53 protein-coding genes and 2 pseudogenes (2 of these 55 running past the window's edge) are annotated in these 56,760 nt (G+C 64.4%); 19 read left to right on the top strand and 36 right to left on the bottom strand.

Annotated elements, in window-relative coordinates; translation table 11 throughout:
* The 5 genes from C5E10_RS13785 to C5E10_RS13765 form a co-directional block, all read right to left on the bottom strand.
* On the bottom strand, positions 1–107 hold the start of the coding sequence (locus C5E10_RS13785) for a hypothetical protein (RefSeq protein WP_146080289.1). 1,936 nt of this gene lie to the left of the window's left edge; 107 of the gene's 2,043 nt are visible here — the first part of the coding sequence; the start codon lies at positions 105–107; the stop codon falls past the left edge of the window.
* Between the two features lie 5 nt (positions 108–112).
* Positions 113–949, bottom strand: a complete 837-nt coding sequence (locus C5E10_RS13780) for a carbohydrate ABC transporter permease (protein WP_104332123.1) — start codon at positions 947–949, stop codon at positions 113–115.
* Positions 946–1,893: a carbohydrate ABC transporter permease gene (locus C5E10_RS13775; RefSeq protein ID WP_104332122.1), complete on the bottom strand. Its 948-nt coding sequence runs from the start codon at positions 1,891–1,893 to the stop codon at positions 946–948. Before C5E10_RS13775 ends, C5E10_RS13780 begins: the two co-directional genes overlap by 4 nt.
* A gap of 40 nt (positions 1,894–1,933) precedes the next feature.
* On the bottom strand, positions 1,934–3,163 hold the full coding sequence (locus C5E10_RS13770; RefSeq protein WP_104332121.1) for an extracellular solute-binding protein: 1,230 nt from the start codon (positions 3,161–3,163) through the stop codon (positions 1,934–1,936).
* Positions 3,164–3,261: 98 nt separating this feature from the next.
* On the bottom strand, positions 3,262–4,302 hold the full coding sequence (locus C5E10_RS13765; protein ID WP_104332120.1) for a LacI family DNA-binding transcriptional regulator: 1,041 nt from the start codon (positions 4,300–4,302) through the stop codon (positions 3,262–3,264).
* 570 nt (positions 4,303–4,872) lie between these two features.
* Here C5E10_RS13765 and C5E10_RS13760 point away from each other — a divergent pair.
* Positions 4,873–5,142 (top strand): annotated as a pseudogene (locus tag C5E10_RS13760) (recombinase family protein); the annotation flags it as partial.
* A gap of 507 nt (positions 5,143–5,649) precedes the next feature.
* On the opposite strand, the gene C5E10_RS18920 reads toward C5E10_RS13760, so the two are convergent.
* From C5E10_RS18920 to C5E10_RS13745, 4 genes and pseudogenes are all read right to left on the bottom strand, one after another.
* Positions 5,650–5,970 (bottom strand): hypothetical protein, encoded by a 321-nt coding sequence (locus C5E10_RS18920; protein WP_146080288.1) that lies wholly within the window; start codon positions 5,968–5,970, stop codon positions 5,650–5,652.
* Positions 5,970–6,602, bottom strand: coding sequence for a division plane positioning ATPase MipZ (locus C5E10_RS13755; protein WP_104332119.1), 633 nt, complete (start codon positions 6,600–6,602; stop codon positions 5,970–5,972). The genes C5E10_RS18920 and C5E10_RS13755 overlap by 1 nt, the downstream gene beginning before the upstream one ends.
* A 583-nt stretch (positions 6,603–7,185) precedes the next feature.
* A pseudogene (locus C5E10_RS13750) lies at positions 7,186–7,793 on the bottom strand (recombinase family protein).
* 836 nt (positions 7,794–8,629) lie between these two features.
* On the bottom strand, positions 8,630–9,193 hold the full coding sequence (locus tag C5E10_RS13745; protein ID WP_219820371.1) for a PadR family transcriptional regulator: 564 nt from the start codon (positions 9,191–9,193) through the stop codon (positions 8,630–8,632).
* Between the two features lie 101 nt (positions 9,194–9,294).
* On the opposite strand from C5E10_RS13745, the gene C5E10_RS13740 reads away from it, so the two are divergent.
* From C5E10_RS13740 to C5E10_RS13710, 7 genes are all read left to right on the top strand, one after another.
* Positions 9,295–11,088 carry a sulfatase gene (locus C5E10_RS13740; protein ID WP_258071134.1) on the top strand — a complete coding sequence of 598 codons (1,794 nt, stop codon included), beginning with the start codon at positions 9,295–9,297 and terminating at the stop codon, positions 11,086–11,088.
* Between the two features lie 42 nt (positions 11,089–11,130).
* Positions 11,131–12,450 carry an MFS transporter gene (locus C5E10_RS13735; RefSeq protein WP_104332117.1) on the top strand — a complete coding sequence of 440 codons (1,320 nt, stop codon included), beginning with the start codon at positions 11,131–11,133 and terminating at the stop codon, positions 12,448–12,450.
* A gap of 43 nt (positions 12,451–12,493) precedes the next feature.
* The gene (locus C5E10_RS13730) at positions 12,494–14,956 is read left to right on the top strand and encodes a glycoside hydrolase family 3 protein (RefSeq protein ID WP_104332140.1); all 2,463 of its coding nucleotides are present in this window, start codon (positions 12,494–12,496) and stop codon (positions 14,954–14,956) included.
* An 80-nt stretch (positions 14,957–15,036) separates the two neighbouring features.
* Entirely contained in the window at positions 15,037–15,816 is a 780-nt protein-coding gene (ppgK, locus tag C5E10_RS13725) for a polyphosphate--glucose phosphotransferase (RefSeq protein WP_104332116.1), read from the top strand.
* Positions 15,813–16,172 carry a YidH family protein gene (locus tag C5E10_RS13720; protein ID WP_104332115.1) on the top strand — a complete coding sequence of 120 codons (360 nt, stop codon included), beginning with the start codon at positions 15,813–15,815 and terminating at the stop codon, positions 16,170–16,172. Before ppgK ends, C5E10_RS13720 begins: the two co-directional genes overlap by 4 nt.
* Positions 16,169–16,507, top strand: coding sequence for a DUF202 domain-containing protein (locus tag C5E10_RS19570; RefSeq protein WP_181062777.1), 339 nt, complete (start codon positions 16,169–16,171; stop codon positions 16,505–16,507). Before C5E10_RS13720 ends, C5E10_RS19570 begins: the two co-directional genes overlap by 4 nt.
* An 11-nt stretch (positions 16,508–16,518) precedes the next feature.
* Complete coding sequence (locus tag C5E10_RS13710; protein ID WP_104332138.1) at positions 16,519–17,409, top strand: formylglycine-generating enzyme family protein; 891 nt, start codon at positions 16,519–16,521, stop codon at positions 17,407–17,409.
* A gap of 30 nt (positions 17,410–17,439) precedes the next feature.
* Here the strand turns inward: C5E10_RS13710 and C5E10_RS13705 are convergent, their stop codons facing one another.
* Positions 17,440–18,354, bottom strand: coding sequence for an AEC family transporter (locus C5E10_RS13705; RefSeq protein WP_104300724.1), 915 nt, complete (start codon positions 18,352–18,354; stop codon positions 17,440–17,442).
* A 58-nt stretch (positions 18,355–18,412) separates the two neighbouring features.
* Here C5E10_RS13705 and C5E10_RS13700 point away from each other — a divergent pair, with 58 nt between their 5' ends.
* The gene (locus C5E10_RS13700) at positions 18,413–18,913 is read left to right on the top strand and encodes a CGNR zinc finger domain-containing protein (protein WP_258071132.1); all 501 of its coding nucleotides are present in this window, start codon (positions 18,413–18,415) and stop codon (positions 18,911–18,913) included.
* Between the two features lie 13 nt (positions 18,914–18,926).
* Here the strand turns inward: C5E10_RS13700 and C5E10_RS13695 are convergent, their stop codons facing one another.
* Positions 18,927–19,763 (bottom strand): HAD family hydrolase, encoded by an 837-nt coding sequence (locus tag C5E10_RS13695; RefSeq protein WP_258071141.1) that lies wholly within the window; start codon positions 19,761–19,763, stop codon positions 18,927–18,929.
* Positions 19,764–19,776: 13 nt separating this feature from the next.
* Positions 19,777–20,415: an isochorismatase family protein gene (locus C5E10_RS13690; RefSeq protein WP_104332112.1), complete on the bottom strand. Its 639-nt coding sequence runs from the start codon at positions 20,413–20,415 to the stop codon at positions 19,777–19,779.
* Between the two features lie 84 nt (positions 20,416–20,499).
* Here C5E10_RS13690 and C5E10_RS13685 point away from each other — a divergent pair, with 84 nt between their 5' ends.
* Together C5E10_RS13685 and C5E10_RS13680 are read left to right on the top strand one after the other, a co-directional pair.
* Positions 20,500–21,444, top strand: a complete 945-nt coding sequence (locus C5E10_RS13685; RefSeq protein ID WP_104332111.1) for a GlxA family transcriptional regulator — start codon at positions 20,500–20,502, stop codon at positions 21,442–21,444.
* A gap of 360 nt (positions 21,445–21,804) precedes the next feature.
* Entirely contained in the window at positions 21,805–24,333 is a 2,529-nt protein-coding gene (locus C5E10_RS13680; protein WP_104332110.1) for an excinuclease ABC subunit A, read from the top strand.
* A gap of 111 nt (positions 24,334–24,444) precedes the next feature.
* On the opposite strand, the gene C5E10_RS13675 is transcribed toward C5E10_RS13680, so the two are convergent.
* From C5E10_RS13675 to C5E10_RS13655, 4 genes are all read right to left on the bottom strand, one after another.
* Positions 24,445–25,464 (bottom strand): helix-turn-helix domain-containing protein, encoded by a 1,020-nt coding sequence (locus C5E10_RS13675; protein WP_146080287.1) that lies wholly within the window; start codon positions 25,462–25,464, stop codon positions 24,445–24,447.
* A 79-nt stretch (positions 25,465–25,543) separates the two neighbouring features.
* A complete protein-coding gene (locus tag C5E10_RS13670) occupies positions 25,544–26,095 on the bottom strand; it encodes a hypothetical protein (RefSeq protein WP_146080286.1) in 552 nt (183 codons plus the stop codon).
* Between the two features lie 332 nt (positions 26,096–26,427).
* Positions 26,428–27,270, bottom strand: coding sequence for a hypothetical protein (locus C5E10_RS13660; protein ID WP_104332106.1), 843 nt, complete (start codon positions 27,268–27,270; stop codon positions 26,428–26,430).
* Between the two features lie 178 nt (positions 27,271–27,448).
* Positions 27,449–27,823: a hypothetical protein gene (locus C5E10_RS13655; RefSeq protein WP_146080285.1), complete on the bottom strand. Its 375-nt coding sequence runs from the start codon at positions 27,821–27,823 to the stop codon at positions 27,449–27,451.
* Here C5E10_RS13655 and C5E10_RS19445 point away from each other — a divergent pair.
* Both C5E10_RS19445 and C5E10_RS13645 read left to right on the top strand, forming a co-directional pair.
* The gene (locus C5E10_RS19445) at positions 27,810–27,938 is read left to right on the top strand and encodes a hypothetical protein (RefSeq protein WP_258071131.1); all 129 of its coding nucleotides are present in this window, start codon (positions 27,810–27,812) and stop codon (positions 27,936–27,938) included. The genes C5E10_RS13655 and C5E10_RS19445 overlap by 14 nt on opposite strands.
* A 570-nt stretch (positions 27,939–28,508) precedes the next feature.
* Positions 28,509–28,811 (top strand): hypothetical protein, encoded by a 303-nt coding sequence (locus C5E10_RS13645; protein WP_146080284.1) that lies wholly within the window; start codon positions 28,509–28,511, stop codon positions 28,809–28,811.
* Positions 28,812–28,824: 13 nt separating this feature from the next.
* Here the strand turns inward: C5E10_RS13645 and C5E10_RS13640 are convergent, their stop codons facing one another.
* Entirely contained in the window at positions 28,825–29,226 is a 402-nt protein-coding gene (locus tag C5E10_RS13640; RefSeq protein WP_104332103.1) for a nuclear transport factor 2 family protein, read from the bottom strand.
* A gap of 92 nt (positions 29,227–29,318) precedes the next feature.
* Between C5E10_RS13640 and C5E10_RS13635 the strand changes: the two genes are divergently transcribed.
* Entirely contained in the window at positions 29,319–29,696 is a 378-nt protein-coding gene (locus C5E10_RS13635) for a helix-turn-helix domain-containing protein (RefSeq protein WP_104332102.1), read from the top strand.
* Between the two features lie 2 nt (positions 29,697–29,698).
* Here C5E10_RS13635 and C5E10_RS13630 read toward each other — a convergent pair whose 3' ends face one another.
* Entirely contained in the window at positions 29,699–30,094 is a 396-nt protein-coding gene (locus C5E10_RS13630) for a helix-turn-helix domain-containing protein (protein ID WP_104332101.1), read from the bottom strand.
* Positions 30,095–30,158: 64 nt separating this feature from the next.
* On the opposite strand from C5E10_RS13630, the gene C5E10_RS13625 reads away from it, so the two are divergent.
* Together C5E10_RS13625 and C5E10_RS13620 are read left to right on the top strand one after the other, a co-directional pair.
* Positions 30,159–30,995 carry an SDR family oxidoreductase gene (locus tag C5E10_RS13625; protein ID WP_104332100.1) on the top strand — a complete coding sequence of 279 codons (837 nt, stop codon included), beginning with the start codon at positions 30,159–30,161 and terminating at the stop codon, positions 30,993–30,995.
* A 347-nt stretch (positions 30,996–31,342) separates the two neighbouring features.
* On the top strand, positions 31,343–31,564 hold the full coding sequence (locus C5E10_RS13620) for a heavy-metal-associated domain-containing protein (protein ID WP_104332099.1): 222 nt from the start codon (positions 31,343–31,345) through the stop codon (positions 31,562–31,564).
* A gap of 147 nt (positions 31,565–31,711) precedes the next feature.
* Here the strand turns inward: C5E10_RS13620 and C5E10_RS13615 are convergent, their stop codons facing one another.
* From C5E10_RS13615 to C5E10_RS13590, 6 genes are all read right to left on the bottom strand, one after another.
* Complete coding sequence (locus tag C5E10_RS13615) at positions 31,712–33,295, bottom strand: ABC transporter ATP-binding protein (protein ID WP_258071140.1); 1,584 nt, start codon at positions 33,293–33,295, stop codon at positions 31,712–31,714.
* A 104-nt stretch (positions 33,296–33,399) separates the two neighbouring features.
* Complete coding sequence (locus C5E10_RS13610) at positions 33,400–35,118, bottom strand: ABC transporter permease subunit (RefSeq protein WP_181062774.1); 1,719 nt, start codon at positions 35,116–35,118, stop codon at positions 33,400–33,402.
* Positions 35,119–35,189: 71 nt separating this feature from the next.
* Complete coding sequence (locus C5E10_RS13605; RefSeq protein WP_258071130.1) at positions 35,190–36,719, bottom strand: ABC transporter substrate-binding protein; 1,530 nt, start codon at positions 36,717–36,719, stop codon at positions 35,190–35,192.
* Positions 36,720–36,841: 122 nt separating this feature from the next.
* The gene (locus C5E10_RS13600) at positions 36,842–39,091 is read right to left on the bottom strand and encodes a cation-translocating P-type ATPase (protein WP_104332096.1); all 2,250 of its coding nucleotides are present in this window, start codon (positions 39,089–39,091) and stop codon (positions 36,842–36,844) included.
* A complete protein-coding gene (locus tag C5E10_RS13595; RefSeq protein ID WP_104332095.1) occupies positions 39,088–41,154 on the bottom strand; it encodes a cytochrome c oxidase assembly protein in 2,067 nt (688 codons plus the stop codon). Before C5E10_RS13595 ends, C5E10_RS13600 begins: the two co-directional genes overlap by 4 nt.
* Positions 41,151–41,387, bottom strand: coding sequence for a heavy-metal-associated domain-containing protein (locus C5E10_RS13590; RefSeq protein ID WP_104332094.1), 237 nt, complete (start codon positions 41,385–41,387; stop codon positions 41,151–41,153). The genes C5E10_RS13595 and C5E10_RS13590 overlap by 4 nt, the downstream gene beginning before the upstream one ends.
* A 149-nt stretch (positions 41,388–41,536) precedes the next feature.
* Here C5E10_RS13590 and C5E10_RS13585 point away from each other — a divergent pair, with 149 nt between their 5' ends.
* Complete coding sequence (locus tag C5E10_RS13585) at positions 41,537–42,145, top strand: DUF5134 domain-containing protein (protein ID WP_104332093.1); 609 nt, start codon at positions 41,537–41,539, stop codon at positions 42,143–42,145.
* Positions 42,142–43,083, top strand: coding sequence for a copper resistance D family protein (locus C5E10_RS13580; protein ID WP_104332092.1), 942 nt, complete (start codon positions 42,142–42,144; stop codon positions 43,081–43,083). The genes C5E10_RS13585 and C5E10_RS13580 overlap by 4 nt, the downstream gene beginning before the upstream one ends.
* Positions 43,084–43,120: 37 nt before the next feature.
* On the opposite strand, the gene C5E10_RS13575 is transcribed toward C5E10_RS13580, so the two are convergent.
* The 4 genes from C5E10_RS13575 to C5E10_RS13560 form a co-directional block, all read right to left on the bottom strand.
* The gene (locus tag C5E10_RS13575; protein ID WP_104332091.1) at positions 43,121–43,933 is read right to left on the bottom strand and encodes a M56 family metallopeptidase; all 813 of its coding nucleotides are present in this window, start codon (positions 43,931–43,933) and stop codon (positions 43,121–43,123) included.
* On the bottom strand, positions 43,930–44,307 hold the full coding sequence (locus C5E10_RS13570) for a BlaI/MecI/CopY family transcriptional regulator (protein WP_258071129.1): 378 nt from the start codon (positions 44,305–44,307) through the stop codon (positions 43,930–43,932). The genes C5E10_RS13575 and C5E10_RS13570 overlap by 4 nt, the downstream gene beginning before the upstream one ends.
* Before the next feature lie 146 nt (positions 44,308–44,453).
* Positions 44,454–46,274: a glycoside hydrolase family 3 protein gene (locus tag C5E10_RS13565; protein ID WP_104332089.1), complete on the bottom strand. Its 1,821-nt coding sequence runs from the start codon at positions 46,272–46,274 to the stop codon at positions 44,454–44,456.
* Complete coding sequence (locus C5E10_RS13560; RefSeq protein ID WP_104332088.1) at positions 46,271–47,569, bottom strand: MFS transporter; 1,299 nt, start codon at positions 47,567–47,569, stop codon at positions 46,271–46,273. Before C5E10_RS13560 ends, C5E10_RS13565 begins: the two co-directional genes overlap by 4 nt.
* 114 nt (positions 47,570–47,683) lie before the next feature.
* Between C5E10_RS13560 and C5E10_RS13555 the strand changes: the two genes are divergently transcribed.
* Positions 47,684–48,865, top strand: coding sequence for a TetR/AcrR family transcriptional regulator (locus C5E10_RS13555; protein WP_104332087.1), 1,182 nt, complete (start codon positions 47,684–47,686; stop codon positions 48,863–48,865).
* 30 nt (positions 48,866–48,895) lie between these two features.
* Here C5E10_RS13555 and C5E10_RS13550 read toward each other — a convergent pair whose 3' ends face one another.
* The 8 genes from C5E10_RS13550 to C5E10_RS13515 form a co-directional block, all read right to left on the bottom strand.
* Positions 48,896–50,236 carry an aspartate aminotransferase family protein gene (locus C5E10_RS13550; protein ID WP_104332086.1) on the bottom strand — a complete coding sequence of 447 codons (1,341 nt, stop codon included), beginning with the start codon at positions 50,234–50,236 and terminating at the stop codon, positions 48,896–48,898.
* A gap of 130 nt (positions 50,237–50,366) precedes the next feature.
* Complete coding sequence (locus C5E10_RS13545; protein ID WP_104332085.1) at positions 50,367–51,278, bottom strand: LysR family transcriptional regulator; 912 nt, start codon at positions 51,276–51,278, stop codon at positions 50,367–50,369.
* A 110-nt stretch (positions 51,279–51,388) separates the two neighbouring features.
* A complete protein-coding gene (locus C5E10_RS13540) occupies positions 51,389–52,225 on the bottom strand; it encodes a DJ-1/PfpI family protein (protein ID WP_104332084.1) in 837 nt (278 codons plus the stop codon).
* A gap of 68 nt (positions 52,226–52,293) precedes the next feature.
* Complete coding sequence (locus tag C5E10_RS13535) at positions 52,294–53,079, bottom strand: ABC transporter ATP-binding protein (RefSeq protein ID WP_104332083.1); 786 nt, start codon at positions 53,077–53,079, stop codon at positions 52,294–52,296.
* Positions 53,076–54,143 (bottom strand): iron ABC transporter permease, encoded by a 1,068-nt coding sequence (locus C5E10_RS13530; protein WP_104332082.1) that lies wholly within the window; start codon positions 54,141–54,143, stop codon positions 53,076–53,078. Before C5E10_RS13530 ends, C5E10_RS13535 begins: the two co-directional genes overlap by 4 nt.
* Positions 54,140–55,030, bottom strand: a complete 891-nt coding sequence (locus C5E10_RS13525) for an ABC transporter substrate-binding protein (RefSeq protein WP_181062773.1) — start codon at positions 55,028–55,030, stop codon at positions 54,140–54,142. Before C5E10_RS13525 ends, C5E10_RS13530 begins: the two co-directional genes overlap by 4 nt.
* 256 nt (positions 55,031–55,286) lie before the next feature.
* Positions 55,287–56,054, bottom strand: a complete 768-nt coding sequence (locus C5E10_RS13520) for an ABC transporter ATP-binding protein (protein ID WP_181062772.1) — start codon at positions 56,052–56,054, stop codon at positions 55,287–55,289.
* Positions 56,051–56,760: the 3' portion of an iron ABC transporter permease gene (locus C5E10_RS13515; RefSeq protein WP_258071136.1), read on the bottom strand. Its footprint extends 283 nt past the window's final position; 710 of the gene's 993 nt are visible here — the last part of the coding sequence; the start codon falls outside the window, past its right edge; the stop codon is at positions 56,051–56,053. Before C5E10_RS13515 ends, C5E10_RS13520 begins: the two co-directional genes overlap by 4 nt.

Here is a 56,760-nt window from a genome sequence, read left to right as displayed (position 1 = left end):
GGCGACTCTGCATCGATGAACTGGACGGGAGCTCCTGTGCGCTCGTCGAGCGTGAAACTGCCGGCTCCGAGGGTGAACTGGCGAGTTGCGACTGTACGGTCGGCCATGAGCGTCATTTGACGGCACCTCCTGTGGCGCCGGCAGCGATGAATTTCTGGGCGGCGACGAGCATTGCGATAGCGGGGATGGAAGCGAGCACGGCGGTCGCCATGACAGCGCTCCAATCGTTGACGTACGACCCGAGGTATGAGTACAGGCCGAGCGTGACGGGACGAACCTCCGCGGTCGTGGTGAGTGTGAGGGCGAAGAGGAAATCGCCCCAGGTGAAGAGGAAGGTGAACATCGCTGCGGTGATGAGCGCGTTGCGGCTCACCGGCAGCACGATGGACCAGAACGTGCGGATGATTCCCGCGCCGTCGACGCGTGCTGCTTCGACGATGGATTGCGGGATGTTCATCATGAACGCGCGCATCACGAGGATTCCGAAGGGGATGCCGGCGCTGGAGTCGGCGATGATGAGCCCGACGATGGAGTTCAGCAGTCCGAGTTGGTTGTACATCGAGTAGAGCGCATTGGCGACGACGATGCCCGGCACCATCTGGCTGACGAGGATCGCGAACAGCAGGCCTGTCAGCCAGCGTGAGCGGAACTTGGCGAGTGCGTAGGCCGCGGGCGCGGCGACGGCGAGAGAGAAGACGACGCTGCCCAACGACACGATGATGCTGGTGATCAGGTTCGCGCCTTGTTCTTCGAGTGCCTGAACGTAGCCGCCGATGTCTGGGTTGAGCGGAAACCACGGGGTGCCGACTGCGCGGCCTCCGGGCTGTAGCGAGACGTTCACCATCCAGTAGACGGGGAAGAGTAGCACCGCGAGGATGAGTATGCCGACGACTGCGTCGACGGGGCGGCGCCAACCGCGGCTGGCACCGATGAGTCCGGCGGAGCTCATTCGTCCACCGCCTTCCTGTTTGCTCGCAAATACAGGACCGCGAAGATGAGAGAGATGACGATGAGGATGTTGCCGACAGCGGCACCCGCCCCGAAGTCGAACTGGCCGAACGACAAACGGTAGGCCTCGGTGGCGAGCGTCTCTGTCGACCCGGCGGGGCCGCCGCCTGTGAGACCGAGGATGATGTCGAGGGCCTTCAACGTGTAGACGACGCCGAGGAGCACGACTACTCCCGTGACGGGGCGCAGCATGGGCCAGGTGATGGCCCAAAAGGCTCGCCATCCGGTCGCGCCATCGAGCGCCGCTGCCTCATACAGATCCTCGGGGATGTCCTGCAGACCCGAGTAGAGGATCGTCATGTTGAACGGGATGCCCAGCCAGACGTTCACGAGGATGACCGCGGGCAGGGCGATGTTCACGTCCGTCAGCCATCCAATGGACACATCTGATCCCGTGAGACCGGACAGCACCTGGTTGATGACCCCTGAGTCCTTATCGAGCATCCATCGCCAGATAGCGCTCGACACGATGAGAGGTATGAGCCAGGGAAGCAGGAGGAGCGAGCGCACGACACCGCTGAGCGGAAAGCGTCGTCGGAAGAAGACGGCGAGTGCGAGGCCGATGACAAACTGAGCGACGATGGAGACGACAGTGAAGATCGCGGTGTTCAGCATGACTCGGCCGAAGCCGGGGGAAGAGATCACCTCGACGTAGTTGTGCCATCCCACCCACGGCGCTTCACCGGTGAAGAACGTGCGAGTTGTGAACTCCTGAAAGCTCATCACGCCGTTCTGCACGATGGGGTAACCGAAGAAAAAAACGAGATATAGGGCTGCCGGGACGACGAAGGCCAACTGAAGCCATCGTTCGGCGCGTAGTGTCATTCGTCTGCGGCGCGGGCGCGTCGAGGATGCGGTTGTTGAGGTCACGGGGTCTCCCTGCATACTGCGGGCAGGGGCCGTATGACCCCTGCCCGCAGATACGTCACTTGTTCGGTGCAGACTGCTGCAGCGCGGTCAAAGGATCTGCGCCACCCGTCAGGGCCGTCTGGATGGCGGTGTAGATGCCTTCGCTGGCGGCGGTGTAGTCCGCGCCAAGCTGGGCGGTGCGCGCGCGAAGGCCGGGGACCTGCTCGGCGAAACCAGCCATCTTCGGGTTCTCCGCGATGAACTGATCCACGAGCTCAGTGTTAGTGGGGACGAGGTCGCGACCAGAGGCGAGCGCCATCTGGCTCTCGTCGCTGCCGAGGCACTCGACAACCGAGGCTGCTGCGGCCATCTTGGCCTCGTTGCCGGTCTGCGGAATCGTCCAGACTTCTCCACCCAGAGGAGAGATGATCTCGTCGCCATCTTGCGGGGCGGGGAGCGAGACGACCTCGTAGGGGACGCCGGCTTCGTCGAGCGACGGGAACTGCCAGGGGCCGTTGACCATCATCGCGGTGTCGCCGGCGACGAACTGATCGTTGACGTCAGCCTGCGTCCAGGTGAGCACCGACTCAGAGGCCGAACCGCTGTCGACGAGGTCTACCCACAGCTGCAGCGCTTCCGCTCCGGCCTCGGTGGCGATGTCCGTCTCGTCGCCGCCGTTGGACCAGAAGAACGGCAGGAACTGGAACGTCCCCTCCTCGGTGGCAGTGGCGGAGAACGCCATGCCGTACCTGCCATCCCCGCTAAGCGCCGCGGCCGCGGTCTTCAGCTCGTCCCACGTGGTCGGGACGTCGATACCTGCTGCAGCGAGCATGTCCGTGTTCACGAACAGGGCGATGGTGTTCGCGACCGGCTGCACGGCATAGAGATCGCCATCGTAACTGGATGCCTCGATGACGCCGTCGGCGTATCCGTCGACGGCGATGTCGAAGTCTGACAGCGGGGCGAGAGCGCCGGATGAGGCGATCTGCGGGAGGTCTCCGTTGTCCAGCATCAGAACATCGGGCATCGTCTTGGAGGACACCTGCTGGAGCACCTTCGCAAGGTATCCGTCGTAGGGGACGTCTTGCGTTTCGATGGTGACGCCGGTGGTCTCCTCGCAGGCGGCGAGAACGTCGTCGTAGACCTTCTTGTCATTGGTGGAGCCGGCGGGACGCTCCAGCAAGATGCTGTCGGCGTCGTCGCCTGGTGAGGCGGCGTTACTACCGCTGCAACCGGACAGAGCGAGTGCTCCAATGGTGAAGAGGGCAAGTGGGACAGCGGTCCATGCTGCTCGCCGTTGAGTCATTTCGGATCCTCCAGAGTCAACTTCGACTGTCGATGCGCATCGAATCGATGCGCATCGACAGTAACACATCGCTTCGTCGCCTAGCGAGCGTTCGTTGCCTATTCGTGACCGCGCGTGGTGGCGCGTCTGGTCAGCCGCGGAGGAAGGAGAGTGGCCCGAGGGGTGTGCGCAGGTTCAATGCCCGCCAATCGCTGCACCAATCGCTCGACTGCTGCTCGCGACACGGCTCGCGGCTCCGGCGAGACATTGGTCACTTCCTCGGTGAACGCAGTCGCTGCCTCGTCCGTGCATAGACCGACCAACCCGACGTCGGGTCCGGGCGTCACTCCCAGGGAACTCAGGTGATGAAGCGTCCAGCTCACCACCTGCGGAGCCCGCGCGATGATCCCTGCTCTGCCCGGCTCGGAAAGCAGTTGATCGGCGACCGCGTGAAAGCCGGCGACTCCCGGAACGGGAGGCCGGACGATCTGCAGGGGCAGGCCGGCAGAGTCAGCCGCGCGCTGCGCGGACTCTTCGAATCCGCGAATGAATCCGTAGCCTTCAGACGAGACAGCTGGAGGTTCTCCGACAAGAGTGATGTGGTCGGCCCCATCTCGTACTAGCTCCTCGACGGCCATCTCTGCGGCGGCCGTCACGTCGAAGTCGAAGGCATCGAACAGAGTAGTCCCACCGGGGACGCCGATGAGGACCACCGGTACGCCGAGGTCCGACGCGGCATCGAGGCGTGGATCCACATCGCGAATGTCCATGAGTATCATCGCGTCAACCACCGAGCGGCCGGCGAGACGTTCCATCTCTGCCGCCCCATCCTCGCCGGTGACCAGCACCACGTCGTAGTCAAATTCTCGGGCCACGCGCGTGATGGTGTCGATGAACGGCAGGGTGCCTTCCATGTCGGTGGTCGTGTCCAGCCGAATCAATAGGCCGATTACGTTGCTGCGGCGTCCGGCAAGCGCGCGCGCGCCGGCGTTGGGCTGAAAACCCAATTCCTTCATGGCTGCGAACACGCGCTCTCGAGTGTCGTCCGAAATGGTACGCCTCCCCGTCATCACGTATGAGACGGTGCTCTGTGACACGCCCGCGAGCGCCGCAACGTCTGCGCTGGTGACACGCGATCTTCCGGTGCTGCTGTTGTTCATGTCTCGACGCTATACGCAGTTGAAGCGCATCGACAGTTCTGATGAAACAGGGCATCCACTCATTGCGCCGTCGCTCTCGCGCTGCGACAGCGACCAGTTCCTGAGCTGCCGCGGGTCTCAAGAGCTGCCGACAACGCCGGCACGGGCGCCGGACGCCAGTAATTTGGGGCGTGGAGGCTGAGACACCTGCCGTTGTGACGTATCAGACGTGGTCGACGGCGGCTCGTCCTTGCTGGGTGCGGACACGATACTTCGTAGCCAGCACCGCGTCCGCCAAAGACTCGACTGCTGAAGGACGTATGCCCGGCGCAGCAACCAGGGCTTGAGAACGCGGCGACCAAGAAATGGCATGACCACAGCGAACTCCTGTTAATGCCATTTAGGCGCATGTCGCAAGCTGTAACAGCTTTCTGAGACACCGGCCGAATCCCGGCTGTGTGATCGCTGCTCCGGGTGATCCCGGGTCAGTGTCTGTCTCAACAACACGTCTCATTGGGAGTGTCTCAGCGTGATGACGTGGAGGGGTTTGTGAGCCACAATGGCCGAGTGTGACTTCTTGGATACACCCGGGTGAGCACATCGAGTCAGGATGCTCAGCTGCAGCTCGACGCTCTCGTCGCAGCGGGTGTTCAGAAGCGCGACGTGTTTGCCGATGTCACCTCTGGCAGCAAGACCGCGATCGAGCGCCGTGGGATGAAGAAGCTCCTCGAGCACGCAGAGCCCGGTGACACCGTCGTCGTCTGGCGAGTCGATCGCCTCGGCCGCTCCCTCATCGACGTGCTGAACACCGTGAACCTGCTCCGCGAACGGGGTATCCATGTGCGCTCCGTCTCGGATGGGAGGAACGGGATTCGGAACGCGTCGACGCGAACTGGCCGCGATCGGTCCCGCCCGGAACGCTCGGATTGCCGCACGCGGCCGACGAGGCGCACGCGATCATGCACCTCGGAGACGCGCAGACCAGCGCTCGAACACAACCAGGGCGCTACGGGTACTTCGTAAAGCGAAGCCGCCTTGAACACCCGAGAGACACAGAGCGGCGCCTGCGCTCAACCTTCCCGGCCGAGTAGCTGAGCGTCTTGGAATCCATAGGTTTTTGAGACGGCGCGCACAGTGAGCAGGCTCCGCGGGGTACAAGTTGAAAACCCCGTAGACATCTGGGGGTGGCCACTCGACCATGGCGGGGCCTCTCATCCGCGTACAGGAACGCGGCATCACGGACGATGTCTGGCAGGTTGGCGGGCACCGATTGGGAACTCCGCAGCCTGTACGAGCACTCATGAAGAGGCCTACCTCGATCTGCACAGGTATCCCGGAGTGACTCCTTTTGCTATCACTACGATAGTGTCAACGCCTCGACTTGGCCTCATCCAACAGGATTTCAAGCCCCCGGCGCAACGCCCTAACGGCGGTGGCGTTGTTGCTTCGTTCTTCAAGTGCAGCGACCTCAGCGAGAAGCGCCGGGAGTTCAGGATCGGGGTATCGGACTAGTAGGGAGCGGGCGACATTGTCCGGCCAGCCGGAGGATGGCACCCTCCCCCGCCGAGCGGGTTGCGACTGGACCGGTGAGTAGTCCTTGCCCGAGTTGTCGCTTTCAGCGGCCGACGCGAAGGCTTCGATAGCCGCCTCGTCAACCTTGCGGCCGCTTGGCCTCTTACGAATGGCCATCAGTGCATCAGCTCCTCTGCCAGTACTTGGATCTCCGCCCTAGCCTTCGCGTTCGACCACTCAACAACCCCAAGACCTTCGCCGATGACGTCGCGGTAGGCCTTGCGCTCATGAATAACAGTGTGAAGCGGCTTGATGACGGGATAGTCACTGAGGTACTCCCCCGCGTCTGCTCGCTCACTGGCGTTGGAGTTCGTAGGCGCTTGCGTGATCAGGCCGCGCACGTCGAGACTGGGATTCAGGTCCAGTGCCTGTTCGATGACCTCGCTCATGTGAGGCAAGGTGTCGAGATCGAACTGGCTTGGACGCACGACTACCACCAGCTTGTCAGCAGCAGTCATTCCGGTGCGCATCTCCTTGCTGTCGTGACCGGCGACGTCCACGAGGACCACGTCATACCTTCCATCAAGGTCGAGCAAGGTTTGGTGGATGCTACCGAGCTTTTCCACGCAAGCGAGCGTTGGTGTTCGTTCCAGCTCTTCTCGATCCTCGTGCCACCTGGCGCTAGAACGCTGACGATCGGCGTCCACGAGGACCACGTCCTTACCTTGGCGCGCGAACTCAACGGCCAGATTCGTGGCGATCGTCGACTTCCCTGGGCCACCCTTTTGACTTCCCAACAAGATGATCATGAGTCGAATCTACGGCTGCGTGCCAGCGTACTGCGAGCAACACGCCGTCACTACGGTGTTGATATCACTATGCTTGTACTATGGCGTAGCGAAACCGATAGTCCACGGTTGCGCACTCAGCGGGCTGGCAGCGAGCACGCTGGGTCCGAGAGCGAGCTGGGCTTGCGCGGAGTTGCGGCTTGGATCGCCATGTTCCTACTATCCTTGTGATATCACTACGCTTATACGAGCTTCCCCTCTTCTACTACCGCCCCGCGAGATAAAGGGATCGAATCTAATGGACCCGAGACTCGGGGTGCCTGCAACAACAGGGCCCGTCAGTCAATCGACTAAATCGTTGTGATATCACAACGATAGTGTGGCGGCGACGTTACTGACCGCGGCCAGCGCTCACTTTAGACGATTCAAATAGGCTGTCACTATGATAGTGGTATCGCTCAAGCCGGCCCATGTGACCAGGGAACCATTGCGCGTGGCATCGCGTTTACTGCCCTCATCTATGGGTTCGACCTCGAAGGAGCGTCGCCCGCACCAGGTACGCGAGCAGGCGGGGTGGGGGAGTGTCTGGCAGAAAGAGACGGCGCTACGGTGCCGCTTCAATCCTGATGGCGGTCTGCATTCTCTTTTGCTGCCGGTACAGCGTCGCGCGGCTCCACCCAACTAGTCGAGCTGCTTCCACAGCCGTTCGCCCTCGTTTGCGCGCTTCGGCTACGACTTGGAGTTTCTCTGCGATCTGGACAGGATCGGAGAGGGGCCGGCCGAACCTCGTGACGTTCTGACGTGCCGCGGCGATGCCAGCATTCACACGCTCGACGATAAGCTCACGCTCGTATTCGGCAGGGTGGCGAGAATGTTCAATATCAGGCGGCCCGTTGAAGTCGCCGGATCGATTCCGTCGGAGACTGAGCGTATGTTGATGCCTCGCTCCCGCAGGAGGTTGACGGTGTTGAGGACGTCGATGAGGGATCGCCCCAATCGATCAACGCGCCACACGGCGACGGTGTCGCCGGCCTCTGCATGATCGAGCAACCGCTTCATGCCCGGACGCTCGATCGCAGTCCGGCTCCCGGACGTCACATCGGCGAAGACGTCGCGCTTCTGGACGCCGACGTCGACGTCGACGAGTGCGTCTAGCTGGAGCTGCGCATCCTGAGTTGCGGTGCTGACGCGGGTATAGCCGAGGAGTCTCACTCGGACAGTTTGCCTCAGAAACCCCGTGGCTCGTGCAGGTTGAGACGACTCATGATGAGGCGAGTTTTCGAGACAAGCTGGGTCCGGGTTTTGCGGGGGAGTGGATGCACCACGGGCGGGCTGCCGCTGTGTCTTGAAAACCTAATGATTGCCGAGGCGTGGTCATGTCGGAATTCTAGGAAAAAGCATGCCATTCGTGCGTAGCGTGCCTCTCAAAATTGGCGTCGATCTCGTTGTCGTCGACGTTTGGGAAGCGGCCTGCCGCGAAAAATGCGGGAATCTGCGCGTGCACGCGCCCAGGTGCGCCCGGCCTAACGCGCGATGAGTGCCGGGTCGTGCCGCCGGCAGCAGGTCTCGTCCGGGCAGTGGGACACCTGCCGGTTCTCGGTGTCGCGCCCGCGGGAGCACTTCGCGTCGTCGAACGGCACCCTCGGCCGACTTGGCCGTCTGAATCGTGCTCCAGGAGGCGCCAACCGGGGGTATCCGTGTACTGCCAAAACTCCGTCATGCGGTGTCGGTACTCGTCAGTGCGCTTGCCCTGGTCGCCATGGCGCTGATCGTTGGGGGAGGGCCCGTGGCGTATCGATCATCGCTTGTGTACCTGGCTCGAGGAGCTCCGCCGGCCTGCGGAGCTCCCTTGCCTCGAAGTTCACGGTCGTGACGTATGCGTCTTCTGCCTCGGCGGTGCTCTCGATCGGGCTTCTCAGCAGCACGTTGCCGACCGAAATGGTAATCGCAGTGTTCGCGACCTTGCTGAGTCTTGCGGCGGTTTTCATGCATTGGAGTGCCCCAAGGTTCAGGGGTCTGAACGCGCGCTAAGGCCCTTGATCGTGAGGTCATTCGGTGGGGCGCAGGGTCCGCCGGAGATTCTCGAGGGCATGGATATGAGCATCCATCGCCGAGCTTCCGTGCTCGTGCGCCCAATCATTCACAAGCATGCCGAGCGAGGCGTTGAAGGACACTGTCGGGTGCTGTTCCCTCTGTCGATCTCGGTTTCGGAAACGCTTTCTCTGTGTTCGTCGCGCGTTCAGCTCGGTGTCGATGAGATGCACAACGTCGGCTACGTCCATGAACCCAGCGAACGAGAGTCTCACGGTCAGCTCAGGCTCTTCGAACCGATTCGGCGGGACGTACTTGGAGGTGAGCCAGGAGAGGAAGGCCTTGGCTCCGTCGTCAGTGACGCGGTACACCTTCGAGTCGGTTGCTCCCGCTTTGGGTTCTACGGAGTGGCTGACCAGACCTCGTTCCTCCATGTGCGCGAGTGAACGGTAGACCTGGCTCATCTGCGTCTTGGGCCGCAGGAAGCGGCCATCGGTGTCGAAGAACCGTTTGAGGCCGTACCCGTTGCTTGGTTGCTCGAGCAGCACCCCAAGGATCAGATGCTCCAGCTTCACGGTCACGCCCTCAAGGTTAGCGGCTGATTCCCTCTTGCATGCCTACTCCACTTGTGTCATCCTTGGCCCACGAAATGCATGACACAAGTGTCATGCATTGTTCCGAGTTGGATTCAGACGCAAAGGAGCGCGCGATGCGGGCGATCATGCTCATGTTCGACAGCCTCAACCGGCACATGTTGCCTACCTACGGTGACACTGTCGTCGACGCACCGAACTTCGCACGCCTTGCCACCAGGACAGCGACCTTCGACGCGTTCTACGCCGGCTCCATGCCCTGCATGCCCGCCCGACGCGAACTGCACACCGGCCGGTACAACTTCCTGCACCGCTCGTGGGGTCCGCTCGAGCCCTTCGACGACTCGATGCCTGACCTGCTTCGCCAAGCTGGCGTGCATACGCACCTCGCGTCCGACCACCCGCACTACTGGGAGGATGGAGGCGCTACCTACCACACACGCTACTCGACCTGGGAATTCTTCCGAGGGCAGGAGGGTGATCCCTGGAAGGGTGTGGTCGCTGACACCAAAGGCTCTTTCGGTCCGGCAGCGATGCACTCGCAGGACCAGGTGAACCGGCGATATATGCCCACCGAGGCTGAGCACTCGCAGACGCTCACCGTGGATGCGGGCCTGCACTTCATCGACACCAACTCAGCCGCAGACAACTGGATGGTGCAGATCGAGCTCTTCGATCCCCATGAACCGTTCTTCACGCATCAGTCCTACAAGGATCTGTATCCGCACGACTATGACGGTCCGGAATTCGATTGGCCCGGCTACCAGAAGGTGAGCGAGTCGGCGGACCAGGTGGAGCACGCGCGAATGGAGTATTCAGCGCTCGTCTCCATGTGCGATCGCTCCCTCGGTCGAGTTCTCGATGCGATGGACGAGCACGGGCTCTGGGAGGACACGATGCTCATCGTCAACACCGACCATGGCTTCCTGCTCGGTGAGCACGGCTGGTGGGCGAAGAGCGTCCAGCCGTGGTTCAACGAACTCGTCCACCTGCCGATGTTCCTGTGGGACCCACGGACCGGTGCTCGCGACACCCGCCGAGGCGAGCTCGCGCAGACGATCGATCTTGCCCCGACGCTCCTCAGCTTCTTCGGGGTCGAAGTCCCCTCCGACATGCAGGGCATCAACCTGGCGCTGTCGGCTGGAGCCGCGGCCTCGACGCCCGTCGCACGCGACGGCGCACTGTTCGGTATCCACGGAGGTCACGTCAATGTGACCGACGGGCGTTACGTGTACATGCGCGCGGCTGCCTTGGAGGACAACGCTCCGCTCGAGGAGTACACGCTCATGCCGACGCACATGCGCAGCCGGTTCAGCCCCGACGAGCTGCGCGACTGGACGCAGAGCGAACCTCTGCCGTTCACCAAGGGTGTCAGTGTGATGCGAATGGATGCGGTGACCGGTTGGATGAATCCATGGCGGCACGGCACCCTGCTCTTCGATACCGAAGTGGACCCACAGCAGACCGCACCGATCGTCGACGACCAGCTCGAGCTGAGGATGGCGCAGTTGCTTGTCCGCCTGCTGCGAGAGAGCGATGCGCCACACAGTCAATTTCAGCGTCTCGGTCTGCCCGCGGTCGGCTCGGTCGGACCTGAGCATCTGCTCGCGAGAGCTCAACGAGAGCGTGCAGGTGAGCTGGCGAAACCGCTACCTGAACCTGCGTTCTTCGAGGCGCATCCGTTCCTCGAGCAGCCACTGGTCCACCTCAACCAGGACCCGCGCATGAGAGCTCTCCTGGAAGAACATCTGGGTATCGGTCGCACCGAGCTGGTCGCCGCGCCCGCGGCCATGTCACTCCTGGACCTCGCCAAGCACGCGTTCATCACCACCGACCAGCTCGTGGCTCTGGCCGCAGCTACTGCCCCCGTCAGCAACGACTGACTTCACTCAACGCACGACATTCGAGAAACTGAGAAAATTGCAATGACGCAACAGAGCTCTCTGAGCACCTCGCCGCCTGAAGCGGCGCAGAAAGTCCCACACCGGTGGCGGAACCTCGCCACGCTCACGGGCGTCACCGTTGTCGACAACACAGAAGCGGGAATGATCAACACGCTCTTCCCCTCCATCGCGGCAGCGCTGCGCCTCGACAACAGCGGCCTCGGCGTCATCGCAGCGCTCGGGAAGATCATCGCCGTGCCCGCGGGTCCCTTCTGGGTCTGGCTGGCGACGAAGATCGGCCGGCGAGCCGCACTCGTGCTGACCACCGTGCTCGGTGGTGCCTTCGGTATCGCAACCGGCTTCTCTCAGGACTTCGTCCAGCTGGCCGTTCTCGCCACCCTCATGGCCGCATGCCTCATCGGTGGATCGCCCATCGCCAACGCCGTCATCGCCGACTCGTTCTCCGACCGGGAGCGAGGTAAGGCAGCTGGGCTCTTCTACGGGGGAGTGAACGCCATCGCATCGTTCGTCGGTCCGCTCATCGCACTGTTCACCGGCATCACCGACGGCTGGCGTTTCGGCATGTGGGCTCTCGGTGGTCTCTGTCTCGTCGCCGGACTGATGGTGTGGGTCCTGTTCCGAGATCCAGGCGTCGGCGCCTCTGACGGCATCGCCGCCCCAGCAACCAGCGCCGTTGTCCTGCAGAAGACCAGCTTCAGGCGAGTGCTCTCGCTCTTCACCATCCCTACGTTCTCAGTCATGATGATCTCCCGCCTGCTCTCGGGCCACCTGCTCATCACGATCTTCGGTATCCAGTTCCTCGTGACCGAGCGAGGCTTCGACAACGCGACGGCCGCCATCGTCCTCATCCCCTTCGGGATCGGCTACATCATCGGAACTGTCGGTGGCGGGTTCACGCTCCCGACGCTTGATCGCATCATGGAGCTTCGCGGTCGAGTCTTCTTCATGCAACTCGCACAGCTGGTGTTCGCCGTGGCCGCCTACTTCGGCACGCAGATCGTGTTCGAGGGAATCCTCGCGTACGGCGTCTTCTGGGCACTCATGGGCCTTGGTCAGGGCATGAACCCACCTGTCAACCGCCCGATCGTCTCTTCCGTTGTCCCGGCAGCACTTCGAGGGCAGGCGTTCGCCATCTGGCTCACCGGATTCGAGACCGTCGCTTGGGCGATCTTCTCGCTCGGTGCGGGACAGCTGGCAGACACCCTCGGGCTCCAGCAGGTCTTCCTTTACGTGCTTGTGGGTTCGATGCTCCTCAACGCCCTACTTCTGACGGTGCTCTACCGAACCTATCCGCGCGACGTCGCGCGGGCGGCCAGGGAACAGGGGCTGCTGCGTGCGTGACCTGAACTCGACTCTGCCTCCCCACTCGACTGAAGAGGAACACATCGTGAACACCCGCACCGAAGGACCATCGGATGACCGCATCCGGGACCTCATCGAGCGCCTTGAGCTCGAAGAGAAGGTCGAACTCCTCACCGGCCGTGACTTCTGGTCAACCCTTCCAATCGAGAAGATCGGTCTGCGAAGCATGCTCCTCTCCGACGGCCCGAGCGGCGTTCGTGGTGAGACTTGGGACGAACGCTCGCCCTCCCTCAATCTGCCGTCCGCTACCGCATTGTCGTCTTCCTGGGACCCGGCCATCGCCTACCGCTACGGGGTAGCGTCGGCAGCTGAGGCACGACGCAAGGGCGTCGATGTCGTTCTCGGACCGACGATCAACCTCCACCGGTCGCCACTCGGCGGTCGCCATTTCGAGGCGTTCAGCGAGGATCCCGTGCTGACGGGCGAGCTTGCAGCGTCGTACGTTCGGGGCGTGCAAGACAACGGCGTCGGTGCATGCGTCAAGCACTACGTCGCCAACGACTTTGAGACCGACCGATTCACGGCGGACGTGCAAGTGAGCGACCGCGCCCTTCGTGAGCTCTACCTTCTCGCCTTCGAGAAGGCGGTCGTGGATGCACGAGTTTGGACCGTCATGAGCGCCTACAACTCGATCAACGGCACCACAGCTACCGAGAACGAACTACTGGAAGACCCGCTCAACAGCGAATGGGGCTTCGACGGCGTCGTCGTCAGCGATTGGACCGCCGTGCGCAGTATCGCGAGTGCGATGCACAGCCAGGACCTCGTCATGCCAGGACCTGACGGGCCCTGGGGAAGAGCGCTTGTCGAGGCTGTCCGTCGGGGGGATGTCGCCATGACTGCGATCGACCGCAAGGTGGAGCGAATCCTCAGGCTCGCCGCACACGTTGGCGCGCTCGATGGGTTCGAGCCCTCGATGCCCCGGAGCAGCACGGAGGATGGGCTGAGCTTCGCACGTGAGGCCGCTGCTGAGGGCACTGTGCTGCTCCGCAACACGGGCATCCTGCCACTCGACCCGTCAACTGTCGGCCGTATCGCGGTGATCGGTCACAACGCGGACCAGGCGAGGACCCAGGGCGGGGGAAGCGCCACGGTGGTTCCCGAACGGATTGTCTCGCCTCTCGAAGGCATCCGCGCGGCCTTCCCAAATGCGTCCGTCGAGTATTCGCTCGGCGCGGTTGTGCAGGATGGCGTAGCCGCATTCCACCCCGACTGCACGAAGAATCCGTCGACGGGGGACGCCGGCGCACACATTCGGTTCCTCGATCACCTCGGCGACAGCATCTACGAGGAGGACCGCTTCACAACCGAGCTCGTGTACTTCGGCGGGACCGCACCGATTCGAGAGTTGTCCACGTTCGAACTCACGACGTTCTACACACCTCAGCGAACAGAACGGGCTCGCCTCGGCTTCGCGGGAGTCGGGACCGGCCGCATCTACGTCGATGGTGAGCTGCTCGGCGAGCTCACGGCCGAGGCCGTGGGCACTGATCTCGGCGCTGCCCTGCTCTCGCCTCCTCCCGCGAGCATCCCAGTGCAGCTCACACAAGGAAAGCCTGCCGAGATTCGCATCGAGTTCCGTCCCGCCCAGACCGAGGGGGCCGAACTGGGGGCTCTCGGTCTGACGGTGGGTCTCGAGGCGAGCGAAGCTGACCCCAAGGAGCTCTTGGCTCAGGCAGCCCGCGCCGCGGCTGACGCCGATGTCGCGATCGTGGTTGTTGGGACGAACGCGAAGGTCGAGTCCGAGGGATACGACAGGACGTCGCTCTCGCTGCCGGGCAGGCAAGACGATCTCGTCGCGGCGGTCATTGCGGCCAATCCACGAACCATCGTCCTCGTCAACAGCGGCTCACCTGTGCTCATGCCTTGGCGCGAAGAGACCGAAGCGCTCCTGGTGACCTATTTCGGTGGCCAGGAATACGGCAACGCGGTCGGCGACGTGCTCACGGGTATCCGAGAACCGGGTGGTCGGCTCCCCACCACGTGGCCAGCACTCGAAACTGATGTGCCCGTGATCGACGTCACTCCGGTCGATGGGGTTCTGTGCTATGACGAAGGCATCCACATCGGCTACCGTGCATGGCTCAAGGCGGGTAAGGAACCGGCTTTTCCGTTCGGCTTCGGCCTCGGCTACACGAGCTGGGAAGTCGAGAACGTCACACTGCACCAGACCGATTCGAGCGGTGCGGGACGCATCACCGCTGACGTGAGGAACACCGGAGATCGACGCGGCAAGCAGGTCATCCAGGTCTACGCGTCTCGACCGGATTCTCGGGTCGATCGCCCGGTGCGATGGTTCGTCGGTTCGTCGGTCGTCCGCGCCGATGTCGGCCAAGAGGTACGCGTCGAGATCCCGTTCTCCTCACGCGCTTTCGCAGACTGGGCTGACGGATGGCACGTGGAGCCCGGCGAGTACACGCTGGAAGTTGGCTTGGCCGTCGACGATCTCCAGCACCGCGTCGACATCGCGGTTGGCGGACGGTAAGCACGCATCTCAGGGGACGCTTTCGCGTCTGTCCGGCGCGAAGGCGTTGCGGGAGGTTTTCGATGAGGGAAGGGCGAGACATGCAGGCACAAGCGATTGGCGTGGACGTCGGAGGCACGGGCATCAAGGCTGGGCTCGTGGAGGTCGACACGGGCGTGCGTCTCGGCGAGCAGCTTCATGTGCCGACGCCGACGGGCGCTGAACCAGAAGCCATCGCGGCGGAGGTCCGAGCCCTCGTTGCGCGCCTTGGCTTCAGCGACGCTTACCCGCGCCCGGTCGGGGTCTGCCTTCCATCGATCGTGGCAGGGGGACGGGCCCTGTCCGCATCGAACATCTCCGCCGACTGGCTCGGCCTCGACGCTCGGATGCTGTTTCAGCAGGCCCTCGGCACGCCAGTCCACGTGCTGAATGATGCGGACGCCGCGGGGGTTGCCGAGGCTGCCTTCGGGGCCGCGCGTACCTCCAGCGGACTCGTCATGCTCGTGACGCTCGGAACCGGACTCGGCACCGCCATGGTCCATGATGGTGTGCTTGTCCCGAACTGCGAACTCGGCCATCTCGAAATCAACGGCGTCGACTGGGAGACGCGCGCTTCTGTTGCAGTCAAGGAGTGGGAAACGCTGACGTGGGAACAGTGGGCGGACCGACTCCAGGTCTACTTCACTCATCTTGAGGCCTTGACGACTCCCGATCTCTTCGTCGTCGGCGGTGCGATCTCAGCGGCCGCCGACAGCTTCCTCCCGCTCCTTGACCTGCGAACACCCATCGTGCCGGCAGTTCTGGGTAACGACGCTGGTCTCACCGGTGCAGCACTCCTCGCGGCCCGGTCCCGCACCCACGCGGGGAGCGTCGCGCGATGACGAGGCAGCGGTGGCCACACTGGGTCTACCGGGAGGGCGACGAGCCGGATCCTCGCTTCACGCTCGCGAATGAACGCACCTTCCTCGCTTGGATCAGGACGTCGCTCGCCCTCGTAGCGGCAGGTGTCGCACTGGAAGCACTAGCGCTGCCCATCGAGCCGGTCGTACGCCTCATCGCGGCCCTCCTCTTCCTGGGACTCGGATTGCTCGCCGCCGTGAACTCATTCATCGGCTGGATGCGCGCCGAACGATCAATGCGCCGCCACGAGCCGCTGCCAGGGCCTTCGCTGAGCGGAGTCCTCTCAATCGGGGTCGTCCTGGCGGTCGCCCTCGTCACTATCGGACTCTTGGTGTGAAGGTCTCCGACGTCGGACTGCAGCCCGAGCGGACGCTGCTCGCCTGGCAACGAACATGCCTCGCGCTGGCTGTAGCTTTCGCCGTGGCGCTCCGACTTGCAACTCCGGTCCTGGGTCCGGCCGCGATCGCGGCGTGTGCCGGCGGGCTTGTCCTCGTCGCTAGCGGATGGGTCGGAGCGAGCCACCGCTACCGGCGGAACCACCGCGACTTGGTCGGATCCTCTGGCGCCCTCTCGACGAGCGCTCTGCCGATCATGCTGCTGGCGGTGTCATCCGTGCTCATCGCCACTCTGGGTATCCTGTTCGTCGCACTCCTAGGATCGAGCTCCCAATGATTCAACCGGACATGATCACCCTCGATAGCGGTGACTTCCTCATGGGCTCACAACGCCACTACCCCGAGGAATCACCCACCATGCGAACCTCGGTGGCGTCGTTTGAACTTGCTGCCACGGCAGTCACCAACGCGCAGTTCTCCGCATTCGTCCAAGACACCGGGTATGTGACTGTTGCAGAGCGACCGCTGCCCGCGGCCGACTTCCCCAGCCTCAATCCCGACGAGCTCGAAGCCGGCTCCCTGGTCTTTCAACCAACCGATGGTCCTGTTGATCTCCGTGACTGGCGAGCTTGGTGGAAGTTCCAGCGAGGCGCCTGCTGGACATTGCCTAGAGGCCTCGGATCTTCGATCGAAACGCTCGGGGCGCATCCCGTGGTGCACATCGCGTACGAGGATGCTGAGGAGTACGCCCGATGGCTCGGTGCGCGCCTTCCGACCGAGCCCGAGTGGGAATACGCGGCGCGCGGTGGGTTGGAGCAAGCAACCTACGCCTGGGGTGAAGCGCCCAACACCCCCGGAGGTCGTTTCGCGAAGACCTGGCAGGGGCGCTTCCCATTCGAGAACGAAGCAGAGGAGTGGCCGTACACGGCTCCCGTCGGCGAATATCCACCGAACGGGTTCGGCCTCTTCGACATGACCGGGAACACTTGGGAATGGACATCGAGCGTGTGGACTCCGCGACACGATGCGGGAGGTGGTAGCGAAGCAGACGCATCATGCGCGTGCAGTCCCCAGCAATTCGCGCCGGCCTCGACTCGAGGGCGTGTGACCAAGGGCGGGTCGCACCTCTGCTCGCCCGCGTACTGCCTCCGCTATCGGCCTGCTGCTCGGACGCGACAAACAGAGGACTCATCGACCAGTCATCTCGGATTCCGCATCGCTCGATCAACCAGCGCCTGATCCACGATCTGCCCGTCTGGACCCTTGTTCTCACCGAAGCTCCGAGATCAGCTCGAGCATGAGTGGCATCGACGCTGTCGACAGCAGCGTCTGCACGCCGATGATGGTCGCCATGAGTCGGGTGTCTCCGCCGAGTTTCGCGGAGAGAATGGCGGCAGACGGGGCGGTCGGGACGGCCGTCAGGATGACGATTGCGTGCAGGGTCAGCTGGTCCGCACCGAGTGTGATGGCCAGGCTGGCAGCGGCGAGCGGCAGTACAGCGAGCTTGATGAGCGTCGGGACGGTCACCTCGATCAGGTCGCGTCGTCTCCAGGTGAAGCTGATGCTGGCGCCGGCGATGAGGGTGCCGCAGAGCAGGGCGGACGATGCTGCCAGGTCGAGGGTGCTGGCGATCGCGGTCGGCAACTCGAGGTTCGTGATGCTCAGGGTCAGGCCGACGAGGCAGCTGAGGATGAGCGGATTCGTCGCGATCTCTCGCAGGAGTTTCGGTCTTGGCCTGGCCTCATCGTGTGCGCCGTAGATCGTGAGTGTTGAGACGCAGAGCAGGTTGACGACGGGTACCGAGATTGCGCAGGCGATCGCGAACGTCGCGATTCCGAGCTCACCGTGCAGTGCGTTGATAAAGACCAAGCCGATGTAGGTGTTGATGCGGATGGCGCCCTGCACTATCGATCCGAGGGCGGGTCCGGAGGATCTGAGCAAGGGTCGCGCCGCGACGAGCACGCCCGTTGCGGCGATGATGGGGACGGTCGTCGTCAGCAGGAGCGGGCCGACGTCGATGGCGCCGAGGTCGGCGTTCCCGATCGAGGTGACGAAGAGCGCTGGTCCGAGCACGTAGTAGGTGAGGCGTTCGAGGCCGCTCCAGAACTCGCCCGACTTCAGCATGCTTCGCCGCAGAACCGCTCCGCCGATCAATGTCAGCAGCACGGGGACGATCGCAGTCATGACAATTTCCACGCCTCAACCGTGGTGCAATAGGTCAATGCAGTTCAACCATGACAACATGACAGGTGTGTTCCTCGCGGCCGATGTGGTCAACGCGGCATCGAGCAGCGACCCGCTACAGCGGCTCGGCGAGGCATTCGAACGGCACGAGATCCGCGGGCGGGAAGCGCTGCAGCTATTTGTCGATGGCCTGCTCGACTGGGCTGTGTGCCTCCGCGGGGTCTTCGAGGGCGTGGATGCGCGGGCACGCTGCGACGAGGTCAACGCACTCCTCGCGACCGGAGCGAGCAAAGGCGTCTACCTGACCACGCACGACGGTCTCGACCCGCACCTGCACTTCGCTCCCGAAGGCGATGGCCTCCTCGCGCGAGTTCGGGCCGTCACCGCGGGTGGCCTGGCGATCTTCCTGACCGAGTCGCGAGGCGCCCGTCTTGGCGTCTGCTCCCGGCGTGGGTGTGGGCAGGTGTTCGTCGATGTCGGCAGGAACGCGACGCGTCGGTACTGCTCAACGCGATGCGGGAACAACGACGCCGTCGATCGCTATCGGCAGCGAGCCTAGCGATGTGATCGGCTCAGATGAGTCCGAGCTGCTCGAACGCCGCCCTCAGACCGTCTTCGTCGACTGATGCCGTGACGATGTCAGCGGCGTCCTTCGCCGCGGGTGTCCCGTTTCCCATCGCGACCCCGACGCCGCAGGCGACGAGCATCTCGAGGTCGTTGCCGCTGTCGCCGACGGCAATCGCATCCTCAAGCGTCAGCCCGAGCTCGGGAAGGAGCTCCTCGATGGCGGCGGCCTTGTGGACGCCGAGCATCGAGATCTCACCACCGCCCCCGCCAAGACCGGGCATGGTGCCGCCGACGATTGCGTAGTCATTTCCGAGGTGCTCTTCAACTCGCACGAACGTCGTCTCGTCGTCGCTGCTGAAGACGATCTTGGCGGTCTGGTCGAGCCGGAGCGGGCCCGAGTCGATCACGTGGTGCTTGAGGCCGGTGCTCTCGATGTCCGTGAACCCCAGCTGGGCGAGGACGCGGCGCATCCGCAACCGGTGCCCAACCGTCGTGTGCATCGCGTGCCGGCCCTGCAAGCTGTAGTCGACTCCCAGTTCGTCAAGCGTCCGCGTGACCGATACGGCTTCAGCCTCCGTGAGGTGCCTGTCGACGATCCAAGTCCCGTTGTAGCGGACGTAGGCGCCTGCACCCGCGACCATGCCATCGAAGCCGACAGCATCCACTCTGGCGTCGATCTCCAACGGGCTGCGCCCGGTCGCGAGAAAGACCAGGTGGCCGTTCGACTGCGCCTGCTTGATCGCGGAGTGCGCCGAGTCGGGCACGTCTCCGAGATCGGTGGTCAGCGTGCCATCGATATCGAGGAAAATCGCTCGCCGCCGGGACGGCATCGATGCGTCCATCACCCGCAGGGCCCTACTGGCGCGCCGCGAGCTCTGCGCCATACATGGCCGAGCTCGGGAGATTGCCTTTCGGCAGTGCCTCGCCTGCCTTCAGGGCCTGCGTCCATCCCTCTGTCGTCGACACCGCGGCGAAGTTCGACTGCAGGAGCGTCATGAGCGTGGTGTGCACCGTCTCGGCGGTCGCGAACCCGGCGCTATTGGCGATGTTGATCGCACCCGTCGCGTCGGAGAGGACTTCCGCCGCAATGTTGAGCTCCTCTGCCGCGGCGGACGAAGCGATGATGCAGTTGTTGGTCATGTAGCCGACGAACGTCACCGTGTCGACGCGCTGCTCCTGCAGCCAGGGGAGGAGGTCTGTTCCGGCGAAGACGGAGCTGTACTGCTTGACGACGCTCTTCCACTCTGACTGCTGGCGATCCGCGATTTTGGGGTGCAGAGCGAACTCAGGGGTGGTCGGGTTGAAGACCGGTGCCTGGTTGCCGGCAGTGTGCTGAACGGCGACGATCGGAATTCCGGATGCGGTGGCGGCGTCGATGGCGGCCGTGATGTTCGTCAGAGACTCTGCAACGGGCGGGAAATGAATCTCGAGCGGACCGGAGAAGTACTGCTGCTGCACGTCGACGAGGATGAGGGCTCTGCGCGGGGTTGTCATGGATTCATCCTCGTGTCGTTGGTGGCGCGACACCACTGGCGTAAATGCACGTTTACGATGGATTGAAGCCAGATCGGAGAGCGAATGAAGATTGCCGTCTACGCGTTCAACGGGGCGTCCCTGTTCCATCTCTCGGTGCCTCACCTCGTGTTCGACGAAGTCACGCGCAGCGGGGCAGCAGAGTGGGAGACCTGGCTGTTCTCCGAGCGGTCGGGGTCGATCCGCACGGCGGAGGGCTACACGATGGGCGGCGTGCAGGGGCTGCGAAGCGCAGAAGACGCAGACCTCATCGTCATCCCATCCTGGCTGCAAGATGGGATAGCTCCTGGTCGCACCCTCCTGAAGGTGCTCCGTCATCGGCATGCTTCGGGTGTCCCTATCGTCGGTTTGTGTCTCGGGGCGAACGCCCTCGCCGATGCCGGCTTCCTCGCGGGACGCACTGCGGTGACGCACTGGAAGAGCACGGAGGAGCTTGCGGCCCGGCACCCGGAGATCTCGGTCCAGCCTTCCGCGCTCTACCTCGACCACGGTGATGTCATGACCTCGGCGGGCACCGCGTCCGGCATCGACGCGTGCCTCCATATCGTGCGAACGAGGCTGGGTTCCGCCGTCGCGAACCAGGTTGCGCGGCATCTCGTCGTCGCGCCTCACCGGGAGGGAGGGCAGGCGCAGTACATCGCGAGGCCGGTTGCGGTGAAGTCCGCAGACGGGGCGATAGCTGCCGCCTGTTCATTCGCGCTCGAGCACCTGGCCGAGGAGCTCGACGTGCCTCGCCTCGCTGACGCGGCCCACATGAGCCAGCGTTCGTTCGTGCGCGCGTTCCGAGACTCGACTGGGGCGACGCCGGCGGCGTGGGTCAGGTCCCGGCGTCTCGATGAGGCGCGCACACTGCTCGAGACTAGCGACCTCCCCATCGACCAGATCGCCGCCGTTACCGGCTTCGGGAGCCCGGTCACGTTCCGGCAGAACTTCGTGTCGGCGTTCGGCAGCACGCCCTCCAGCTACCGGCGGCGATTCGATGCTCGGTGAGGCGCCGGAGTGCACCTGCCTGCGCGTTCAGCACTTGCGACGTTGCTGCGTGCTTGCGGTCAGCACTCAGCATCCACTTTCGTCGAGGCGATGGATGCTGTTCGCGGCGAAGGACACTCGGTCGCTCGAACCGGACGACGAAACGTCCACCCGCGAAGCGCACTTGGGCAAGTTCCGCAGCCTCGAACGCCACGGACTGATCACCCACTGCACGAGATCTGTGAGAACCAACTTTCGATGAGATCGCGCCTCGCAAGCTTGTTCGGATTCGGATTCGGATTCGGACAGCGGTCGAGCAGACGACTCGGCGTAGGTTTGGAGGATTCGATCAATTGAACGACAGCGGTGAGGGGCAATCAGATGGCCACCGGGCAGCCAGCTTCGATCAAGGTGCGCGGAGCTCGGGTCCACAACCTGAAGAACGTCGATGTGGATGTCCCGCTCGGGCAGCTCGTCGCGATCGCGGGGGTTTCCGGGTCGGGGAAGTCGTCGCTCGCCCTCGGCGTGCTCTACGCCGAGGGGTCACGCCGGTACGTCGAGGCGCTCTCGACGTACACGCGGCGGCGCATGTCGCATGCGACGCGTGCCACGGTGGATTCCGTGCAGCATGTGCCGGCCGCGTTGGCGCTGCGGCAGCGATCGAGCGTGCCCGGTGTGCGATCGACGTTCGGCACATCCACGGAGCTCCTGAACGTGCTGCGCGTGATGTTCTCCCGCCTCGGTTCGCACGTGTGCCCGAACGGGCACCGTCTCGCACCCACCATTGACGTGGCGGCGAACAAAGACCTGGTTTGCCCCGAATGCGGGGCCATCTTCTATCCACCGGGTGCAGAGTCCCTCGCATTCAACTCCGATGGAGCCTGCCCGGTATGTACCGGCACCGGCACTGTGCGCGACGTCGATGACGCGGCCCTCGTCCCCGACGCGTCGAAGACGATCGAGGGTGGCGCAGTCGCGCCGTGGGGGATGTTCGGGCTCGCCGTGATGCCCCAGGTCGTCGCCGAGCTCGGCGTGCGCATCGACGTGCCTTACCGCGAGCTGACGGAGCAGGAACGACAGATCGTGGTGGACGGCGAGGCCGTCAAGCGAGAGATCAGGGTGCCCTCGAAGACGGGGAAGCTCTTCGACCTCAACTTCACCTACCGCAGCGCGAGGCAGGCGGTGCGGGAGGCGATCAACAACGCGAGCAGCGAGGCCGGGCTCACCCGAGTGAGCCGATTCATCACGACGTACGGATGCACTGCCTGCCACGGCAGTCGCCTCTCGGACAAGGCGCTGGGCAGCGAGGTCGACGGCATCAACCTCGCCCAGGCGGCTCAGAAGAACCTCGAGGAAGTCCTCTCTTGGGTTTCGACGATCCCGAACTCGGTGGACTCGGAGCTTCGTCCCATGGCATCGCTGATAGCCGGGCAGTTCGCGGAGATGGGACAGCGGCTGGTGCAGCTGGGGCTGGGGTACCTGACGCTTGATCGGGCCAGCTCGACGCTGTCGACGGGCGAGCGTCAGCGGGTGCAACTCGCTCGCGCCGTGCGCAACGAGACGACCGGCGTGCTTTATGTCCTCGACGAACCGTCCATCGGTCTGCATCCCGCGAACATCGACGGTCTGATCGGGGTGATGCGGGATCTCCTCCGCGACGGCAACTCCGTTGTCCTCGTCGATCACGACGTGCAGGTTCTTCGTGAGGCTGACTGGATGATCGAGATCGGGCCGCGTTCGGGGGCCGCTGGGGGGACGGTGCTCGCCCAGGGTACGATCGCCACGATCGCAGCCGATCCGTCTTCACTGATCGGCGAGTTCCTGTCCGGGCGGGCTGAGATCGTCACGAGGGCGCGGAATCAGTCGGCAGAATTGTTCGCAGACGGGGCCGTGCGGCTTGCGACCTCCGCGGTGCACACAGTCCACCCCCTCGAGGTCAGCATCCCGAAGGGGCGACTCACGGCGGTGACCGGCATGTCCGGCTCTGGCAAGACCACCTTGGTTCTCGAAAGCCTCGTTCCGGCTATCACCGCCATCCACGAGGGCACGGGGCTCCCTCCGCATGTCCGCAGCCTTGACGCTGCTGGCTTGACGAGCGCCAACGTCGTCGACGCGACACCGATCGGCACCAACGTGCGATCGACCGTCGCAACCTACAGCGGGGTGCTCGACGATCTCCGTCGCCTCTTCGCGGCGACGCCCACTGCACGCGAAGAGGGCCTGAAGGCTGGCGACTTCTCGTACAACACGGGTTCGTTGAAGTGTCCCCGTTGCGAGGGCACCGGTCAGATCGTGCTCGATGTGCAGTTCCTGCCGGATGTCGACATCCCGTGCCCGGACTGCCACGGAAGCCGCTACCGGCCGGCCGCGGATGCCATCCGGATCCCAACGGGAACGGGAACGGATGCAGGGCAGCTGAGCCTGCCTGAGCTGCTTTCTGCCAGCGTCGCCGATGCTGGCGGACTGCTCGCGGACCATCCCCGGATCGCGAAGAAGCTGCAGACTCTCGTCGCGCTTGGGCTCGGGTACCTGACGCTGGGGGAGGACACTCCTGCGCTGTCTGGTGGGGAGGCGCAGCGGCTCAAGCTCGCAACGGAACTCGGTCGCAAGCACACGGGCACCCTCTTCATTCTCGACGAGCCGTCGGTGGGTTTGCATCCGCTGGATACGCGTGTGCTGTTGGGCGTCATCGATCGGCTTCTGGACACCGGTGCGACGGTCATCATCATCGAGCATGACCTCGACATGATCGCCAATGCTGACTACGTCGTCGATATGGGCCCGGGTGGCGGGACCGCGGGTGGTCGTATCGTCGCGACGGGCGCTCCGGAAGAGATCTCACGCAACCCGGAAAGTGTGACGGGGCGCTACCTCGCCTCGGTTCTGGAAGAGCCCCGCGCAGCTCAGTGAAGCGTGCGGGTCCAGTGAGAGGGGCTCGCGCTGACCTCAACGCCGACGATCACGACCGGAGGGCAACCTCACTTGGCATTGATGCGGTGTGATGGCGACGAGATTCAGAGGTCAGGGAGACTTATCAAGCGACGGGATTTCGTGGCGTTTTGTCAAGCTTTCGGCGACGATCTCCCGGGCGGACATGCCGTAGAAAAGCACCAACGCTCGTTTCAGCGCTTCGGTAGAGGCGAACCCGCTTGAAGCAGCAACATTCCCCAGCGACACTCGGCCGTTGGCCTCGAGCAGATGTTTTGCGCGAGCTGCGCGTCGTTCGCGGAGGAGACGAGAAGGTGTCAGCTGTGTGGGCGCAAGGACACGCTCGAGTGCGCGCCGAGTAATTCCGAGTTCAGCGGCGAGAGATTGGACAGTGAAGTCTGGGGCGGCGAAGCGCAACTCGACAAGCGCGCGAACGTCGTTCACCTTGACTGAACATTCCTCAGAGCGTGCAACGTCGGCTTCGACAAGAATTGCGCGAGCCAGCACTCGAAGCACCTCACGGATCGCATTCGAGCCAAGGGGGTGAGAGTCCTTTTTGGTTCCGGATAGCGAGGACAAGAAGGCGAAAGCCGGGGCGTGAACCGCCGACACTCCCGGAAAAACAAACTGAGAGCCCTGCCTTGCGACGTATGGGAGAAGTTCACGCTCGTCGAACGCGAAGACCACGCTCTCTACGCGGCCTGTGTGTTTCAGGTAGACAGGCTTCGCGTTCGGGTACAGGATAACGACGTTACCCTCCACGGGTGCGAGGTCAGCTGTCGAGGTGCCGATAGAGAGCATTCCTCGGTTCACGAAAATCACCAAGAAGCGTCGGCGAGTGCTGGCATAGGCTTTCCTCCACACGAAGGTGCCAGAGTCTGAGTCGACGCTTCCCACCACGAACGCGCTGAAGCGAAGAATCGCGAGATTCAGGCGGGTGGGCTTGTCCCCCTCAAGTACCTTGAAGCCCGCGGCCTCGATTTCATCTGCAGGAATACCGCCGTTGGCGCGCAGTCGTTGAGTTTCGTACCCGGGCAGATTCCGCCAGGCAAGATCCTTCCGGTAGTAGAACTGCTCAGATGTCGTCACTGTGACCTTTTCGATGGTTGACACCTCTCGCCGAGCACCCAGTCATGAGGCGCGGGAAGACTGTTCACCGATTTTCGTGGGGAATGGGGGATCGTGCGGTCGCCTAGAAGCAGAACTCCATGTTAGAGATCGAGATCCACTGCTCGCTGCCCCCGGCGGGAGGCGTCGTGGCCGCGTTCGAATATTCGAGCGTGAATGAGGTGACGTCGGCCGTTGCGTTGCTCAGGGTCACCTCGACAGTGCTCGAAGGCTCTGCCACCCAGTCCCCGCTGCGATTCCAGGGGGAAACGATTGTGCCAGCACCAGCGATCGCGGGGGTGGTCGTGTTCTGCCGGATCATGCTGCCCGTCGTGAATCCGGAGACGCCGAGGGCATCCGAGTATCCCGTTGTCGTATTGGCGCGCCCGAAGTCGTAGACCAGGAACTTCACTTGCCGGAGCGGTCGCGTGGAAGTGATCGTGAGGCGCTGCCGAGCCTGCACACCTGCCGTGGTGGATTGCTGCCAGAAACGCAGGGCGCCCACCGGGCCGGCTCCTGTGGTGGACACCGTGAGGGGATTGAAGTTCCCGTCGACGGCGGACGGATTCCGAGGCTCGCCCGCGAGCGTCTGCCGCGTCACGGTGATCGACGATGAGCTGTTGCTCGATGTCGCCACGGTTCCTGTCCTGACGTCGCCAACTCTGCTCGTGCCGATCCAGGACATGGTTCCGCATCTTCCCGGCGACGCGACGGCCAACGGGGACGCTACGGCTACGGCGATGATGGGTGCGCTCCACGCTGCCGTCGTGAGTACATTGCGTCGTGATGGGGTACGGGGCTCGTGCGACATGAAGACCTTACTGATGTCGCGCTCGATCGGGGAGGCGGCGCGGCTACGCACAGACGATACAAGCGTGAAAGTCCAGAGGATCAGTGCAGCGAACAGTGGACGCAATACCTCGACTATCTGACGCAAAACACCCAGTTCTGCCTCATCTGCGGTCCGTCCTAGCAGGACACCTGCGCGTCGAAGCGGAGGCCGCTGATCGAGACGAAGTGCCAACCTTGACGGCCGTCGAGCTGCGTGTATCGCATGGTGCTGCCAGACGGGAACGACGCGAAACTGAACTGGTCTCTCCAGGGGCCGCTGCCTGTGCTGAGAGTGCCGACAGACCGTCCGAAGGGATTGGCGATTGTGCCAGACCCCATGCCGGTGTCGCCCCCGGGTGCCGAGACGATCGACGTCGGAGGCACGCTGAACCCGACCGCGTCCCAGTAGTGAGGTCTCCACGCGGGCAAGTTCGCGCCGGAACTGATGTCGAAGATGTCGAACTGCACGTTGCTGGGGCTCACGGTCCTGCCTGTGCTGTCGAAGAACTCGAACGTCAGCTGCTGGCCATCGGCTCCGGTTCCGGAAGGGGAAGTCGTCCCTGTCTTTCGCTGGTTGAGGACAAGCGCACCGGCTTGTCCGAAGTCATTGAAGATGTAGTCTTCGCTGCCGTCGGCTGCCCACCCTCCGTTCCAACCAGACGCGGATTGCGACATGTTGAAGGTCGAACCATTCTGCGTAGCCGTGGTCCCGGCATCAAGTACGGATGTGATCCGAACCGTGTAGATCTCAGCTGTGTCTGGACTGGTGGCCTGCAGGATGATGGGGTTGCCCGCGCCCTGCCCGGTCGTGAACTGGGTCGTGAATGTGCCAGTCGGGCAGTTGTCCGACGCGGCTGCAGATGGGACGGCGATGGTCGCGGCAATTACGGGGGCGGTCCAGGCTGCGCCGGCAACAATGGTGCGACGCGAGACGCCGCTTCGGGCTTCTCGGGACTCGAGCTGTGTAAGACGCTGAGGCATTTGCTCTCCTTCAGATGAGTTGAGAGCTCAAGCTATGGGAATCCCCAAACCGAGCGAAAACCGATCCGCGATGTGCGTCGTGCCGTGGTCATTTTGCGACCAAACCGTTTGCCTGACTTCTGAGCGTTCTAGCTGTGTGGGCCTCTTGGGCTCTGGAAGACAAGGGTTGCGACGGTTGTCAGGATCGCGCGAGGTGATCCTGTGGAGAGAAGGGCGGCACCATGAGGCTCTCCTGGATGTTCTGATCCAGCGTTCCCGCCAGGTCGACGTCAGCGCTTTCCGTGAGCCAGGCAATCTGAAGTCCATCCTGGATGGCCATCGGGTGAGCGGCTGCTCGCTTCGGGTCGGGGTTGTCTCTGGTCAGATGGGCAGCTCGCCCCCCCCGCTCGAACGCTTCGACGGTCCCGCCTCGGACGCGGCGGTAGTTTTCACGGAAGTAGTCGTGAGCGGGATGGTCGCTATCGACAGCCTCGGCGGCACGGAGGATGGACAGGCGCATCAGGCCGGGGACGGTCGTGTTGTGCTCGGCGAGGTTCACGATGCCGCGGAGCACCCAGGCCTCCTACTTCGGCTGCGCCGCTCCGGATGAAGATCTGCCTGTCTCGCTGTGCACGGTACTCGAGAACCTCGAGGAGCAGCTCCTCCTCGGAAGTGAAGCGGTGCAGTAGGCCAGCGCGCGAGATGCCGCACGCCTCGGCGATCTCCTTGATCGACGACGCGTGGTGGCCCCGCTGACTGAAGCGTTCGATTGCTATCGAAACGAGCGCCTTCCGGCGGTCCTGCCCCTTCGGATAGCTACCACGAACGAGGGTTCAGATCTGAAACTGGATTCACCCTTCTTTCAAACACAATCTAGAACGGATACCAGTGTCGGCTTCTGTGTTGCGGTCAGTCTGCTTTAGACAGAGGAGTCCTGATGGCATACCGGAAAAGCACCGCTCTTCCCCGAGCGGTCGACACGCCCAGCCGCGAGCCCAGGCTCTTCGCGGCGACCTACACCTTCGCGACCTTCGTTGTGTTCATTGCGATTTTCACCCCTCAGTTCGGGTCCCGTCGGTCAAAGTTCAAGCATTCCTGGGCTTGGATGCCGCGCCGACGCAGCTTGCTCTCGTCACGAGCGCCGACTCCTTCGCACTGCTGTCGCAGCCGCTTGCCTGTCGACTCTCCGACCGCAGCACGTCGCGCGAGGATTGCGAGGCAACCTCCCGCTGGGCGCTGCGGCATTTTCTTCCCGGCTATTGGCGATAGACGTCAACGAGCGGGTCGTCGAGGACTGCAACGTGCTGACGGCCGCTGGCGTGACTGCGGGCATGGACCTCGCCATCCGGCTCGTCGTACGCTTCCGCGGTGATGAGTACGCCCACTTCCTCGAGCTTGGGGCCGAGTGCGGTCTGGAGCCGCCGTTCGGGGTCGCAGCTCTAGGGAAGGCGCCCCCTGAGGTGGTTGCGTTGTTGCGCGCCTTCCTGGCTCCTCTTAAGGAGGAGCTGCGTGCCCCCGCAGGATTCACGAGGGCAGCAGCCGCTTCCGCTTCACGCGATTGAGTCGCGAGTCAGATCACGCGCGACCCCAGAAGGCGTCTTCCGCTTCGCTGTTCTCCGAGAACAGGTGAGCTTCGACGATCTTGCCGTCCTTGATGGTGAGGAGGTCGATGCCAGCCATGTCCATCGAGGCGTCTGCTCGCTGGCCCGTGAAGCGAACGGGAACGGCCACAAGGTCGCCGTTGACCATTGCGGGGCCGGTGACCGCAAGCTGGAAAGTGCCCTGGCTCGCCTCCATCATGCCGCCGAGCAGGGCGCCGACGCCGTCGAGACCGTGGTGGGTGCCGGAGAACTGGTTGGCGCCAGGCTGGTTCCACACCACAGTCTCGCTGAACTGGGCCATGACGGTGGGGATGTCTCCCTGGCCGAGTGCGCTGAAGTAGGTTGCTGCAACGGATGCGGGGGTGGATGTGGTCATGGTGTCTCCTTCTTGAAGGGGCGGATTGGTGCCTGATTGCCCCTATAGTTTCAGAAGGTAACTTGTTACCTCAACGTAACTAAAGGAGATTTATGGAAACCGAGCAGCCTGCCTGGAACGTCATGCTCGAGACCTGTCCCTCGCGGACGTCCCTCGCGAAGATCGCGAACAAATGGACCGCCATGATCGTCATCGCACTCAGCGACGGTCCCGCGCGCTTCGGGGGGATTCGGCAGCGGGTCGACGGCATCACCGGCAAGGTGCTCACCTCCACACTGCGCGATCTCGAGCGGGACGGGGTTGTGGTTCGCACCGCGTACGCCGAGATGCCGCCGCGGGTTGAGTACGAACTCACCCCGCTCGGGCAGACACTGCGGGCTCCCCTCATTGCGCTTGGAACCTGGGCGGAACAGCACATCGAGCAGGTCCTGCAGGCTCGAAGCGCATTCGACCAGCGAGTGGGCCGTTGAGCTCAGGCTGAGCGTTGCGCTGCCAGTTTCGGGGCGTGAGTCTCGGATGCTGCTGGCGAGACTGCGACGTCCACGTCGGAGACTGCTGGCACCGAAAGGGCCCAGCTGTTCATCGCATCCAGAACTGACCTCAGCTGCAGGCCGACATCGGTGAGCTCGTAGACCACGCGAGGCGGGATCTCTGGGTACGCCGTGCGGGTGACCAGGCCGTTGGCCTCGAATCGACGCAGGCGGTTCGTGAGCGTGTGTGCGCTCATCCCCGGGAGGCGATCCTTGATCTCGGTGAACCGGAGAGGGCCCTGGAGGAGCTCACGCACGATGAGCGTGGCCCACGGGCCCTCGAGCAGCACAAGGAACCTAGCGACACCGCATTCGGGAGATTCATCGCATCGGGGCATGAGTTTCAGATTACGCTATTAGTGCACTTGATGTAACTGGTGCATCGTATGCACTAATGGACGCATGACCTACTTGATTCACGGCGCCACGGGCGCCCAGGGTGCCCCCGTTGTCGCAGCTCTCACCGCCGCTGGCCTCGTTGTCACCGCTGCTGTCCGCGCACCGAACTCCTACGAGGGGCCTGGAGCTGCGGTTGCCGTCGACTTCACCGACACCGCTTCCCTGACCGATGCCTACCGCGGAGTGGAAGGCGTGTTCGTTCACCTCCCCATCGGTTCTCCGGCCCAGCAACTCGCGGCAGCAACTGCCGTCGCCGACGCTGCTGAGGTATCGCGTCCGGCTCGAGTCGTGGTCTCCACGAGCGGATACACGCTCGAAGACCCGGAAAGCCCGCTGGCTGTGCTGGTGCGCCGGCTTGAAGAGGCCAACATCTCGACCGCCGTCGTCCAGCCCCGCCTCTACCTCGAGAACCTCTTGCTTCCTTTCGTAGTCGGGCCCGTGAAGGAACGCGGTGTTCTCAGCTACCCCATCCGTACGGATTACGCGGTGTCCTGGAGCTCCCACCTCGATGTCGCCGATGTCGTCGTTGGCCTTCTGCAGGACAGCTCGGTCACCGGAATCGTCGGCGTCGGTGCCCTCCCGGGTCTGCTCGGCGACGATCTCGCGCAGAGCTTCGCCGCACACCTCGGTCAGCCGGTGAGCTTCGAGAGCAGTGACCCGGACCAGTTCGGTAAGAGCCTCGTGCTGCTCATCGGACCCGGAGCAGAGCCGGTCGTCGACTCCTACAAGTGGCGCGCCACTCAGCCAGATGAGGCCATCGGCGAGGCGACGAGCGCGCAGCGCCGCCTCGGCATCAGCCCGCGGTCGGTCACCGAGTGGCTGGGGCAGATGGGCGTCTAGTCAGCGTCAACCGACGCGTGCCTGAAGCTGGGGGCGTTGCGGGCTCGGAATCGAGAGCCAGCAACGCCCGCCAGCGATGAGATGTAGGGTCCGGCGACGGTCATCGGGATAGTCGCAAGGCTGTCCGCCAAGGGTCACCTGAAGTGCGTGCGCAGCGTCGTCCGAGACGCCGGGATTCTTGAGCAATTCACTTCTGTGGCCCCGGGCATGCCGCTCACAGAAGTCAGAGGAGGGACTCCATTCAACGGGGAGTTCGCCTAGTCGTTCACGGGCGAAGCACGGCAGAGGCGTGATTGGATTCAACGGCGGGACGCACTCCAAGCTCCCGAATGATGCGAGGAGAAAACATGACGAACACTTGGGCAGCACCCGTCACTGGACTCACCTGCAATGGATGCGTCACCACCGTTACGTCGCAGGTCACTGAAATCGACGGCGTCACCTCGGTGAATGTTGAGCTCGTTCAGGGTGGCACCTCCACCCTGACGGTCTACGCTGACCGCGAGATCAGCGACGAAGAAGTTCAGGCCGCACTCACCGCCGGCGGAGCTTTCCAGCTCGCCCGCTAGCGCCACACCACCCGAGCGGGCCAGCCGGTGACCCCGGTAGTCCCGCTCGGTACTTCGGGTTCCGGACAAGCGCACGGCCGACTCATGCGCGCTGAGCCGCACCCAGTGCGTCCACAGTTAGTGGATGCTCGACCTTCCGAAGCGCGGTCAGCCCATGAGCCCGGTTGGAAGCCGTAGCGCGCCCCCAACAAGCGAGCGAAGCTCCTTCGAGTCCGGCGCCGAGAACCGCGACGCGGTCCAACCCCGCTCGACAACGCGCCCCCGCTCAAGGACGAGTAGCTCGTCGCAGAGCTCAGCCACAGCGGCGCTGTCATGGGTCACGAACACGAGCGCAACCCCAACTTCGTCTGACACGCTGCGGAGCAGCGAAAGGGTTCGCTCGCGAAGCACCAGATCCAAACTGCTCGTCGGCTCGTCGGCGAGGAGAACCGCCGGCCGGGGCGCTAGGGCTCGCGCCAGGCACACACGCTGAGCTTGCCCACCACTCAGCTCATCCGAGGTCATCGGCAGCACCTCGGGCGCCAGACCGACAAGGTCCACCAATTCCCGCGCGTACCTCCACGTCGCTTCCCGTCGCCCCAAAAGATCCCGTGCTGGCTGCAAAATGATGTCCTCCACGCACCGTCCCGGCGGCAGGCTCGCACGCGCATGCTGCGGAACATATTGAACAGTCCGCGCCAGCATGCGGCGGCCACGCCTCGACGTGTCCGCGGGCTCGCCGCGAAGAAGCAGCTTGCCCCCGGCCGGCGCAAGCGCACCCATCAATACGCGAAGCAGCGTCGACTTCCCCGCTCCCGACGACCCGAGAACCCCCATCCGTTGGCCGGCGCGCACGTCCACGTCCACGTCCACGAGGATCGGCTGCCCCGAACTCGAACGAACCGTCACGCCCGCCAGCTGCAGGATCGGAGCACCCGATGCACCCGCGGCAGCGGCAGGTATCGCACCGGCATCCAGCGCACCATCATCCGAAGCGCGTCCAGGCTTCGCCCCCGCCACCATGCGCGCCATCGCTGCCTCGCGCCGACGAGCAGCAGCAACCAAATCGGTCGTGGTGTCCGAACCGCCTACCTGCAGCTCCGCGTCACCCCGCAACGCGCGAGGCGTGAGGCTGTCCACCAGCGTTCCACCTTCGAAAACCAGGATGCGATCAGCGACCTCAGCCGCCAACGCAACGTCGTGCGTGATGAACACACCCGCACCGCCGCGCGCCGTGAGGGCAGGGAGCAGGCGAACAAGATCGCGCTGCGTCACCGCATCCAGTGCCGTCGTCGGCTCGTCGAGCACCGTGACAGCCGCATCACACGCGCAGGCGTAGGCGAAGGCCAAGCGCTGCAGCTGCCCTCCGGACAACTCGCCAGGAGCTCGCGTGCCAAGACCAGGCACCGAGGCCAGACCAAGCCGCTCCACCAAGGCGTTCCACTCACTGTCAACGGCTGCGCCCGTCAACCCGCGGGCGCGCAGCACATCGCGGACTTGGTCCCGAACCGGTCGAAGCGGGTTGAATGTCGTCGACGGATCCTGCCCCACATGGGCGACCACACGCCGGCGCCGATGGGCGACGGGAACTTGCGCGAGATCCGTTCCGTCAACGAAGACAGCACCCGAGACGCGAGCAGCAGGCGCCACCGTTCCAAGAATCGCAGATGCGTGGACACTCTTCCCGCTCCCCGACGCCCCGACGATCGCGCAGATCTGCCCCGGCGCAACTGCATACGAAACCCCAGCCACGACGTCAGAGCCCCCGAATGCCACCCCGAGCCCCACGACAGAGAGCCTGGGACGCTCGACGGAAACATCACTACCGTCACTCAGTGAGCCGGCCTCTGGCACGCTCACAGTGCGCCCGCCAGACGAGCACCCGGAGCATTCAGGCCGAAGTACGCGGCGACGAGAGCGAGCAGAAGCGTCGCGGCCACAGGCGACAGCATCACCCACGGCGCCGTCTCCGCGTATGGCAGCCCAGCTGCGATGAGGAGCCCCCAATCGGAAGACGGCTGCTGCGGTCCAAGCCCCAGAAAGGCCAGCGAGGTCAAAGCCAAGGCAACCGCAGGCAAGCGCAGAAACGCATGCTGCAGAAGACCAGGGATAGCTGCAGGCACCGTGTAACGAACAGCTAGCTGGAGCGGCCTGACACCCAGGAACGGGAGTAGCTGCCAGTAGGAGCGTGCGCGAATCTGCGCGAACGTTGAGGACGCGTGCTGCGCGAACGGCACCCACATGACTGCAGCCACCGCCACCGCCGCACCCCACGCGCTCGGCCCTAGCACCGTGGCCAGCAGCGCACCGACCACGATCGGACGCAACGCGACCGCAACATCCATCGGACCGGCCGCGAACGGCCCTAGCCAACTCGTGAGCACGCCAACGCAGAGGCAGACAAACACGACCCCTAGCGCGATCGCGATCGTCTCCACGGTGCCGTGCGCGAGCCTGGCGAGCACGTCTCGACCCAACGCGTCGGCTCCGAGGGGAAGCGCCAGCGAGGGCGGAGCGAGTCGCTCATGCGCCGAAGCCACCGGGTCCCGCGGGAAACCAACGCCGACGACCGCTATGAGCAGCCCGCCAGCTGCAGCTGGCACCGACCACGACTTCCATCCGCGGGCCGCAACTCCCCGCACGGCGACCGAAGCCGACGACGAAGTTGACGCTCGACGAAACGCCCGCCGCCCAAGACCACGGCTCACTGCGCCGACTGCAACAGCGACCAAGAACACCGCGAGCACGGCGCCCTGCAGGACGGGGACATCCTGGCCACGAACGGATGTCACCAGTAAACGGCCGAGCCCGGGCACCGCGAAGACAACCTCAACAGCCGCCGACCCGCCGACCAACGCGACCAATGTGATCCCCGCCTGCGGCAACAGTGTTGGCGAGGAGCGCTGGGCGAGCGCACCCGCGATCCGCGATCGACTGATACCACCCAACGTCCACGTCGCCACCCACGGCTCCCTGGCCGCCGTCGACAGCGTGTGCAGGCCGAGCCCCGCAAAGAAGGCCCCCGTGGGCACACCCAAAGCCAGCGCCGGAAGCACTCCAGCCAAAAAAGTGCCCCAGCCGTACGGCGGAAACCACCCCAACCAGACCGCCCCAACCAGCATGAGCAGAACTGCGTACAGAAAGCTGGGCAGCGCGGCCAGCAAACCAAGAACACCCGTTGCTCCCCGGGGGGAAGCCCCCTTGGCGTACTGCGTCAGAGCGGGCACCAGGACGCCAAGCGCGACGAGTGCGGCAACAAGAAAGGCTGCGCAGGCGAGCAGCAGCGACACCCCGAGGGCAGGGGTGATAAGCGAGAGAACGCTCTCCTCGCGCGCCCAGGAAGTCCCCCAATCACCGCGCAGCACCCCAACGAACCATCCACAGAGAGAAGCAATCGGTGACTCGTCCAAGCCGAGTTCAGCGCGGACTGCTTCCACCACTTCTGGAGTTGGTGCGCGATCCCCGTACCGCTCGCGAAGAATCGTCATCGCCGGATCGCGGACGGAAATCCAGGGCAGAAGCCCGATCAACGCAAGCGCGGCTCCGAACGACAGTCCGCGCGAGCAGAGCTCCACGAGCCCGAACCGCCGCCGTCGACCGAAGCCCAGCGTCGCCGAAACGGCGCGCCGGGCTCCAGCCGCAACGGTCACCGAACTGGCACAGTCGTGTCGACGGTCACCATGACGCGATCGCGCGGGTCCAGGATGAGGTTCTCGACGCCAGGGGCAACCCCGAAAATGCTCTGCGGGTGCGCAAACGGAATAACCGCGTCCGTGGCAAGAATCTGCGCCTCCGCCAGAAGAACGAGACGGTTGCGTTCCTCCCCCGGAGGGGTCGCGTCCGCCCTGTCGAGCGCCGCATCCACCTCGGCGTCGCACAGCTTCGCGAGGTTGTATGTGCCGTCGCAAGAGAAATCGGCGCGGAAGAACGAGACGGGGTCGCCGGAGTCGAGCACCGTGTTGCGCGACTGGATGAACAGATCGAACGCGCCAGACAGCGCATCCTCCTCAAGGTACTGATACTCGCGTGTCACCTGCTCGACCGTGAACCCGACAGCCTCGAGCTGCTGAGCAACCAGGGACAGCACGTCAGGCAACTCCTGCCGTTCCGTGAACGTCGCGATCGTGATCTTGGTTCCCCCCGGAACGACCGCCGCAGGTGCGCGATCGGCATTCAGCGTCGTGTACTCGGAGCCCTCGCGCAGAGGGGCAGCCCAAGCGAGCGCTGGCCCGAGCAAACCGTCGGCCCGATCGGCTTGTCCGCCATACGCCGTCTCGATGATCGCGTCTACGTCGATGGCCTCGCGAGCTGCGGCCCGGATCGCGGGGTCAGCGAACGGCCCGGAGGCTGTGTTGAAGTCGATCATGTTCGTGCGAGTCGTCGGGCTCACTTGGTACTGGTCTTCGGTGAGCTGCGACAGCTGTCCCGCCGCGAGGCCCTCCACAACGTCGGCGGTCCCCGAACGCACAGCGGCGAGCCTCGTGTTCGCATCCGTCACGAAGTCGATGTCGACGCCCGCGAGCTTGGCCGTTCCGCCCCAGTAGTCATCGAACCGATCGAACGTGGCGCTCGTGACGCCATCGAGCTCGGTCAGGGCGAACGGCCCAGTCCCGGTCCCGAGCGGGTCGACAGTGCCGTCCTCGAGATACGCGGCAGGCGCCAAGATCGGCAGCTGCGGGCTCGTGAGCAGCTGCGGAAGCAGGGATGTCGCCGGAGAACCCGTCACGAGCACATCCGTGCCGTCCACCTTCGCCGACAACGTCAGCCCGTCAAGTACACGAGGCTTCGGTGTCGCGGCCTCAGCAGAGTTCAACGCCGCAGCAGCGACCTCCGGTGTCATCTCCGAACCGTCTTGGAAACGCACTCCGTCGCGCGGCGTGAATCGCCACGTGCTCTCGTCGATCTGCTCCCACGCGGTGGCCAACCCCGGCTGCAGTTCTCCGTTTTCGTCCAACGTGACCAGCGTCTCAAACGCCCCCACCCGGGTCATCTTGAAAGCGTCGTCACTGAACGGCGAAAGTCCCGCGCCGGGCGCGAGCACATTCACGAGCTGCAGGCGAGCATCCGCCGATTCTTCCTCGACGGGTGCTCCGCCAGCGCATCCCGCAAGGGTCACACCGACCAGGGCTGTGGTCGCAATGGTCAGCGCGAGCCGGCCGGGCGTCTTCCTCAACACATCTATCTCCTTTGTCTCCAGCTGCAACAGTACTCGGATATCTACATGATGTAGTTATACGAGGTCTGAGCCAGGCAACTCCGGGCTGTCCCTCACTGGATGGTGATTCGAAGGATGTGCGCTTAGCGCTGCTGGCGGAAGTTCTGCAGGCGCAGGCTGTTGGAGACCACGAGCACAGAGGACAGCGCCATCGCCCCGGCGGCGATGAGGGGGTTGAGGAAGCCCGCGGCGGCGATCGGAATCGCTGCGATGTTGTACGCGAATGCCCAGCCGAGGTTCATGCGGATCGTGCGGAGCGTCTTCCGGGACAGCGCCACCGCGTCCGGGATGACGCTGAGGCTGTCGCGCACCAGGATGATGTCGGCCGAACGGAGGGCGATGTCGGTTCCGGAAACCAGGGCCATGCCGAGATCCGACGCGGCGAGCGCGACGGCGTCGTTGATGCCGTCACCGACCATGGCGACACGCTCGCCTCGGGCTTGCAAGTCACGAACCACATCTGCCTTCTGTGAGGGAAGTACCTCGCTGAACACTGTGGTGATGCCGAGCTCCTCGGCAATGCGGTTCGCCGCGATCGGTGCATCCCCGGTGACGAGCGCGGTGCGGAGGCCCTGCCGGTGCAGCGCGTCGATCGCTTCCTTCGCACCAGGCTTGATCGTGTCGCTGAGCCCGATGTGGCCCACAAGCTCGGCGCCGACGGCGACGAGGACCGGGGTCTCCGCCCTCGGAGCGCTCGCCGAGAGCGCAGGGCCTGCGGCGGTCACATCGATGCCGTTCTCTCGCAAGAGGGCCGGGTTGCCGATGAGAACATCCGCGCCGTCGATCGTGGCTCGCGCGCCCCGTCCCGGATAGGTGATGAAGTCGCTCAGGGCAGAGAGCTCCCCGGCTCGAGTGCGGGCTTCGTCCTGGATCGCCCGGGCGATGGCATGCTCCGAGCCCTGCTCGACGGAAGCGGCGATGCGCAGGATCTCCTGGTGCGACGGCGCGTGGGCCCCGATCGATGTCACGGTGGAGACCGTCATGCGTCCCGTCGTGAGCGTGCCCGTCTTGTCGAGCAGGACGGTCGTGATCGTGCCGCTCGCCTCGAGTGCATCCTGTCCCTTGACGAGGATGCCGAGGGAAGCGCCGCGCCCGATCCCGACCATGAGTGCCGTCGGGGTAGCAAGCCCGAGCGCGCAGGGGCACGCGATGATCAACACGGCGATGCCGATGCCAAAGGCCTGCTGGAAGGGGGTTCCTGCGAGTGTCCACCCAATCGTGACCAGTATCGCGAGCGAGATCACGGCCGGGACGAACCACGTCACGATGCGATCGACCAGCGTCTGCACATTCGCCTTGCGAGCCTGTGCTGACTCGGCCATCGCTGCCATCTGTGCAAGCTGCGTGTGCGCCCCCACGGAGGTGGCGCGAACTTCGAGGCGCCCATCCGTGCTGATCGTTCCGCCCACCACGAGGTCCCCGGCAGCGACTGGAACGGGTGCGGGCTCGCCTGTCAGCATGCTGGTGTCGATGGCAGCTCGTCCGTCGACGACCGCTCCATCCGCGGGAATCGTCTCGCCGGAAAGGACGACGAAGTGGTCGCCCACACGGAGTGCAGCGGCGGGCTCGACGGTCTCGACTCTGTCCCGGACGACGCGTACATGGGTGGCTGCGAGGCTGTTCAAAGCCCCGAGTACGTCGCCGGCCTTCCGGCGAGAGCGAGTCTCAAAGTACCTGCCCGCCAACTGGAACGTCGTCATACCGGCGGCAACGTCGAGGTACAGCGAATCAGCACCCTCTGGTGTGACGCCGAAGCCGAGCCAGTAACCGGAGCCTTCACCGCCGAGCCCGAAAAGCAGCGTCGCGACGGCCCAGCCGAACGAGGCGACGATCCCGAGCGAGACGAGCGTGTCCATGCTCACGTTGCCGTGGCGGAGGTTCTTGATCGTGGCCCGGTGGAAGGGCCAGGCAGCCCACCAGACGATCGGAATGGCCAGTGCGACGCAGAGCCACTCCCAGCCGGGGAACCTCCATCCCGGGACCAGGGCTAGCACGATCGTGATGTCCATCAGCGGAACCGTGAGGATCGCTGCGACGAGCAGGCGGCGACGCAGTGAGGTGATGCGGATCTCCGTCGCCCTCCGGGACCAGGCGTCGTCGGCGTCGTCGTGGACGCGAGCGGAGTATCCCGCCTTCTCGACGCGGCCGACGAGTTCGGCAGCTCGCGCCTCGTCCACTCCCGTGACGAGGGCACGCTCGGTCGCGTAGTTCACGCTGGCGGTCACCCCGTCGAGCTCATTGAGTGCTCGCTCGACGCGACCCGCGCAGGCGGCGCACGTCATCCCCGAGATGTCGAGCTGAATGGGTTCGCTCAGCTGCAGCTGGGTGGTCATTTTCGCGTCTCCTGGTTTTTGTCTGTTTTCAACTGCTGCGAAGAAAGCTGCCCAGCTTGTCGGTCTGTCAGGCGCTGGAGCATCCTGTTGTATGCCTCGAACTCGTCGTCTCGGCCAGTATCGAAGTGACGGTCCTTGCGCTTCGCTTCACGGGCATCCTGACGGGACCACTGGATGCTGAGCGAGATGATCACGAGCAGAAGCGGGAGTTCCCCACCGGCCCATGCGACGCCGCCGCCCATGTACTGCGACGCGCGTAGATCAGCCCACGGCAGGTCGAGGTAGCGGTAGAAGTTCTCGGCGATGATCGTCGGCATCGACATGAGGATCACGCCGAAGAAGGCATGGAACGGCATCGCGGCCAGGACGAAGCCGAGCTTGCCGATGTGCGGCAGCGGCCGGGGCGGCCGATCGACGCCGATCACGAGGCCGTAGAAGAGGTAGCCGGCGATCAGGAAATGCAGGTTCATGAGCTGGTGAGCCCAGTGGAAGCGCATGTACTCGCCGAAGATGCCGGTGAAGTAGAGGCCGTAATACGAGCCGACGAACAACGCGAAGACCAAGAGCGGGTTGTAGAGGAAGTTCAGGCCCCGCCAGTGGAGCAGCCAGGTGATCCACTCGTGGGGGCCCGCGATCTCCCCGCGGCTCGCCGGGATCGCCCTGAGTAGCAGAGTGATGATCCCGCCCATCACGAGCAGGATCGGCGCGAGCATGTTGAGGCTCATATGGACGATCATGTGGATGCCGAAGTCGGGCGCGGAGTACTTCCCGAAGCCCGAACTTGTTGCGAACACCACGACGGCCCAACCGAGAACCCAGGCGATCGTCCGGCCGACCGGCCAGTGGTCCCCTCGGCGGCGCATGGACAGAACCGCAAAGAGGTAGACGCAGACCGCGAGCACAGCGATCGCGACGAACAGGATGTTGGGGCGCCAGGCGGTGAACAGCACCAGCGCTGTGGGGGCTTCCGGCACCTCGAACCCCATGAAGATCTGCGAGATGCTGGTCGGTTGGAAGTAGCTCGGCGGTGGGACTCGCGTCATGGCGGTAGAGACACCCATCCACGCGAACATGGCGACAGCGCTGACGGAGAGCGCGATGGTGATTCCGCGATCGGTGAGCGCGCTACGGCGTCCTGCCACGAGTGTGACGAGCACGGTCAGGACAACGACGAGCAGGCAGACCCAGCCTGCGACGATCTGCCAGCCGGTCATGGATGCGAAGAGGCCTGTGCCAGCGAGCTTGAACCAGGCGAGCAGCAGGTCGGCGAGGATGATGACGGGGAGGCCGAAGAGCATCGTCTTGAGGAGCCGCAGGCCGGGTCCCGGCGGCACGAGCCGCCCCGTCGCTGACCGGATGGCGACAACGATGAGGGCTCCGAAGAGCCCCTGGATCAGGAGCGTCTGGATGACGGCCGCGTCTCCTGCGAAATCGTGATCGGGGCCCACGAGTACCTGCCCGACAACGACGGGAGCGAGTATCCCGAATCCGCTCGCCCACGCTGCAGGCAGCAGGCCGGTCCAGCGAGTGGCGAACGTGGCGGAGGCCACGGTGACCAGGGCGGCGACGAAGGAAAGTGTCCACGCGGCGGGGAACGCGCTGGCCTCGAAGAGGAACGCGAAGGCTCCAGGTTCGGTGATGCGCTGGAACGGCATGCCGGAACTGTCGAGCATGTCGAAGAAGACCATCGCGCCGGAAGCGGCTCCCCAGAGGCCCGCCGATCGGAGGAGGATGGACATCTCGAGGCTGTCGCGCAGGGCGATCGACTTCTTCCCTCGTGCGTCACGGAAGAAGAGCAACGAAACCAGTGATCCGACAGTTACTGTCGAGGAGGCCAGGGCGATGCCGTGTCCTATCGCCGTTGAGACTGCGACGTCGGTGCCGGGGAAACGGACGAAAATCTGCTCGTAGGGGTCGGCGCCGAGCGCGGCGGAGGTGATGATCGCGGGCAGCAGCAGGAGTGAGCAGCAGGTCGCAACGATCAGCCAGACGATCCAGGGGTTTCGGGTGACGACGGGATGAGTCGGTGCTACTGGGGTCTTGACGGGAGTTGCGGTGCTCACGCCGACGGGGCGGTCGCCTGAGTCGCCGTGAAGCCCGCGACAGCCACTGCTGCGAGGGCGTCCGCTGGGGCCAGCTGGCCGTCGTGCGTCAGGCGAACAAGACCCGATGCTGCGTCTGCTGTCGTGACCTGAACGCCACTGATCCGGTGCAGCTCTTCAGTCACAGCGCGCTCGCAATGTCCGCATGTCATTCCGGTGACCTGAAGTTCAAGCTCGTGCACGATGAATCTCATCTCTCTGAGGGGTGGGACGCTCGATCTTAACTCTACGTCAAGTCGAGCTATGTGGTAGACAAGATAGCTACAACTTGTAGATTTCAGAACTCGTGGGAGAGTGGCGCCTCGGTGACTGCAGGGTCGAGCAACATTGGTGTCGAGGGTGCATGATCACGGCACCGTTCTGGCAGTGGGGCCTGTCCGCTCTCTTCGCCGCGACAGCCGCGTGGGCCTTCGCGGCAGCCTTTCGAAACTCGAGCTTGGTACACCGCACCAGTCACGTGCTGCACGGTGTAATGAGTCTGGGCATGGTCGCCATGTGTTGGCCGTGGTGGACGACGTTGCCGGCCGTCCCGCAACTGATCTTCTTCTCATCCGCGGGCGCCTGGTTCGTTGCTCTTGCCTGCGCGGCAGTTCTGTCCAGGGGGTCCGCTCAGTCGAAGATGCGGCACGATCTCGAGCATGCCGTGATGATGTTCGCAATGGTCTGGATGATCGCAGCCATGGAGAGCCCGGGCGGGGCTGCACAACCCGGTACCCACGAACATGAGCACGCGATGGACGGATTGACCGCCGCTATAGGGGTCGCCGTGCTTGTCGCGCTGGCGGTTCAGGTCGTCCTCGGAGTCGTCGACCTCGTCGAGGCTCGGCCGGGCTCCGTGGGCGCTCCCAGCAATGAGACGACCGCGGGCTCGCAGATGAACCTCGTCGGCAGCGCCAATCTCGCGATGGCGGCCGGTATGGCCATCATGTGCTGGGTCATGGTGTTGGGATGATCGACCTGCTCCTGGCTGACCCTTTCGCGAGCGCATCCCCCTCCGCGGAGGCAGCGTTGCAGATCGCGGCCGGGTTGTTCTACCTGGCGCTGCTCACAATGACAGGCCTCGTGGTGTTCGATGTCGCCATTCTCACGGGTGAGTCGGGGTTCCGGTTCCGAAGGGGGATCGTTGGTGCAGGGGCGATCGCCGTGCTTACGGTGCTGGCGTTGGTGCCGCTGACCGCGCTCCGCATCGCCGCGGAGCCGCTCAGCAGCGCACTGACGTCGATGGCGTGGACGTCTACGGTGCTGCCGTCGACGAGGCTCACGGCCGTTCTTGTTTCCGGCGGTGTACTGCTCGTGACCCTCTTCGTGTTCTGGCGGGCCCGCTCTGCGCGGCCATTGGCTCTCTGTGGAGCGTTGCTCGTGGTGAGTGTGCCGGCGTTGGAAGGGCACACCCGGAGCGTCCAACCGCTGTGGGTGATGGTGGGTGCCGATATCGTTCACCTTCTCGCTGCTGCCGTCTGGTGCGGAGGTGTGCTCGGCTTGCTTTGCCTGGTCACACCGCGTCGACATTTCAAGGGCGGGCAGCGCGGCGCCCGCGCGATCGAAGTCGCCGACGTCGTCGCACGATTCTCCACGGTGGCGTTATGGGCGCTCGTGGCCGTCGCCTGTTCGGGTGTACTGATGGGGGTCCTCATCCTGGGAGATCCGCTGCTGGTGCTGAGTACCTCCTACGGACGGTCTCTCCTCGTCAAGATGGGCCTCGTCGCCTCCGTTGTCGTCCTCGCGGCCTGGAATCGCCGATCGCTGTCAGGTTGGGTGGCGGGTCGGAAAGAGGAGGAACAGCGCCTACAGCGGCTTCGGCGAACACTCCTCACGGAAGCTCTGCTGCTCATCGCCGTCGTTGCCGTCACCGGAGTTCTCACCTCCGGCAGCCCTTCGCACTCTCACTGAAAGGGATCGATCCCTCGAGTGTTGATGAGGCCGGTCTCTACGTCACGAGTCGAACGGAAGGCGGAAGCCGTCGACGACCCTTCCCTGGCCAGCGCTTGGTCGTCAGCCGCAGCGCGCGCAGTTCCAAGCTCGGGTCTCCCGTCGCGTCGCTGAGAATGGCGAGGGCGTTCGCGAGGTGAGCGGGGCCAGCCTGTCTCGCAGCAGTGTCGTCGGCTGCGAGCTCCACCAAGAGGAGGGTCGCTTGCTGGAGCCGGCGACCTGCCGGCAGCCAGCCAACGAGCGTCGCGTTGATCTCAGCAATTCGCACGGCCCAGCCGTGCAGCTGACGCAGGTGCGCGAGCTCGTGGGCGAGGACTGCCTGGAGCTGTGGTGCGCTGAGGAGTTCCTCACACGCGGAGGAGAGGAAGATCTCGGGTTGTCTGCCGGGAACTGCCATGGCGATGGCCTCGTCTGATTCGAACCGCACCAGTGTGAAACCTTCGCGTTTCTCGCGCTCACGAGCAACGAAGGCGATCGAGCTGACCTGGTCGCGCTGGGAGAAGACGAGAGGCTCTGCGGCCATCCCGATGAAAGCGAGTGCGGCACCCACGCCGCCGAGGCCTAGCCAGGCCGCGATCGTCAGCGTCAGTGTTTCCTGAGGCGAGGTCGCCGGGGAAGTCGTGACCGCAGTGGCGAGAGTCACGATCAGGGGAACGACGAGCACCGAAAGCCCGAGGAAGAGCGCGAAGAACCAGATCGTGAGGGCAACACGGGGTGAGCGAAGCTGCCAGGTACCCGCCGAGAGAATCGCGGGTGCACCCGCCATGACCACGAGCACGCCCGTGAGGCAGGTGACCAGCAGGACGATCACGGGTGGCTTGGTGCTGACTCTTCGCCGAAGGCCTTCCGGAGGAGTGCGACGTCGTCGGACGAAAGGTTTCCCGCGAACGACAGCAACGCCGCCTGGCGGTCGCCGGCCTTGTCGAGCGCCGTGCGCATCGAGTCGCCCGCGTGCTGGTCGTCAGAACGAGTAGCCGCGAAGCGGAGCTTGCGGGGGGATGGGCCGCTTCGAACGACGCGGCCCTTCTTCTCCAGCCGAGTGAGTGCCGTCATGAGCGTCGTATAGGCGGGCACCGGCTCACTGAACAGGGCCTGCAGCTCGCGGGCGCTGAGCGTTCCCTCGTTCTCCCACAGGAGGAGCATGACCTGCCCCTCGAGCTCGCCACGTTCGCGTGTTCGCGTCATCGTCACCGCCTCCTGATGGCTTCGAGTATATGGCTCGATCTACCCGCAGGAGCTCCGCAGTGACGTGCGGCGAGTGCTGGAGGTAGCCCCGGCCGTGGTGTGGGTCCTCACCGGGATGCCTCTCGCGGATGAGGTAGGCGCCCGGTTCAGGCATCCGCGGATTGTCGGATGTACGTCAAGCCGTGGCCGAATCGGAACAAGGGGTTCGCGGTGTCGAACGGCACGTCAGGCCGGCTGTTCGTGACCTCGAGCATGTCGGACGGCAGATCGAAGGGAAGTTTCCCTCCAACGTCGGCGTCGCCGACGAGGACGTCCAACAAGGCGTGAGGGCCTGCGCCCCAGTTGGCGATGACAGCAGCGACATCATCGACGAACGGGGTCAGGATCGCGGGCCTGTCGAGGAAGACGTCGACGACAGTGGTCGTGGCGGATGCCACACTTCGAATGTGCTCGACGGTCGCGGCGTCGAATTCGAGCGAGCCGGCGTGGAAGTAGTTCTCGAAGACCGTTGCGCGTTCCTCGAACGGAGCACGCAGCCGAAGGATCGCCAGATCGGCTTCCTGTGGTGTCGCCACGATCGTGCCGTAATCCTGCGCCACGTCACTCGAGATGCCTTCGACGTAGAGCTTGATGCCGCGCTGGAACGGGAGAGTCGCTCGTCCGCCGTGGTCGACGTTCGTCAGCAGCGTCAGTGAGGCACGTTGTGCCTCCACGCCGGCTGCGAGGAACTCTGCCGAGCCGACGGTACGAGCCGCTTCTGCGACGTCCACGAACGGAGCGTCGAACAGGCCCAGGACGAACTTCTCCAGCAGAAGGCGCCGCACGGACGTGTCGAGGCGTTCAAGCGTCACCTCGCCGCTCCGCACGAGGTCGACGAGTACCTCCGGGCATTTCTCGCCACCGAACTGGTCCACGCCAGCCTCGATCGCCTTCCGCATCCGCTCGCGCTGGTCGAGGTGTTCGACGCCCCATGCGCGAGCGGGGAACGGCTCGCCTGCAACCTCGGAGTCGGTGAAGAGGCCCCAGTCGGTGCAGACGACACCGTCGAAGCCGAAACGCTTCCGCAGGAGATCCGTGATGACCGACTTATTGAATCCAAACCCCACCTCCTCGTGCTCGGTGCCGATGGGCATGCCGTAGTACGGCATCACCTGGCTTGCGCCTGCTGCGAACGCGGCGATGAACGGCTGCAAGTGCAGCTCAAACATCCCGCCGGGGTAGACCTGCTCACGCCCGTACCCGAAGTGCGGGTCCTCGCCATCGAGCTGCGGTCCACCGCCTGGGAAGTGCTTGACCATGGCGGCGACGGAATCCGTGCCGAGGGTCTCGCCCTGGAGGCCGCGGATGTAGGCGGCTCCGAGGCGGGATGTGAGTTCCGCATCCTCGCCGAAGGTGTCGAGCTGACGAGCCCAACGGGGCTCAGTCGCGAGGTCAACCTGCGGGTGCAACGCCACACGGATACCGACGGCCGTGTACTCCCGTCTGGCAACGTCACCGAATCTCTCGACGAGAGCTTCGTCACGAGTTGCGGCCAAGCCGAGGGTCTCGGGCCAAACCGAGAAGCTGCCAGCGAGGAGACCCGCGAGCGGATTGTCGGAATACGAGTTGCGAGGGTCGCTCGAGATCGTGACCGGGATACCCAGGCGAGTGGAGGCGGCGAGCTCCTGGATGCGATTGTGCCAGGTGGCCATCGCGACGGGGTCGCCTCCGGTGAGGAGATTGAAGTGGCTCATGAGCCTGCCGGTGACGAGTTCTTCATTCGAGGGCAGGTGGAACTCATCGTCACCGTCGGACAGGGATCCGTCTTCGTTCATGGAGATCATGTCGTGGAAGAAGAGTCCTGCCTTCTCCTCGAGCGTCATCTGTGCGAGCAGTATCTCGACGCGCTCGCGCGCGGGCAAGGCAGCGTCGCGGTACCTCGTGTCGAGGCCCTCGTCGGTTGCCTGCTGGACGTTGATCGGGTTCATCGGACTCCCTTGATGAGATAGACGACGGCTGCACCGGCGATGACGACCACTGCTCCGACGAGGTAAAACACGGAGTACCCGCCGAGTGGTGTCATGGCGCCGAAAGCGATGATCGCGGGTGCCACCGCGGGGGCGACAGCTTGGGGCAGGGCATTCGCGATGTTGAGGACGCCCAGGTCCTTGGCGGTGTCTTCCGGGTTCGGCAGCACCTGCGTGGCGAGGGCAAGCGAGACGGCAAGGAAGGCGCCGGCTCCCAAGCCGATCAGGCCCTGGCCGACCACGACGATAGTCACCGTCGTGGCGGTGGCCATCAGGACCAGGCCGCCCGCCATGACGAGCCCCGCCAGGGTCACGAAGACTCGTCGACGTCCCGTGCGGTCGGATGCGATTCCGGCGAGCGCGCCGGAGACTGCCGTGGCGGCCGTGGACGCGAAGTTGCAGAGAAGGACGATCCCGATCGCTTCCTGTTCTTCCATGCTGAAGCGATCGCTGAGGTAGAGCGGCAGGAACGTGGCGACGCCGGCGTAGCCGAACATGACGAGGAAGGTCGTCAACCAGGCGAAGGCGAAGTCGGGATGCTTGCGAGGGTTGAAGACGAACGACCCGAGGAACTCGCGCACCCCGTAGCGTTCAGCGGGCGCGCTCGCGACCTTGCGATCATCGAGTCGAAGGGCGAAGACCACCGCGGCGACGAGACCGACGAGGGCCGGCGCGGCGAAACGGCTGACGTCATCGGCGAGGAAGTTGACGATGAAGCTCCCACCCAGGATCGCGGCGGAGGTCATCACGCCGATGATCCCCGAGGCGAGCCCGCGCCGGGCAGTTGGAACCTGATCTGGGACCGTAGCGTTCAATGCGGCGAGTGCACCGTTCACTGCGGCCTGAGTCAGGCACCACCCGATCAGCACCACCCACACGTCGCTTGCAATGCCGATGAGCAAGGACGCGAGCACGCCGACGGCGGCGCCACCGACGATCCACGGACGTCGGCGACCCCAGCGTGAAGTGGTTCGGTCAGACAGGCGCCCGACGAGGGGATTCGCGAACATCGCGAAGAGTGAGCCGATGCCGGTGACGAGACCGAGTGCTGCTACGGCGTCCCCTGGAGTGCTGGTGATGTGCTGCAGTTTGAACGCCATCGAGACGAAGACCGGAGTCAGCAGTGCGAGGTAGAGGCCGAAGGTCGCAAACCCCAGAGCCGCGAAGTAGCCGCCGCCGGGGCTGCTGTGCGCCGTTTCGGGGGAAGCGGTCAGCTGACCATCGTGTTGGGGTGTATTCGGTGACGACACTGTCATGAGCTTTCCTCTGTCTGGGAGAGAACGAACGGTGTGGTCAGCATAGATCAAATTAGAACGAGTGGTAACTCAAAATAGAACTATCGGTAACTGGCGACGTGGGACGATGAAGCGGTGAGTATCTCGACGACAAGGTCTGCCAGCTCACTTCGGACCCGTGCCACGATCGTGGCTGCCGCTCGCACGCTCTTCCCGGCACGGGGGATCGGCGGGACTTCGCTCCGCGACGTGTCCGCCGCTGCCGGGATGTCACATCCCGGTCTGCTCAAGCACTTTCCGACGAAAGGCGACCTCCTGCGTGCGATGGCCACGGATATCGACGTGGCTGCGGACCGCGCCCTGACGGAAGACGGGCGCCCTGGTGACGGGTTGGCGGACGCAGCCGGGCTTCTGAGCGAGGTCGACGGCTTCGACGCGATGTCGGTGCTCCTCGGCGTCACGGGTCCCGGAATCGAACCCGCTGGCGCTCTCCTTGTCGCGCGTCGACTCCAGACGGTCGAGAGATTCGCGCCAGCCGAGTCCGGCGAGGTCGAGCGGTCGGTGCACGATCTCGCGATGTGGTCCGGATTGCAGATGGTCGCGCAGTACCTTCCAGAGCTCGCGCCTCTCGCACAGTTCCTGCGCGAGCCCAAGCCCGGCGATGTGCCTGCCCCGCGGTGGGTGTCCGGGTACGACAAGCTCTCCTCGATCCCGCAGGTCGCAGGCACCGACACCGAGGGTTACGTGAAGGGGCGGCACATGCGACAGCAGATCCTCATCGACGCAACGGAACAGTTCACGCGCAACGGCTACCACGGGGTGAGCGTCCGGGACCTCGCAGCGAGTGTCGGCGTATCCGCATCCACACTGCTCCACCACTTCGGCTCGAAGGAGCGGCTGCTCACCGCGGTCCTCCGCCGCCGCGACGAGCTCCTCGCGGGCCGCGGCGAGGAGGTCCAACGCGGGAACGCGGCGGGCGAGCTCGCCGGCCTCGGCAGCGAGGCTCGTCGCGACGCGCGTGAAGAACCCGGACTCATCGAGCTCTATGCGGTCCTGACCAGCGAAGCGGCGTCACCGACGCATCCCGCGCACCCCTTCCTCGCCGAACGCTACCGGCGCACGATCGCCTACTTCACGAGTCGCCTGCAGGAGTACCTGCGAGCTTCCTCTGCCCACGAATCGGGACAGCTGTGGCGTGAAGCGGTCCGGCTTGTCGCTCTCTGGGATGGACTGCAGGTCCGTGCGCTGCGAAGTGGCACCCTGGACGAGGTCGGCGCGCACCTGGACGCACACATGGGCCGTCTCCTCAGCCGCTGACGCCCAGAGCCGACGAAAGCGCGAGCGCAGTTACGCTTCCATGTCGCTGACGATGCCCTTGACGGCATCGATGAACGAGGTGATGTCATCGTCGGTCATGGCAAGCGAGAGGGACAGCTCACCTCGTGCCACAGGGAAGAACCCACGGTTCGCGAGCTCGAGAGAGAAAGTCTGCGTCTTTTCGCCATCGACGTTTCGCCAGTAGTCGCGATGCGTATCGACGGTCAAGCCTGGCTCAGTGCAGTAGGCGTAGGCCAGGGAAGAGTACCCGCCCCCGAAGATCGTGAATCCGCTGCCTCGGGCCGTCGTCCACTCCGCGATCTCGGACAGGATGCGCGCGGCCATGGCATTGAGTCGATCGTAGGCCCGCTCGTCGAGCGCCTTCATGCAGGCGAGCCCGGCGATCAGGGCGAGACGCTGGCCGTGATGCGTGCCAGAGATCGGCACGCGACCGTCAGCGAGGACCTCCATGATGTCGGCCCGTCCTCCGACTGCACCCAACGGCAGCCCACCGCCGATGATCTTGCCCATCACCGTAAGGTCGCCCCGGACTCCGTAGAGGCTCTGCATCCCGTTGATCGAGCCGCGAAGGTTCATCGTCTCGTCGAGAATCAGGACGATGCCCAGTTCATCCGTTACTCGTCGCAGCATCTGAACGAAGTCGCGGCGCAGTACGACGTGTCCACCGGCTCCGCTCTCGAGCTCAACGAGCACGCAGGCCAGCTCGTGCGCGTTTGCACGCAGGATACGTTCCGTGCCGGCCAGGTCGTTCTGCGTCAGCACGATGACCTGCTCGATGACGACGGCCGGGATACCGGCGCTGTCAGCGACCGGCAGTGGGTCACTATCCGAACCGTATTCTTCAGCGGGGTGCGGGTGTCCGGAGATGTTCACGGGATCGGTGAAGCCGTGGTACCCGCCCTCGAACTTTGCGATCTTCGTGCGACCGGTGAACGCCCGAGCGACCCGGACCGCGCTCATGATCGACTCCGACGCGGAACACGAGAACTGCACCATATCGATCGAATCGACACGGCTGATGAGGAGCTTCGCCAACTCGGCTTCCTCGGCGACGGGGTTCCCAAAAGAGGCGCCAGACGGGAGTGCGGCGATGAGAGCATCGTTGATCGCAGCATTCCCGTGGCCAAGGATATTGACGGTGAAATTGTTGTTCAGGTCCATGAGGCGGTGGCCATCGATCGTGTCGATGAAGGCCCCCTCTCCTCCGCTGACGAAGACCGCATGTGGCCCGAAGTTAAACGAGGTTCGGCTGTAACCGCCCGGAATCACACCCCGCCCATCGGCCGTGAGCTGAGCGGATTTCGAGAACTTCTCGGTGAAGCGACGAGTTGCGGTTTCGAGCGTGAGCATGTCGGACTCCTGGGGATTCGATTGATCGAGATGCACTGGATGCTGTTCACATCGTGCTTCTGGCCGATTGCCTGCATCAACGGGCAATCTGCGATCGATCGATCCTGATGCGCGAACGATGACTGCGAGCTCAGCTCACCAGGGAGACAGCGCCAGGTGCCGCAGCGATCTCGTCTCTCACGATCTCCATCACGATGTCGCGGAAGGACTCCACGAGGGGCCTCGAAGAGTGTGAGGCGGTAACCAGTGCAAGACTCGTCGGCTCAGCGTCCTCGATCGGCAAGAAACGGACGCCGGGGTGCGACCAGAATCCTGCCGAGTTGGCGGACATCGTGTCGACCGCACCGCTGTAGGCGACGGCCGCTATCGATTCCCGTGCCGAGGTGACTTCGACGTCACCCTTCGGAGGGCCTCCCCGACGCGAGTCAAGCGACCAATGAGCACGCCACTCAGAGGGTGTGCCCTCCGCTGCGAGCGCAAACGGCTCGTCGAGCAGGTCGTCGATGCCGAGTCTCCGCTTGCGCGCGAGCGGATGAGACGCGGGAACCGCTGCGACAGGCATCTCCATGTAGAGCGGATCCACGCGGACACGACGGTCCGCCGACGGCAACCAAACGAGTGATACGTCGACGTGCCCGTCGACGACCCCGGAGATCTGGGTGGAGATCGAGAGCTCGGTATAGCTGAGTCTGGCCTTGGGATGGCGCCTCTGAAACGTGGAGAGGAAACGATGCGTCAAGGGATCGTCCGTGAACGCACCGATCCGCAGGTGCTGGTTCTCGACAAGGCAGCCACGAGCAGCTGCGATCCCCTCGCCCAGCTCGGAGAGCACTCGTTGCGCGTGCGTGCGGAAGGCGGCTCCGGCAGGCGTGATCTCGACATGCCGACTCGTTCTGTGGAAGAGCGTGACACCGAGTTCTTGCTCCAGTCGCGAGATCTGGACGCTGACGACGGATTGTGCGATGTGCTCCAACTCAGCCGCGCGACCGAAGTGCAGTGTCTCCGCGACCGCAAGGAAGTACCGAAGTTGTCGTAGCTCCATGGATGCTGCCTCCCGAGTTCTCTGATGCACCGCCCGCCAGAATCTACGGATGGGTTATTTCCCTTGGGAGGCGAGCACGTCACGGCCACGTTAAGCGAGATCGCTATGGCTCAGCTCGCGGGAGCGCGCAGTTCCAGCTCGAGAGGCGCAAGGAAGTCGCGGGAAAGCTCCGTGAGTGCGCTGCCGGCCTTCTCGGGAGTGCCGGTGTCGTAGGGCGGCTCAGGGACGTACTCAGCGCCGAGCACGGCGAAGCGTGCCAGCTCCTCACCACAGAGGTACGAGACAAGCTTGATGGCGAGATCCATTCCCGCGGTGACCCCGGCGCCGGTCAGCCGGTTGCCGTCCTCGACGATGCGTTCGTTGACCTCGATGGCGCCGTAGCCCGCGAGTAGATGCCGGACGCCCCAGTGCGAGGTCGCGCGGTAGCCGTCCAGCAGGCCTGCGGCAGCGAGTGCGATCGAACCGGAGCACACGCTCGTGACATAGGTGGCTTCATCGCCCAGGCGCTTGAGTTCCGCGATCGCCCGCTTGTCGCGAAGCAGGATTCCCGTGTCGCCGCCGGGGACGAGCAGCACCTCGGGTGCAACGCTCACGTCCTCGAAGGTGGCCGTTGGCATGAGTGCCACGCCGCTGCCGCTGGGCACTGGCTCACCGGTGGGGCCGGTGGAGACGAGTTCTACGGTCGCTCCTGTGCCCGCAAGGAAGTGGAAGGGACCAACGACGTCGAGAAGTTCGAACCCCGGGTGCAGGACGATGAGGACCGTCTTATCGGTCGCGAAACGCAACCCGGGAAGAGCGGCGAGGTCGTCGTGGGCGGCAATGCAGCGGTCGACGGCCGCTTGCTTGGCGGGGTCGTCACCGGTCACGGTAAACAGAGTGCTGCCTGTCGGGTTCTGCCCGGCCGGGTGGCCGGGCATGGCTGCGGCGGGGTCTGGTGTGTCGTTCATGTGCGGTGAATCCTCTGTCTGTTGGGCGGTGCGGATGTGTGGTGGTCGCGACGGTCAGGACTGGGCGCTTACCTGTCCGCGTAGACGAGGTGCAGGCGACCCGTGAGCGGATTCGTGAGGGTGTCTGCGCGGACGCCGAACACCTGATGCAACAGCTGCGGGGTGAAGACCTCGTCGGGGAAGCCCGACGCGACGACTCGCCCCCGATCGAGCATGACGATCTCGTCGCAGTAGGACGCGGCGAGGTTCAGCTCGTGCAGGGTGACGAGGGTGGTGATCTTGAGGTCGCGGATGAGCGCGAGGAGCTCGAGTTGGTAGCGGATGTCGAGGTGGTTGGTCGGTTCGTCGAGCACCAGGATCTGCGGTTGCTGCGCGAGGGCGCGGGCAAGCTGCACGCGCTGGCGTTCGCCGCCGGAGAGGGAGCTGACGTCTCGGCTGGCGAAGTGCGCGACTCCTGCGGTCGACATGGCGTGTTCCACTGCGCGGCGATCCTCAGCTCGGTCCGAGCCGAGGAGTCTGCCGTGGGGGAGCCTTCCGGTCGCGACACAGTCTGCGACAGTGAGTTCGAGGTCGGCGGGGCTGTCTTGCACGACTGCTGCAGTGACGCGGGCGGCGTCTCGAGCCGGCATGGTCCACACGTCGCGGTCGGCGGTGAGCACCTTCCCATCGGCGGGGCGCAGCATCCGGTAGACCGTGCGGAGGAGGGTCGACTTGCCGCTGCCGTTTGGGCCCACGAGTCCGACGACGTTTTCATGAGCGCTGAGCGATACATGCTCGATGATTCGCTGGCCCGCGATATCGATGCTGACGCCCTCGATGCGAAGCGAGGCGCTCACCTCGTTCGTAGCTTTCATGTCGTTCTCCGGCCGGATCGTCGCAGCAGCCAGAGGAAGAACGGTGCTCCGACGACGGCGGTGAGCAGCCCGACCGGTACCTCCGTCGGCGCGAGGAGCAGTCTCGCGCCGATATCCACCACCACCAGCAGCAGTCCTCCGGCCAGGGCGGAAGCGGGAAGTACCCAGCGGTGATCGGAACCGATCACCATTCGCACCGCGTGTGGCACGACAAGTCCGACGAACCCGATAGATCCGCTGACGGCGACGACGACTCCAACGAGCAGTGAGGTGAGAACAAAGAGCCCCAATCGCACGCGGCCGACGTCGACGCCCAGGCTCGCGGCAGTCTCGTCCCCGGTCAGGAACGCGTTGAGGATAGGGGCGAGGAGGATGAGCAGCGTCGTCACCACAACCAGGACAAGAGTCGGTACCCCCAGGTCGCTCCAGGTCGCCGCCGCGAGACTGCCGGCCAGCCAGGACAGGACCTGCCCCACGCCCTGGTTGGTTCCGCTGGATCGCAGCACGAGGTAGCTCGTGATCGAGCTGAGCAGATAGGACATCGCCACCCCGGCGAGGACCAGCCTGTTGGGAGTCACCCGCCCGCTCTGCTGCGCGAGCACGAAGACCAGGATCGTCGTGATGAGCGCCCCGCCGAAAGCCGCGACCGGCGTCGAGACCGTCGCGAACACGCCCGTCGTGAGGGTGATGGCTGCAACGGCGGCCACGGATGCGCCGGAAGAGACCCCGAACACATAAGGGTCTGCCAAGGGGTTCCGCACAACTGCCTGCAGCACGGCCCCCGACACGGCAAGGGCGGCGCCCACGACGAAACCGAGTAGCGCACGCGGCAGGCGGAACTCCCAGACGATCTGGTCATCGAGCCCATCGACAGGGCCAGCGCCCCAGGGCAGTAGTCGTCCACAGATAACTTCCAGGACCCGGCCCGGTGAGATTCCTACGCTCCCGACGGCGACCGAGAGGACTATCGCTGCAGCGCACGCGATGAGCAGAAGACTGACTGCCGCCTGGGGGCGCCGCGACACTTGGATGCGGGGCCGCGCCGGGACGGTCGCGCGGGTCATGAGGTGGGAACCGGGAGGCCCAGGTCAGGGTGAAGTGCGTTCGCGATTTTCGTCAGTCCCACCATGACCGAGATCGAAGAGTCGGTCTCTTGTGTCGGCACTTCACTGATGCGACCGTTCTTGACGGCGGGGTGGTCGGGGAAGTTCTCCTCGAGGAACGCCTTCTGCGTTGCGAAGTCCTGGCCGGGGAACGTTCCCACCAGGATTACGTCAGCATCCGCAGCGGCGAACTCCTCTTTGCTCACGAAAGTGGCGTCCGAGGGGAAGACGTTCTCACCACCCGCCGTGGTGATCAGGTCATCGTAAATTCCGCCGGCGAGGACAATGACGGGACCCGTTCCGCCGTTGAAGTAGGCCGTCTTTACGGTCGGCGCGCCCTCGACGGCGGAAACGACCTTCTCCCTATCGGCCTCGAGGCCGGCGATGACCTCGTCAGCCTTCGCGGACACATTGAAAATGGTCCCGTAGTCGCGAAGTGTCTTCGAGACGGTATCGATGTTCCACGTTTCGATGCTCTGGTTGTCTGTCATGGTGCAGAGATTCGCACCGTAGACCGTCGCCCCGGCCTGCTCGAGCTGCTCGACGGAGGCATACCCCTGGGAGGCGTCAAACGCGAAGCCTTCGAGGACCTGTCCCGTCACGAAGTCGGGCTGCTGGCTCAGCAGCACCTCCTTCGACGGGAACCCCATCTGGCTGCCGACCGACGTCAGCCCCTCGGCTTCCGCCGCCACCGAGTCGGGGTACGGGGCGTAGGCCTCCTGCACTGCAACGATCCGGTCGCCTAACCCGAGGGCAAGCAGAGCTTCGGTGGTCGACTGCCACAAACTCACGATCCGCTCGGGCTCGGCCCCGACGGTGATCTCACGCCCACAGTTCTCCAGCGTCACCGGGTAGCCGCTCGTTTCCGACGCGCCCGAGGTCTCGGAGGGTGAGGGGGAGCTGCTTGTGGAGCATCCGGTCGTCAGGAGCAAGAGAGCCGTGGCGGCTCCGATGCTGGGGGCAAAGCGGCGGGCGTGAGGTCGCATGGGGCTCCTTCGATTGGGAATCGAATTAAATCTACCTGATGTAGAGATATCCGATTTCCCACACTGCATTGCTGCGCTTGTCTCGGACTCGACGGGCGTCGCATGTGTTTCAGCCCTGCTACAAAAGCGGAGCGGTCACGATGAGTGGTCTTCCGGTCAGTGGGTTCACGATCACCTGGGAGCGGCAGTCGAAGACCTCCTCCGTCAACGTGCTGCTGAGAACCTCCGCGGGGGGTCCCGAGGCGTGAATCCGCCCGCTGCTGACCACGATGACGTGATCGGCGTGAGCGACCGCGAGGTTCAGGTCGTGCAGGACGACGACGCGGGTGATGGGGACGGATTCGAGCAGTCCCAGCAGGTCGTGCTGCGCAGTCACATCCAAGTGGTTCGTCGGTTCGTCCAGGAGCAAGACGGCGGCTTCTTGGGAGATTGCCCGGGCCAAGAGCACCCGTTGACGCTCGCCTCCGGAGAGCGTCGCGTAGCGGCGATCGAAGAGGTGTTCAGCCCCGCACTTCGCCAGAGCGTCGTAGAGGATGGATCGGTCTGCTGACGACTCCGGGGTGAACCAGCTCTGATGTGCGTGCCGGCCTGTCGCGATGACGTCACGCACCAGAAGGCTGTCGTTGCTGGTCTGATGCTGGGTCACGACCGCGCGAAGTCTGGCCGCGTCCCGAGGTTTGATGGTGGATACGTCGGTATCACCGATCAGGATCCGGCCTGAGTCGGGCACCAGCGCACGATACATCGCTCGAAGCAGCGTCGATTTTCCTGAACCGTTCGGGCCCACTATGGCAACAAATGACCCATCCGCGACCTCGAGGCTCAGGTCGTCGATGAACGGGCGCCCGCCGAGGCTGATGGAGACGTGGTCGAGAATGACTCTCACGCGCGTCCTCCCGTGGTTCTCATCAGCCAGAGGAAGAACGGCCCTCCCACGAGTGCGGTGAAGATGGTCAGAGGGTACTCGTTGGGGCTTCCGATCGTTCGAGCCACGAGATCGACGCTGATCAAGAAGAGCGCCCCGGCGACAGCCGTGATGGGGAGCAGTCGGCGGTGGTCTGCGCCGATGAGCAGCCGCATCGCATGAGGGATGATGAGTCCAACGAAGCCCACCCCGCCAGCCACGCTCACCGCGACGGCGGTGAGAAGGGCGGACGTCACGAGAAGATTCAGTCGGAAGCGGCGAAGATTGAGGCCGACGGCCACGGCGTCGTCGTCGCCGAGAGCGAGCGCGTTCAAGCCTCGAGCGTGGCTGAGGAGCCAGACTCCCGTTCCAACGATGACGAGAACTGGCACGAGCAGCGTGTCCCAGCGTGCGCCCGCGACGCTGCCCATCATCCAGAACAGGATGCCCCGGATCTCGCCGGGTTCGGCTTGGAGTTGCGCGAAGCTCGTTCCCGCCATGGCGACGTACCCCAGGGCAACGCCGGAGAGGACAAGCCGCATGTCGGAGAACGAGCCCGAGCGTTGCGCGAAGGCGTAGACGAGCGCCAGGAGCCCGACGGCACCGAGGAAAGCCGCGGCCGAGGTCGTGAGCCCGAGGAGCACTGACGATCCGAACGTCATCACGAGCACTGCCCCGAAGGATGCTC

Source organism: Pseudoclavibacter sp. RFBG4 (assembly GCF_002931515.1).
In the GTDB taxonomy this organism is placed as follows: Bacteria; Actinomycetota; Actinomycetes; order Actinomycetales; family Microbacteriaceae; genus Pseudoclavibacter.
Note: the sequence above shows the minus strand (reverse complement) of the source record. Positions and strands in the feature narration are given on the sequence as shown.

What these genes read in the sequence shown, in the direction of transcription:
- C5E10_RS13585 (WP_104332093.1), top strand. Translation starts at nt 41,537, where the DNA reads ATGATCACGGCACCGTTCTGGCAGTGGGGCCTGTCCGCTCTCTTCGCC.
- C5E10_RS13700 (WP_258071132.1), top strand. Translation starts at nt 18,413, where the DNA reads ATGACAGGTGTGTTCCTCGCGGCCGATGTGGTCAACGCGGCATCGAGC.
- C5E10_RS13535 (WP_104332083.1), bottom strand. Translation starts at nt 53,079, where the DNA reads ATGAAAGCTACGAACGAGGTGAGCGCCTCGCTTCGCATCGAGGGCGTC.
- C5E10_RS13765 (WP_104332120.1), bottom strand. Translation starts at nt 4,302, where the DNA reads ATGAACAACAGCAGCACCGGAAGATCGCGTGTCACCAGCGCAGACGTT.
- C5E10_RS13560 (WP_104332088.1), bottom strand. Translation starts at nt 47,569, where the DNA reads ATGACAGTGTCGTCACCGAATACACCCCAACACGATGGTCAGCTGACC.
- C5E10_RS13550 (WP_104332086.1), bottom strand. Translation starts at nt 50,236, where the DNA reads ATGCTCACGCTCGAAACCGCAACTCGTCGCTTCACCGAGAAGTTCTCG.
- C5E10_RS13530 (WP_104332082.1), bottom strand. Translation starts at nt 54,143, where the DNA reads ATGACCCGCGCGACCGTCCCGGCGCGGCCCCGCATCCAAGTGTCGCGG.
- C5E10_RS13635 (WP_104332102.1), top strand. Translation starts at nt 29,319, where the DNA reads ATGGAAACCGAGCAGCCTGCCTGGAACGTCATGCTCGAGACCTGTCCC.
- C5E10_RS13720 (WP_104332115.1), top strand. Translation starts at nt 15,813, where the DNA reads ATGACGAGGCAGCGGTGGCCACACTGGGTCTACCGGGAGGGCGACGAG.
- C5E10_RS13590 (WP_104332094.1), bottom strand. Translation starts at nt 41,387, where the DNA reads ATGAGATTCATCGTGCACGAGCTTGAACTTCAGGTCACCGGAATGACA.
- C5E10_RS13565 (WP_104332089.1), bottom strand. Translation starts at nt 46,274, where the DNA reads ATGAACCCGATCAACGTCCAGCAGGCAACCGACGAGGGCCTCGACACG.
- C5E10_RS13625 (WP_104332100.1), top strand. Translation starts at nt 30,159, where the DNA reads ATGACCTACTTGATTCACGGCGCCACGGGCGCCCAGGGTGCCCCCGTT.
- C5E10_RS13780 (WP_104332123.1), bottom strand. Translation starts at nt 949, where the DNA reads ATGAGCTCCGCCGGACTCATCGGTGCCAGCCGCGGTTGGCGCCGCCCC.
- C5E10_RS13660 (WP_104332106.1), bottom strand. Translation starts at nt 27,270, where the DNA reads ATGCCTCAGCGTCTTACACAGCTCGAGTCCCGAGAAGCCCGAAGCGGC.
- C5E10_RS13620 (WP_104332099.1), top strand. Translation starts at nt 31,343, where the DNA reads ATGACGAACACTTGGGCAGCACCCGTCACTGGACTCACCTGCAATGGA.
- C5E10_RS13775 (WP_104332122.1), bottom strand. Translation starts at nt 1,893, where the DNA reads ATGCAGGGAGACCCCGTGACCTCAACAACCGCATCCTCGACGCGCCCG.
- C5E10_RS13640 (WP_104332103.1), bottom strand. Translation starts at nt 29,226, where the DNA reads ATGACCACATCCACCCCCGCATCCGTTGCAGCAACCTACTTCAGCGCA.
- C5E10_RS18920 (WP_146080288.1), bottom strand. Translation starts at nt 5,970, where the DNA reads ATGGCCATTCGTAAGAGGCCAAGCGGCCGCAAGGTTGACGAGGCGGCT.
- C5E10_RS13570 (WP_258071129.1), bottom strand. Translation starts at nt 44,307, where the DNA reads ATGACGCGAACACGCGAACGTGGCGAGCTCGAGGGGCAGGTCATGCTC.
- C5E10_RS13600 (WP_104332096.1), bottom strand. Translation starts at nt 39,091, where the DNA reads ATGACCACCCAGCTGCAGCTGAGCGAACCCATTCAGCTCGACATCTCG.
- C5E10_RS13770 (WP_104332121.1), bottom strand. Translation starts at nt 3,163, where the DNA reads ATGACTCAACGGCGAGCAGCATGGACCGCTGTCCCACTTGCCCTCTTC.
- C5E10_RS13735 (WP_104332117.1), top strand. Translation starts at nt 11,131, where the DNA reads ATGACGCAACAGAGCTCTCTGAGCACCTCGCCGCCTGAAGCGGCGCAG.
- C5E10_RS13580 (WP_104332092.1), top strand. Translation starts at nt 42,142, where the DNA reads ATGATCGACCTGCTCCTGGCTGACCCTTTCGCGAGCGCATCCCCCTCC.
- C5E10_RS13540 (WP_104332084.1), bottom strand. Translation starts at nt 52,225, where the DNA reads ATGAACGACACACCAGACCCCGCCGCAGCCATGCCCGGCCACCCGGCC.
- C5E10_RS13690 (WP_104332112.1), bottom strand. Translation starts at nt 20,415, where the DNA reads ATGACAACCCCGCGCAGAGCCCTCATCCTCGTCGACGTGCAGCAGCAG.
- C5E10_RS13545 (WP_104332085.1), bottom strand. Translation starts at nt 51,278, where the DNA reads ATGGAGCTACGACAACTTCGGTACTTCCTTGCGGTCGCGGAGACACTG.
- ppgK (WP_104332116.1), top strand. Translation starts at nt 15,037, where the DNA reads ATGCAGGCACAAGCGATTGGCGTGGACGTCGGAGGCACGGGCATCAAG.
- C5E10_RS13755 (WP_104332119.1), bottom strand. Translation starts at nt 6,602, where the DNA reads ATGATCATCTTGTTGGGAAGTCAAAAGGGTGGCCCAGGGAAGTCGACG.
- C5E10_RS13710 (WP_104332138.1), top strand. Translation starts at nt 16,519, where the DNA reads ATGATCACCCTCGATAGCGGTGACTTCCTCATGGGCTCACAACGCCAC.
- C5E10_RS13695 (WP_258071141.1), bottom strand. Translation starts at nt 19,763, where the DNA reads ATGGACGCATCGATGCCGTCCCGGCGGCGAGCGATTTTCCTCGATATC.
- C5E10_RS13630 (WP_104332101.1), bottom strand. Translation starts at nt 30,094, where the DNA reads ATGCCCCGATGCGATGAATCTCCCGAATGCGGTGTCGCTAGGTTCCTT.
- C5E10_RS19445 (WP_258071131.1), top strand. Translation starts at nt 27,810, where the DNA reads ATGCCGCGGAGCACCCAGGCCTCCTACTTCGGCTGCGCCGCTCCGGAT.
- C5E10_RS13680 (WP_104332110.1), top strand. Translation starts at nt 21,805, where the DNA reads ATGGCCACCGGGCAGCCAGCTTCGATCAAGGTGCGCGGAGCTCGGGTC.
- C5E10_RS13705 (WP_104300724.1), bottom strand. Translation starts at nt 18,354, where the DNA reads ATGACTGCGATCGTCCCCGTGCTGCTGACATTGATCGGCGGAGCGGTT.
- C5E10_RS13685 (WP_104332111.1), top strand. Translation starts at nt 20,500, where the DNA reads ATGAAGATTGCCGTCTACGCGTTCAACGGGGCGTCCCTGTTCCATCTC.